Source organism: Alkalihalophilus marmarensis DSM 21297, assembly GCF_000474275.2.
In the GTDB taxonomy this organism is placed as follows: Bacteria; Bacillota; Bacilli; order Bacillales; family Bacillaceae_D; genus Alkalihalophilus; species Alkalihalophilus marmarensis.
Genome location: NZ_ATAE01000005.1, coordinates 57672 through 114067, shown reverse-complemented (window position 1 = coordinate 114067; position 56396 = coordinate 57672). Strand labels below are relative to the sequence as shown.

68 protein-coding genes and 1 riboswitch (2 of these 69 cut by a window edge) are annotated in these 56396 nt (G+C 39.0%); of the genes, 26 read left to right on the top strand and 42 right to left on the bottom strand.

Features of this window, described 5'->3' with window-relative positions:
* The 5 genes from dnaK to lepA all read right to left on the bottom strand — a co-directional run.
* Positions 1 to 791, bottom strand: partial view of a molecular chaperone DnaK gene (dnaK, locus tag A33I_RS01935; protein WP_022626795.1) — the beginning only. It extends 1042 nt beyond the left edge of the window; the window shows 791 of its 1833 coding nt (coding positions 1-791); the start codon lies at positions 789 to 791; the stop codon falls past the left edge of the window.
* Positions 792 to 843: 52 nt separating this feature from the next.
* A complete protein-coding gene (gene grpE / locus A33I_RS01930; RefSeq protein ID WP_012958084.1) occupies positions 844 to 1410 on the bottom strand; it encodes a nucleotide exchange factor GrpE in 567 nt (188 codons plus the stop codon).
* 140 nt (positions 1411 to 1550) lie between these two features.
* Complete coding sequence (gene hrcA / locus A33I_RS01925; protein WP_022626793.1) at positions 1551 to 2582, bottom strand: heat-inducible transcriptional repressor HrcA; 1032 nt, start codon at positions 2580 to 2582, stop codon at positions 1551 to 1553.
* Positions 2583 to 2707: 125 nt separating this feature from the next.
* A complete protein-coding gene (gene hemW, locus A33I_RS01920; protein ID WP_022626792.1) occupies positions 2708 to 3853 on the bottom strand; it encodes a radical SAM family heme chaperone HemW in 1146 nt (381 codons plus the stop codon).
* 54 nt (positions 3854 to 3907) lie between these two features.
* A complete protein-coding gene (gene lepA, locus A33I_RS01915) occupies positions 3908 to 5728 on the bottom strand; it encodes a translation elongation factor 4 (RefSeq protein ID WP_022626791.1) in 1821 nt (606 codons plus the stop codon).
* A gap of 235 nt (positions 5729 to 5963) precedes the next feature.
* On the opposite strand from lepA, the gene A33I_RS20725 reads away from it, so the two are divergent.
* Entirely contained in the window at positions 5964 to 6140 is a 177-nt protein-coding gene (locus tag A33I_RS20725) for a hypothetical protein (protein WP_022626790.1), read from the top strand.
* Positions 6141 to 6146: 6 nt separating this feature from the next.
* Here A33I_RS20725 and A33I_RS01910 read toward each other — a convergent pair whose 3' ends face one another.
* From A33I_RS01910 to gpr, 3 genes are all read right to left on the bottom strand, one after another.
* Positions 6147 to 6515, bottom strand: a complete 369-nt coding sequence (locus tag A33I_RS01910) for a DUF3679 domain-containing protein (RefSeq protein WP_022626789.1) — start codon at positions 6513 to 6515, stop codon at positions 6147 to 6149.
* Positions 6515 to 7750: a stage II sporulation protein P gene (locus A33I_RS01905; RefSeq protein ID WP_022626788.1), complete on the bottom strand. Its 1236-nt coding sequence runs from the start codon at positions 7748 to 7750 to the stop codon at positions 6515 to 6517. The genes A33I_RS01910 and A33I_RS01905 overlap by 1 nt, the downstream gene beginning before the upstream one ends.
* A 165-nt stretch (positions 7751 to 7915) precedes the next feature.
* Complete coding sequence (gene gpr, locus A33I_RS01900) at positions 7916 to 9040, bottom strand: GPR endopeptidase (RefSeq protein ID WP_022626787.1); 1125 nt, start codon at positions 9038 to 9040, stop codon at positions 7916 to 7918.
* A gap of 229 nt (positions 9041 to 9269) precedes the next feature.
* Between gpr and rpsT the strand changes: the two genes are divergently transcribed.
* Positions 9270 to 9536 carry a 30S ribosomal protein S20 gene (gene rpsT, locus A33I_RS01895; RefSeq protein WP_012958075.1) on the top strand — a complete coding sequence of 89 codons (267 nt, stop codon included), beginning with the start codon at positions 9270 to 9272 and terminating at the stop codon, positions 9534 to 9536.
* A gap of 45 nt (positions 9537 to 9581) precedes the next feature.
* On the opposite strand, the gene holA is transcribed toward rpsT, so the two are convergent.
* Positions 9582 to 10607: a DNA polymerase III subunit delta gene (gene holA, locus A33I_RS01890; RefSeq protein ID WP_022626786.1), complete on the bottom strand. Its 1026-nt coding sequence runs from the start codon at positions 10605 to 10607 to the stop codon at positions 9582 to 9584.
* A gap of 481 nt (positions 10608 to 11088) precedes the next feature.
* Here holA and A33I_RS20095 point away from each other — a divergent pair, with 481 nt between their 5' ends.
* Entirely contained in the window at positions 11089 to 11226 is a 138-nt protein-coding gene (locus A33I_RS20095; RefSeq protein WP_012958073.1) for a YqzM family protein, read from the top strand.
* Positions 11227 to 11285: 59 nt separating this feature from the next.
* Here A33I_RS20095 and A33I_RS01885 read toward each other — a convergent pair whose 3' ends face one another.
* The 3 genes from A33I_RS01885 to A33I_RS01875 all read right to left on the bottom strand — a co-directional run bounded on the left by A33I_RS01885 (position 11286) and on the right by A33I_RS01875 (position 14879).
* A complete protein-coding gene (locus A33I_RS01885) occupies positions 11286 to 13613 on the bottom strand; it encodes a DNA internalization-related competence protein ComEC/Rec2 (protein ID WP_022626785.1) in 2328 nt (775 codons plus the stop codon).
* Between the two features lie 9 nt (positions 13614 to 13622).
* Positions 13623 to 14192 (bottom strand): ComE operon protein 2, encoded by a 570-nt coding sequence (locus A33I_RS01880; protein WP_022626784.1) that lies wholly within the window; start codon positions 14190 to 14192, stop codon positions 13623 to 13625.
* Between the two features lie 66 nt (positions 14193 to 14258).
* Positions 14259 to 14879 (bottom strand): helix-hairpin-helix domain-containing protein, encoded by a 621-nt coding sequence (locus A33I_RS01875; protein ID WP_022626783.1) that lies wholly within the window; start codon positions 14877 to 14879, stop codon positions 14259 to 14261.
* Between the two features lie 42 nt (positions 14880 to 14921).
* Between A33I_RS01875 and A33I_RS01870 the strand changes: the two genes are divergently transcribed.
* The gene (locus tag A33I_RS01870; RefSeq protein WP_012958069.1) at positions 14922 to 15179 is read left to right on the top strand and encodes a YpbS family protein; all 258 of its coding nucleotides are present in this window, start codon (positions 14922 to 14924) and stop codon (positions 15177 to 15179) included.
* 87 nt (positions 15180 to 15266) lie between these two features.
* Positions 15267 to 16103: a late competence protein ComER gene (gene comER, locus A33I_RS01865; protein ID WP_022626782.1), complete on the top strand. Its 837-nt coding sequence runs from the start codon at positions 15267 to 15269 to the stop codon at positions 16101 to 16103.
* Between the two features lie 50 nt (positions 16104 to 16153).
* Here comER and A33I_RS01860 read toward each other — a convergent pair whose 3' ends face one another.
* The 9 genes from A33I_RS01860 to A33I_RS01820 are packed head-to-tail and all read right to left on the bottom strand — an operon-like array spanning position 16154 to position 22071.
* Positions 16154 to 16906 (bottom strand): class I SAM-dependent DNA methyltransferase, encoded by a 753-nt coding sequence (locus A33I_RS01860; RefSeq protein ID WP_022626781.1) that lies wholly within the window; start codon positions 16904 to 16906, stop codon positions 16154 to 16156.
* Entirely contained in the window at positions 16903 to 17769 is an 867-nt protein-coding gene (locus A33I_RS01855; protein ID WP_022626780.1) for a CvfB family protein, read from the bottom strand. The genes A33I_RS01860 and A33I_RS01855 overlap by 4 nt, the downstream gene beginning before the upstream one ends.
* The gene (rsfS, locus tag A33I_RS01850; protein ID WP_022626779.1) at positions 17769 to 18122 is read right to left on the bottom strand and encodes a ribosome silencing factor; all 354 of its coding nucleotides are present in this window, start codon (positions 18120 to 18122) and stop codon (positions 17769 to 17771) included. The genes A33I_RS01855 and rsfS overlap by 1 nt, the downstream gene beginning before the upstream one ends.
* The gene (yqeK, locus tag A33I_RS01845; RefSeq protein ID WP_022626778.1) at positions 18119 to 18694 is read right to left on the bottom strand and encodes a bis(5'-nucleosyl)-tetraphosphatase (symmetrical) YqeK; all 576 of its coding nucleotides are present in this window, start codon (positions 18692 to 18694) and stop codon (positions 18119 to 18121) included. Before yqeK ends, rsfS begins: the two co-directional genes overlap by 4 nt.
* Positions 18672 to 19259 carry a nicotinate-nucleotide adenylyltransferase gene (locus A33I_RS01840; RefSeq protein WP_031311340.1) on the bottom strand — a complete coding sequence of 196 codons (588 nt, stop codon included), beginning with the start codon at positions 19257 to 19259 and terminating at the stop codon, positions 18672 to 18674. Before A33I_RS01840 ends, yqeK begins: the two co-directional genes overlap by 23 nt.
* A 25-nt stretch (positions 19260 to 19284) precedes the next feature.
* A complete protein-coding gene (gene yhbY, locus A33I_RS01835; RefSeq protein ID WP_022626776.1) occupies positions 19285 to 19575 on the bottom strand; it encodes a ribosome assembly RNA-binding protein YhbY in 291 nt (96 codons plus the stop codon).
* Between the two features lie 6 nt (positions 19576 to 19581).
* Positions 19582 to 20418 (bottom strand): shikimate dehydrogenase, encoded by an 837-nt coding sequence (gene aroE / locus A33I_RS01830; protein WP_022626775.1) that lies wholly within the window; start codon positions 20416 to 20418, stop codon positions 19582 to 19584.
* A 22-nt stretch (positions 20419 to 20440) separates the two neighbouring features.
* Positions 20441 to 21553, bottom strand: coding sequence for a ribosome biogenesis GTPase YqeH (yqeH, locus tag A33I_RS01825; RefSeq protein ID WP_022626774.1), 1113 nt, complete (start codon positions 21551 to 21553; stop codon positions 20441 to 20443).
* Between the two features lie 2 nt (positions 21554 to 21555).
* A complete protein-coding gene (locus A33I_RS01820) occupies positions 21556 to 22071 on the bottom strand; it encodes a YqeG family HAD IIIA-type phosphatase (RefSeq protein ID WP_022626773.1) in 516 nt (171 codons plus the stop codon).
* A 538-nt stretch (positions 22072 to 22609) separates the two neighbouring features.
* On the opposite strand from A33I_RS01820, the gene A33I_RS01815 reads away from it, so the two are divergent.
* A complete protein-coding gene (locus tag A33I_RS01815; protein ID WP_022626772.1) occupies positions 22610 to 22750 on the top strand; it encodes a sporulation histidine kinase inhibitor Sda in 141 nt (46 codons plus the stop codon).
* 100 nt (positions 22751 to 22850) lie between these two features.
* Here A33I_RS01815 and A33I_RS01810 read toward each other — a convergent pair whose 3' ends face one another.
* Entirely contained in the window at positions 22851 to 23099 is a 249-nt protein-coding gene (locus A33I_RS01810) for a hypothetical protein (protein WP_022626771.1), read from the bottom strand.
* Between the two features lie 323 nt (positions 23100 to 23422).
* Between A33I_RS01810 and A33I_RS01805 the strand changes: the two genes are divergently transcribed.
* The 15 genes from A33I_RS01805 (at position 23423) to A33I_RS01735 (ending at position 35991) form a co-directional block, all read left to right on the top strand.
* Positions 23423 to 25840 (top strand): Na+/H+ antiporter subunit A, encoded by a 2418-nt coding sequence (locus tag A33I_RS01805; protein ID WP_022626770.1) that lies wholly within the window; start codon positions 23423 to 23425, stop codon positions 25838 to 25840.
* Complete coding sequence (locus A33I_RS01800; RefSeq protein ID WP_022626769.1) at positions 25837 to 26271, top strand: Na(+)/H(+) antiporter subunit B; 435 nt, start codon at positions 25837 to 25839, stop codon at positions 26269 to 26271. Before A33I_RS01805 ends, A33I_RS01800 begins: the two co-directional genes overlap by 4 nt.
* On the top strand, positions 26271 to 26609 hold the full coding sequence (locus A33I_RS01795; RefSeq protein WP_022626768.1) for a Na(+)/H(+) antiporter subunit C: 339 nt from the start codon (positions 26271 to 26273) through the stop codon (positions 26607 to 26609). The genes A33I_RS01800 and A33I_RS01795 overlap by 1 nt, the downstream gene beginning before the upstream one ends.
* Complete coding sequence (locus A33I_RS01790) at positions 26602 to 28083, top strand: Na+/H+ antiporter subunit D (protein ID WP_022626767.1); 1482 nt, start codon at positions 26602 to 26604, stop codon at positions 28081 to 28083. Before A33I_RS01795 ends, A33I_RS01790 begins: the two co-directional genes overlap by 8 nt.
* Positions 28084 to 28089: 6 nt before the next feature.
* Entirely contained in the window at positions 28090 to 28566 is a 477-nt protein-coding gene (locus tag A33I_RS01785) for a Na+/H+ antiporter subunit E (RefSeq protein ID WP_022626766.1), read from the top strand.
* 1 nt (position 28567) lies between these two features.
* Positions 28568 to 28843, top strand: coding sequence for a Na(+)/H(+) antiporter subunit F1 (locus tag A33I_RS01780; protein ID WP_012958051.1), 276 nt, complete (start codon positions 28568 to 28570; stop codon positions 28841 to 28843).
* A complete protein-coding gene (mnhG, locus tag A33I_RS01775) occupies positions 28830 to 29189 on the top strand; it encodes a monovalent cation/H(+) antiporter subunit G (protein WP_012958050.1) in 360 nt (119 codons plus the stop codon). Before A33I_RS01780 ends, mnhG begins: the two co-directional genes overlap by 14 nt.
* A gap of 153 nt (positions 29190 to 29342) precedes the next feature.
* On the top strand, positions 29343 to 29804 hold the full coding sequence (locus A33I_RS01770; protein ID WP_022626765.1) for a small multi-drug export protein: 462 nt from the start codon (positions 29343 to 29345) through the stop codon (positions 29802 to 29804).
* Positions 29805 to 30087: 283 nt separating this feature from the next.
* Positions 30088 to 30627: a CDP-diacylglycerol--serine O-phosphatidyltransferase gene (gene pssA / locus A33I_RS01765; RefSeq protein ID WP_012958048.1), complete on the top strand. Its 540-nt coding sequence runs from the start codon at positions 30088 to 30090 to the stop codon at positions 30625 to 30627.
* A gap of 293 nt (positions 30628 to 30920) precedes the next feature.
* A complete protein-coding gene (locus tag A33I_RS01760) occupies positions 30921 to 31193 on the top strand; it encodes an HU family DNA-binding protein (RefSeq protein ID WP_012958047.1) in 273 nt (90 codons plus the stop codon).
* A gap of 154 nt (positions 31194 to 31347) precedes the next feature.
* Positions 31348 to 31448: riboswitch (TPP riboswitch) on the top strand.
* A 126-nt stretch (positions 31449 to 31574) separates the two neighbouring features.
* Positions 31575 to 32849 (top strand): acetylornithine deacetylase, encoded by a 1275-nt coding sequence (locus A33I_RS01755; protein WP_022626764.1) that lies wholly within the window; start codon positions 31575 to 31577, stop codon positions 32847 to 32849.
* Positions 32850 to 32887: 38 nt separating this feature from the next.
* On the top strand, positions 32888 to 33565 hold the full coding sequence (gene tenA / locus A33I_RS01750) for a thiaminase II (RefSeq protein ID WP_022626763.1): 678 nt from the start codon (positions 32888 to 32890) through the stop codon (positions 33563 to 33565).
* Complete coding sequence (locus tag A33I_RS01745) at positions 33555 to 34295, top strand: ABC transporter ATP-binding protein (protein WP_022626762.1); 741 nt, start codon at positions 33555 to 33557, stop codon at positions 34293 to 34295. The genes tenA and A33I_RS01745 overlap by 11 nt, the downstream gene beginning before the upstream one ends.
* Positions 34292 to 35032: an ABC transporter permease gene (locus tag A33I_RS01740; RefSeq protein ID WP_022626761.1), complete on the top strand. Its 741-nt coding sequence runs from the start codon at positions 34292 to 34294 to the stop codon at positions 35030 to 35032. The genes A33I_RS01745 and A33I_RS01740 overlap by 4 nt, the downstream gene beginning before the upstream one ends.
* 2 nt (positions 35033 to 35034) lie before the next feature.
* Entirely contained in the window at positions 35035 to 35991 is a 957-nt protein-coding gene (locus A33I_RS01735) for an ABC transporter substrate-binding protein (RefSeq protein ID WP_022626760.1), read from the top strand.
* A gap of 48 nt (positions 35992 to 36039) precedes the next feature.
* Here A33I_RS01735 and A33I_RS20720 read toward each other — a convergent pair whose 3' ends face one another.
* A complete protein-coding gene (locus tag A33I_RS20720) occupies positions 36040 to 36180 on the bottom strand; it encodes a hypothetical protein (RefSeq protein ID WP_161808672.1) in 141 nt (46 codons plus the stop codon).
* 11 nt (positions 36181 to 36191) lie between these two features.
* The gene (locus A33I_RS01730) at positions 36192 to 36635 is read right to left on the bottom strand and encodes a pyridoxamine 5'-phosphate oxidase family protein (RefSeq protein ID WP_022626759.1); all 444 of its coding nucleotides are present in this window, start codon (positions 36633 to 36635) and stop codon (positions 36192 to 36194) included.
* A 273-nt stretch (positions 36636 to 36908) separates the two neighbouring features.
* On the opposite strand from A33I_RS01730, the gene A33I_RS01725 reads away from it, so the two are divergent.
* Positions 36909 to 38240, top strand: coding sequence for an alkaline phosphatase (locus A33I_RS01725; protein WP_022626758.1), 1332 nt, complete (start codon positions 36909 to 36911; stop codon positions 38238 to 38240).
* 44 nt (positions 38241 to 38284) lie between these two features.
* Here the strand turns inward: A33I_RS01725 and A33I_RS01720 are convergent, their stop codons facing one another.
* The 4 genes from A33I_RS01720 to A33I_RS01710 all read right to left on the bottom strand — a co-directional run bounded on the left by A33I_RS01720 (position 38285) and on the right by A33I_RS01710 (position 41514).
* The gene (locus tag A33I_RS01720; protein WP_022626757.1) at positions 38285 to 39115 is read right to left on the bottom strand and encodes an aldo/keto reductase; all 831 of its coding nucleotides are present in this window, start codon (positions 39113 to 39115) and stop codon (positions 38285 to 38287) included.
* Positions 39116 to 39259: 144 nt separating this feature from the next.
* Complete coding sequence (locus A33I_RS01715) at positions 39260 to 40831, bottom strand: M3 family metallopeptidase (RefSeq protein ID WP_022626756.1); 1572 nt, start codon at positions 40829 to 40831, stop codon at positions 39260 to 39262.
* A 44-nt stretch (positions 40832 to 40875) separates the two neighbouring features.
* Complete coding sequence (locus tag A33I_RS21380) at positions 40876 to 41004, bottom strand: hypothetical protein (RefSeq protein ID WP_022626755.1); 129 nt, start codon at positions 41002 to 41004, stop codon at positions 40876 to 40878.
* Between the two features lie 36 nt (positions 41005 to 41040).
* On the bottom strand, positions 41041 to 41514 hold the full coding sequence (locus A33I_RS01710) for an RDD family protein (RefSeq protein WP_022626754.1): 474 nt from the start codon (positions 41512 to 41514) through the stop codon (positions 41041 to 41043).
* A gap of 207 nt (positions 41515 to 41721) precedes the next feature.
* On the opposite strand from A33I_RS01710, the gene A33I_RS01705 reads away from it, so the two are divergent.
* Positions 41722 to 42654: a manganese-dependent inorganic pyrophosphatase gene (locus tag A33I_RS01705; protein ID WP_022626753.1), complete on the top strand. Its 933-nt coding sequence runs from the start codon at positions 41722 to 41724 to the stop codon at positions 42652 to 42654.
* A 41-nt stretch (positions 42655 to 42695) separates the two neighbouring features.
* Here A33I_RS01705 and A33I_RS01700 read toward each other — a convergent pair whose 3' ends face one another.
* From A33I_RS01700 to A33I_RS01690, 3 genes are all read right to left on the bottom strand, one after another.
* Positions 42696 to 42896, bottom strand: a complete 201-nt coding sequence (locus tag A33I_RS01700; protein WP_012958035.1) for a WYL domain-containing protein — start codon at positions 42894 to 42896, stop codon at positions 42696 to 42698.
* A gap of 138 nt (positions 42897 to 43034) precedes the next feature.
* On the bottom strand, positions 43035 to 43424 hold the full coding sequence (gene crcB / locus A33I_RS01695; RefSeq protein ID WP_022626752.1) for a fluoride efflux transporter CrcB: 390 nt from the start codon (positions 43422 to 43424) through the stop codon (positions 43035 to 43037).
* A complete protein-coding gene (locus tag A33I_RS01690; protein ID WP_022626751.1) occupies positions 43421 to 43834 on the bottom strand; it encodes a fluoride efflux transporter FluC in 414 nt (137 codons plus the stop codon). Before A33I_RS01690 ends, crcB begins: the two co-directional genes overlap by 4 nt.
* Before the next feature lie 166 nt (positions 43835 to 44000).
* Here A33I_RS01690 and A33I_RS01685 point away from each other — a divergent pair, with 166 nt between their 5' ends.
* Positions 44001 to 44393 (top strand): YusW family protein, encoded by a 393-nt coding sequence (locus tag A33I_RS01685; RefSeq protein WP_022626750.1) that lies wholly within the window; start codon positions 44001 to 44003, stop codon positions 44391 to 44393.
* 21 nt (positions 44394 to 44414) lie between these two features.
* Here A33I_RS01685 and A33I_RS01680 read toward each other — a convergent pair whose 3' ends face one another.
* Positions 44415 to 45074 carry a phosphatase PAP2 family protein gene (locus A33I_RS01680; protein ID WP_022626749.1) on the bottom strand — a complete coding sequence of 220 codons (660 nt, stop codon included), beginning with the start codon at positions 45072 to 45074 and terminating at the stop codon, positions 44415 to 44417.
* 307 nt (positions 45075 to 45381) lie between these two features.
* Here A33I_RS01680 and A33I_RS01675 point away from each other — a divergent pair, with 307 nt between their 5' ends.
* Positions 45382 to 47001, top strand: a complete 1620-nt coding sequence (locus A33I_RS01675) for a GAF domain-containing sensor histidine kinase (RefSeq protein WP_022626748.1) — start codon at positions 45382 to 45384, stop codon at positions 46999 to 47001.
* Positions 47002 to 47134: 133 nt separating this feature from the next.
* The gene (locus A33I_RS20715; RefSeq protein WP_022626747.1) at positions 47135 to 47302 is read left to right on the top strand and encodes a hypothetical protein; all 168 of its coding nucleotides are present in this window, start codon (positions 47135 to 47137) and stop codon (positions 47300 to 47302) included.
* 8 nt (positions 47303 to 47310) lie between these two features.
* Here the strand turns inward: A33I_RS20715 and A33I_RS01670 are convergent, their stop codons facing one another.
* From A33I_RS01670 to A33I_RS01625, 10 genes are all read right to left on the bottom strand, one after another.
* On the bottom strand, positions 47311 to 47622 hold the full coding sequence (locus A33I_RS01670; protein WP_012958029.1) for an STAS domain-containing protein: 312 nt from the start codon (positions 47620 to 47622) through the stop codon (positions 47311 to 47313).
* Positions 47623 to 47642: 20 nt separating this feature from the next.
* Positions 47643 to 49787 carry a flagellar assembly protein A gene (locus A33I_RS01665; protein WP_022626746.1) on the bottom strand — a complete coding sequence of 715 codons (2145 nt, stop codon included), beginning with the start codon at positions 49785 to 49787 and terminating at the stop codon, positions 47643 to 47645.
* A gap of 11 nt (positions 49788 to 49798) precedes the next feature.
* Positions 49799 to 50647 carry a PP2C family protein-serine/threonine phosphatase gene (locus tag A33I_RS01660; protein WP_022626745.1) on the bottom strand — a complete coding sequence of 283 codons (849 nt, stop codon included), beginning with the start codon at positions 50645 to 50647 and terminating at the stop codon, positions 49799 to 49801.
* Complete coding sequence (locus tag A33I_RS01655; RefSeq protein ID WP_022626744.1) at positions 50637 to 50966, bottom strand: STAS domain-containing protein; 330 nt, start codon at positions 50964 to 50966, stop codon at positions 50637 to 50639. The genes A33I_RS01660 and A33I_RS01655 overlap by 11 nt, the downstream gene beginning before the upstream one ends.
* A gap of 39 nt (positions 50967 to 51005) precedes the next feature.
* On the bottom strand, positions 51006 to 52616 hold the full coding sequence (locus tag A33I_RS01650) for a HAMP domain-containing protein (RefSeq protein WP_022626743.1): 1611 nt from the start codon (positions 52614 to 52616) through the stop codon (positions 51006 to 51008).
* A 52-nt stretch (positions 52617 to 52668) separates the two neighbouring features.
* Entirely contained in the window at positions 52669 to 52962 is a 294-nt protein-coding gene (locus tag A33I_RS01645) for an ATP-binding protein (protein WP_022626742.1), read from the bottom strand.
* An 11-nt stretch (positions 52963 to 52973) separates the two neighbouring features.
* Positions 52974 to 53594 (bottom strand): hypothetical protein, encoded by a 621-nt coding sequence (locus A33I_RS01640; RefSeq protein WP_022626741.1) that lies wholly within the window; start codon positions 53592 to 53594, stop codon positions 52974 to 52976.
* A gap of 45 nt (positions 53595 to 53639) precedes the next feature.
* Positions 53640 to 55322, bottom strand: coding sequence for an HD domain-containing phosphohydrolase (locus A33I_RS01635; RefSeq protein ID WP_022626740.1), 1683 nt, complete (start codon positions 55320 to 55322; stop codon positions 53640 to 53642).
* 13 nt (positions 55323 to 55335) lie between these two features.
* The gene (locus A33I_RS01630; RefSeq protein ID WP_022626739.1) at positions 55336 to 55746 is read right to left on the bottom strand and encodes a hypothetical protein; all 411 of its coding nucleotides are present in this window, start codon (positions 55744 to 55746) and stop codon (positions 55336 to 55338) included.
* 252 nt (positions 55747 to 55998) lie between these two features.
* Positions 55999 to 56396, bottom strand: the 3' portion of a protein-coding gene (locus A33I_RS01625) for a LytR/AlgR family response regulator transcription factor (protein ID WP_022626738.1). It continues 337 nt past the right edge of the window; the window shows 398 of its 735 coding nt (coding positions 338-735); its start codon lies off the right edge, out of view; the stop codon is at positions 55999 to 56001.

The window sequence follows — 56396 nt, the reverse complement described above, 5'->3', positions numbered from 1 at the left end:
TGCTTAGGACCTGTAGCATCTGCTGTAATGAATGGTAATGAAATTTGTGTTTGCGTTACACCAGAAAGATCTTTTTTAGCTTTTTCAGCTGCGTCTTTTAGACGTTGCATAGCCATTTTATCTTGAGAAAGATCAATTCCGTTATCTTTTTTAAATTGGTCTACAAGGTGGTTGATGATCACTTCATCAAAGTCATCTCCACCAAGCTTATTGTCACCAGAAGTTGCTTTAACTTCGAAGAAACCTTCTCCAAGCTCAAGGATTGACACGTCAAACGTACCGCCGCCAAGGTCATAAACAAGAATTGTTTGATCTTCTTCTTTTTCAAGACCATATGCAAGTGCAGCTGCCGTTGGCTCGTTGACAATACGCTCTACTTCAAGACCAGCAATTTTACCAGCATCTTTTGTCGCTTGACGTTGTGAATCATTGAAGTAAGCAGGAACTGTAATAACAGCTTTTGTTACTTTCTCGCCAAGATATGCTTCTGCATCAGACTTTAATTTTTGAAGGATGATTGCAGAAATCTCTTGTGGAGAATACTCTTTACCATCGATTGTTTCTTTATAATCTGTTCCGATATGACGCTTAATTGACATAATTGTGTTAGGGTTAGTGATTGCTTGACGCTTCGCTACTTCCCCTACTTGACGCTCACCGTCTTTGAATGCCACAACAGAGGGTGTTGTACGGTTACCTTCTGGATTAGGGATAACTGTTGCTTCCCCGCCTTCCATTACTGCCACACATGAGTTAGTTGTACCAAGGTCAATTCCAATAATTTTACTCATTTTATATGCCTCCTAGTTTCAATCGTTTAATTTATATAGATCTATGTAAGGATTACGCGTTTACTTTGACCATAGAAGGTCTTAAGACGCGATCCTTTAATTTATAACCCTTTTGTAATTCTTCCACGATTTGATTTGATTCAAACCCGTCTTCACTTACCTGCATTACTGCTTGATGCAAGTGCGGATCAAACGATTGTCCCGTTGTTTCAATTACTTCAACACCTTCATTTTTAAGTGTATCTTTTAATTGACGGTACACCATTTCCATACCGCTTAGAAGAGATTGTGCTTCTTCTGATTCAGGCTTAACGAGAAGGGCACGCTCAAAATTATCAACAACTGGAAGTAAACCTTCAATTAGTGCTTGAGAGCGATATTTTGCAGCCGCCTCTTTTTCTTCGCGAGAACGGCGACGGAAATTATCATAATCAGCTTGAACACGCAGCATACGATTGTTTAACTCCGCAACTTGTGCTTCAAGGGGATTTTCTTCTGCTTCCACCACTTCTGTTTCATCAGATGCTGATGCCTCGTTTTGATCTGTATCAACTGCTTCTTGCTCAGTATCTTCTGCTTTTAGTTCATCTTCTAGTGTGTTTGTGTCTTTTTCAGTCATCTGTTTCACCTCCTACCGAAATCAAGTCGTCTGCTTTTAGCAGGCTCTTTATAAAAAACGCTACGTTATTCGCAACTGTTTCTTTTTGACCAATCATATACAGTCACTATTTTTACCATCAACTAACAATATTACCACTTTTAACTTTCGTGATACAAGTTAGTTAGAAGCTTTGTTAAATCTTTTGAAACCGAGTCTACCACTCCGATAACACGACGGTATTCCATACGCGTCGGTCCTAAGATACCGATTGTTCCCATATGCTTGCCGCCAATCGAATATGTCGCTGTAATCATGCTGCATGAATCAAAGGCTTCAAGATTGTTTTCCTGCCCTATTTTCACCTGTATTCCTTGATGTGGAGCACGAAGAATCTGCTGCATCAGCTGATCTTCTTCAAGCATGTTTAACAGCATTCTTACTTTATCAACGTCACGAAATTCTGGCTGCGATAAAAGATTCGTTTTACCGCTGTAGAAGACTTTTTCTGAACGTTCATTAGTAAGTGAGTGTTCAAGTGAAGACAGGATCTGTTCATAATTTATAACATGTGCACGCATCACTTTGCTCACTTCTGTATTCAATTTTTGACGAAGCTTAAATAGCGGGACACCCATTAAGCGGTCATTTAAAATGTTAACCACTCGTTCGATATCAGAAGCCTCAATCGTATCTGGCAGCTGGATCGTTTGATTTTCTACATGTCCTGTGTCAGTTACCAAGATAAGGATAGCCGACCCTTTTGCAAGGGGAATGATCTGAAGCGAGCGAAGCTTAGCTTCAAACATTTCAGGGCCTAGAACAATCGAAATATAGCTTGTCATATTAGACAATAGCTTTGCTGACTGTTGAATGACTTGTTCAATCTCCTGCATTCGATCAGAAAAGATCGTACGGATATTAGCTTGCTCATCTTCAGTCAGATCATGAGGCATGAGCATGTTATCAACGTAATACCTGTACCCTTTTTGAGATGGAATACGTCCTGCAGAGCTGTGAGGCTTCTCTAAAAAGCCGAGTTCCTCTAGGTCAGCCATATCATTTCTAATCGTTGCTGGACTAAACGTTATATCTTCTCGCTTAGAGATGCTGCGAGAACCGACTGGCTCTGCCGACCGGATATAATCATCAACTATGGCGTGCAGAATTAACAATTGTCTATCTGTTAACATCTCTCATCACCTCTGTTAGCACTCACAATGATCGAGTGCTAAATCTAATGATAAATTATCAAATAGGTCAGGATTTGTCAACTTCAAAACAATATTTCTTCTAAAATAAACGTACGATTTTTTTGCTAATTCTCTAACACAGCAAGAAACTGTTCAAATACTTCATTGGCTAACAACAATCCCTCGTTTGTCAGCTTTAGCATACCTTGCTCACCAACTAGCAATCCTCGCTCAGATAAATCCTTTATTTGATCGTTATAGAGCTTTTTAAGGTCTTTGTCGTAGCGTTTAGATAACTCCTCAAGATCTACCCCGTTAAGCTTTCTCAGGCCCATAAACATCGCTTCTTCAATTTGTTCTACTCTGCTGACTTTATGTTCATTAAGGTAAGGTAGCTTCTTTTGATTTACAGCTTCTATATACTTTGGCACCGGCCCAATGTTTTGATGGCGAACGCCATTTACATACCCGTGAGCCCCAGCACCGAAACCATAATATTCGTCGTTATTCCAATAAACGAGATTATGCTTACTCTCACGTCCAGGCTTAGAGAAGTTGGAGATTTCATATTGTACGAATCCATGAGCTTTCGTACGTTTTCTAAGCTCTTCATACATTGTTACCTCATCTTCTTCAGGAGGCAGACTTAATTTCCCCTTGCGCTGACGATTAAAAAACACTGTTTTCTCTTCAATTTTTAATGAATAAGCAGACAGATGTTCTACCCCTAATTCAGCTGCTTTTTCAATCGTATCAATAAATTGTTCGACCGATTGATGCGGCAGACCAAACATTAGGTCAAGCGATAGATTATCAAAGCCCGCTTCTCTGCTCCGCTTAACAGCGTCATGCACACTATCACTTGAGTGCGTTCGGCCGATCGCGTCTAATAGTGATTGATCGAAAGACTGCACCCCGATGCTAAGACGATTCACACCGAATTCTTTCATGACAGCAAGCTTTTCTTCTTCACTGCTATCTGGATTAACTTCTACCGTAAATTCCTCAATCTGCTCCATAGGAAGGATCGAATGCATTCCGGCAAATAGAGTTCGTAACTGAGCAGCCGATAAAGCGGTAGGGGTTCCACCGCCGACATAGATTGTTTTAAGCTGATCGGGCTTTGCTTCATTAATCGTCATATGCATTTCGTGAAGCAGTGCTTGAATGTACTCATCAACCGGCTGGTTTTTCAAAAATACTTTATTAAAATCACAATAGTGACAGATATGCTCACAAAAAGGGATGTGAATATATGCTGCTGTCCTCATATTATTCCTCCTGCTAACAATAAAACCGCAGGAATCCCTGCGGTTATCATTGTATTATTCATCCATACGAAGAACGGCCATGAAGGCTTCTTGCGGTACTTCCACGTTACCGACAGACTTCATTCGCTTCTTACCTTCTTTTTGCTTCTCAAGAAGCTTACGTTTACGTGAGATATCCCCGCCGTAACATTTAGCAAGTACATTTTTACGCATCGCTTTAATCGTAGATCTTGCAATAACTTTTTGTCCAATACTAGCTTGAACAGGCACTTCAAATTGCTGACGAGGGATTAACTCTTTTAACTTTTCAACTATGATTTTGCCTCGGTCATAAGCTGAATCGCGGTGAACAATAACCGATAGGGCATCGACCTTCTCACCATTTAACAAAATATCCATTTTAACCAGCTTAGATTGTTTATAGCCGATCAACTCATAATCAAATGAAGCATAACCTTTTGTATTTGATTTTAATTGATCAAAGAAATCATAGACAATTTCAGATAAAGGAATTTCATAGACAATTTGTACACGGTTCTCATCTAAGTATTGCATGTCAATAAAAATTCCACGTTTACCTTGGCAAAGCTCCATTACTGAACCTACATAATCATTTGGAACCATCACTTTCGCTTTTACATAAGGCTCTTCTACATAATCAATCTTTTGTGCATCAGGCATATTAGACGGATTATCAATTTGAAGGTCTTCCCCACTAGTCAGCTGAACCTTGTACACAACACTTGGTGCTGTAGTGATAAGAGAGATTCCAAATTCACGTTCAATACGCTCTTGAATGATTTCCATGTGTAAAAGTCCTAAGAATCCGCAGCGGAAACCAAAACCTAGCGCTTGAGATGTTTCTGGCTCATATTGCAATGATGCATCATTTAACTCAAGACGCTCAAGAGCTTCACGAAGGTCATTGTAATCATTGGTATCGATCGGGTAAAGACCACAGTATACCATCGGATTCATGCGACGGTAGCCTGGAAGTGGCTCTGGTGCCGGGTTCACAGCATTCGTAATTGTATCACCGACACGCGTATCGCCGACATTTTTAATTGCTGCCGTTAAAAATCCTACATCTCCGACAGTCAGCTCATCACGTTTTTCTGCTTTTGGCGTAAATACCCCAATTTCAGTTACTTCAAATTCTTTTCCTGTAGCCATCATTTTAATCTTCTGGCCAGGTTTCACTGTACCGTCAATTATACGAATATAAGCTACGACACCGCGATATGAATCATATAGTGAATCGAAAATTAAGGCTTTAAGCGGTGCGTTCGGGTCACCAGTTGGTGCAGGCACCTTTTCGACCACTTGCTCTAAAATCTCTTCAATTCCAATTCCATTTTTTGCAGAAGCAAGTACAGCATCAGATGCATCAAGACCGATTACATCCTCTACCTCTTGTTTCACGCGCTCAGGCTCTGCACTCGGAAGGTCAATTTTATTGATGACCGGCAAGATCTCAAGATCATTATCAAGGGCTAAATAAACATTGGCAAGAGTTTGCGCTTCAATGCCTTGTGCTGAATCAACAATTAACAAAGCCCCTTCACAAGCTGCTAAACTTCTCGATACTTCATATGTAAAATCTACATGTCCTGGAGTATCAATTAAGTGAAAAATATATTCTTCGCCGTCTTTAGCTGTATAGGTTAATTGAACAGCATTTAATTTAATTGTAATTCCGCGTTCGCGCTCAAGGTCCATTGCATCGAGCGTTTGGTCTTTCATTTCACGGTCAGTCAGGGCGCCTGTTTTCTCTAAAATACGATCAGCTAACGTTGACTTTCCGTGGTCAATGTGAGCAATGATCGAGAAATTTCGGATTTTCTTCTGGCGCTCTATGCGGTCATTGTTATTCATAAGTTGATCACTCCTACTAAATCGTGCCATATACACTATTTCTCATTATACCAATCGTTTAGACCGTCTTCAATACACAGATTAGGGTTAGCCTAAAATCTTAACTTATTTGCTATTAAAAAGATCTTTATTTTCTATTTAAATGATCTAATTTACAGAAATAGGGAAGTCCCTATAGCATGTCTTTTTTATTATCATATGTTAATACTAAAAGGTTTGTTAAAGAGGTGAGCCCTTGTCAAAAGAAGAGTTTGAACGACTTATGAGTTTATTAGATGTCATACAAGAAATCGGATCAAAAGAATTATTTTCAAACGTAATTGACGGTGTGAACCGGGATCGCTACAACCTTATCCGCACCTATTTCGACGGATGTATCGATAATATCCCCATAAAAGAAAAAAGAGAGTAGCAGCTATTATTCGCTGCTCTCTCCATTTAACACTTCATGAACAAATGTCATCACTTGGGTAAGTGCCATCCGGCTTATTTTGTTTGCTCCTTCAGCAACACCTGTGCCAAGCTCAGAAAAAAAGTTAAATCTTCCTACATCTTCTGCTTTTTGGCGCTTTTCAACTAATTGACTTTTAGGATCTACAGGTTGTTCCCTTTTTGCACTTATTGCCTCAGGTTCTGACGGGGCACCTGCCGCTTCACTCTCCTTGAGTTCAAGAGGAACTGGCTTTGTGATCCCTAGTTCTTCGTTCATATGCTGAATGCCAAATAGAGAACCAAGCAACAAAGTTACGAGTATGAACGTGATCACAAAAACCAGTTTCTTAATCATTACTTTTCCTCCTCTTCTCCGTCTGCTGCGCTTACATCCACCGCTTCTTCTGTTTCTACATCGTCTGTACCATCTACCGCCTCTGCATTCCAATAATAATCAGCAAACACATCAGCCAACGCTTCTGCAGAACGATAGACCTCTTCTAATGAGTTGTGCACCCCGCCAAATTCAACAAGCATCGATTGTTTCGATAAATCTTGATTAAATTTACCATTGGTACCTCGGCCTGCTTTTAAAATAACCCCACGGCTAAGTCCAGGATATTTCTCTTCAAGCATCTCATGCAGCTCTTCTGCTAATTTAAGATTATGTTCATAATTTGAATGATCGCCGCCTACTACAAATACTGTCCGTCCATACTCAACACCATTAATGGTTACAGTCGTTTTATCCCTTGAGAGCGTATCACGGTGAAGATCAAAGAAAAACTGCAGGTCATCATTTTGCGCTATGGCTTCTTTTACAAATTCACGAGATGCATCATATGATTGTGCGTATTGCCAGCCTCTATTTTTTAGAGCACCTTGCACATCACGTTCCTCTATTTCTGTTCCGATCCCTCTTTTTTCAAGTTCTTGAGATAACTTCTCTCCAACTAAAGTGATATTCACCTCACCATGAAAGGCTTCATTTACTACGTCTGTTTTAAGCTCTGGTAAAAAAGATTCGGTATTATGAGAATGAATAATATGCGCTACTTTTCTGCCATCTGTCGAGCCTTGCAAATTATCTCCTGCCTGCTTTAATTCCTCAAGCTTTGCTAAACTTTCTTTTGTCGCCTCGCGCTCTGCCATTATTACTTCTAGAGGGGGAGCAGACTCAAAAGGCAAGTTTGTATAATCTGTTCCTTCACCCGCTACAATAATCTGGCCGTCAAATAATGAAAAGCCTGGCAGCTCTCGACCCAACAGACTTCTTGGATCATCCGGATTAATACTTGTCGCCACTTGAAACGCTACACCAGAGAGACTCATAGCCTCAGCATCAGATGGAAGCTCTTGTTTAAAATACTGATTCTCCATTCCCAGAAGGTGAACAAAGTCTTCTCCTTCCAGACCATTTGCCCATTGATTTATAGAGGAAGAAGCCATTCCATATCCGGGCTCAAAGGAAGTGAGTACACCTGTAAATATAAAAAGGGACATCACGCCAACTATGATTAATGCAGTTAGACGTTTCAAGCTCGTCCGATTGACTTTTACGGTAAATCCATGAAATCCCCGTCTTCGCATCTTCTCATCCTTTCATGTTTGCTTGTCCACACGTACAATTACATGATTAGACCTTGTAATTGAGATATATGCTTTTATGAGACAGGGTAGAACGTATAATTATATACAGGTATGTATTTTCTCAATATAAAAAGCCTCTCTCCATATGGAAAGAGGCTTTCTGCATTAATGTGTGTAGGAACCAACATTATCTTGATTCACTTTTTTGTGAAGAGCTGCGTTCAGGCCTTGCGCAATGACATTGGCCATATCATCAATAAAAACATCAACTTCTTTTGGAGTAACCATTAAATTATGTCCAAGCGGAGAGAGGACTTCTCTAATCAGCTGACGTTTCTCTTCTTCTGGAAGCGTGCCGACCATTCCGAGAATTGTTTGCTTTTTCTCGTCATTTGGCAGATCTTCATCCGTTAATACCCGCTTCTCTCCAAATGTCATCCCCGCTGGGGCAAGGGAACGAGACGGAGCATTCCCTTCTTTCATTTCTCGGCCAAAATGCTTTAACACATAATCAATCGTATCACTCGTAATTGACACCGCATCGACCACCGTTGGAATCCCAACAGCAATAACCGGAATCCCAAGCGTATCCTTGCTCAGCTCTTTTCGTTTATTCCCAACCCCGCTTCCGGGATGAATGCCCGTATCAGAAACTTGAATCGTCGCATTCACGCGCTCAATTGAACGTGAGGCTAAGGCATCAATCGCAATCACGAAGTCAGGCTTTGTTTTTTCAATAATACCAAAAATCACATCACTCGTTTCTATCCCCGTCAGCCCCATTACTCCGGGGGTGACTGCACTAACAGGACGATAACCTCCTTGAACCTGTTCAGGAGCAAGTTCAAATAGATGGCGAGTAATTAGTAAATTTTCTGCTGCAATTGGACCTAGCGCATCAGGCGTTACATTCCAATTCCCTAAACCGACCACCAAACATGTATCTTCTTCTTTAATGCCGATATCGGTCATAAACTGATGAAACTGACTTGCAAAAACTTTCTCCATTTTTTCTTGAATGTCAGTATCTTTCTTTCTGATTCCTTGAGATTCAAATGTTAAATAAGAGCCTTGTTTTTTTCCAAGACGCTTTGCCCCTACTTCATCAATAATTACTTTAATTACTTTTACATCATCAATCACTTCTTCTTCAATCTGCACACCGCTTACATTTTGTGCTTCTTGTTCTCCTGGAGCCTTTCTCTCTTGCTCTTCAACTGCTAATTGATGAGCTTCCACAGCTAGATCAGTGCGTATTTGATATTGTTCAAGGTTTAATTCTTCAGGCATTCGGATCACCCTCCTCATTCTACTCTTAGCAAATAGCTTCTCCATTGGTTTTTGTTTTCATTCTTTCTATTGCATTTGTTCGTTGTTTTTGATAGAATGCAGATTGTTGTATTGATGATGCCAACGGGTGTCGTCACGGCCTTGAATAAAGGATGCGAAACCGTTCATAACATAGAGATGGACTGGTTACAAAAGAGGACAATCGTTGTTTAACCAGGAGGTGAAAGGTATGCCAAATATTAAATCTGCAATTAAACGTGTGAAAACAAACGACAAGCGTCGTGCGCAAAACATCGCTGTTAAATCTGCTCTACGTACTGCTATCAAGAACTTTGAAGCTAAAGTTGAAGCTGGTGAGCAAGAAAATGCTCAAGCAGCATTCGTTGATGCAGCGAAAAAGCTTGACAAAGCAGCAAACAAAGGTCTTATTCATAAAAATGCAGCTTCACGTCAAAAGTCTCGTCTAGCTAAAAAGCTTAACGGTCTTTCTGCATAATGAACGAAAAAAACGACTCATATAAAATGAGTCGTTTTTTTATGATTATAAATCTTGAGTCATCTTCATTAATAATAATTCCACCGCCAATACTTTCTCCATCTTTCCTGATTTAATCGCATAATCGGTATCAGCTGCCGCTTCAAGAAGGGTTAAAAGGGACTTATCCTCAAATTGACTGACCTTTTGGCTGGCAAGTTTAACAGCATACGGGTGAAGCTTTAATTGAGCCGCAATTTGTTTCTGTGAATAGGCTTGTTTACTTAACCCCTTCACTTGATAATAAATTCGAAACTGTCTTGCTAGGAGCGCTAATATCTTTAATGGATCTTCTTTTTGTTTTAACAAATCATGATATATGACAAGTGCTTCGTCTAAACGCTTGTTCACAGCAAAATCAATTAAGGCAAACACATCTTGCTCAAGAGTGCGAGCAACAAGCAAATCAACCTCCCGCGGAGTAATCTCTCCTCCCTCACCTACATAAAGAGCAAGCTTTTTCAACTCTGACGCTGCTAGAAGCAAGTCAAATCCAAGCCGTTCAACCAGACGTTCCTGTGCTTCTTTTGTTATTTGGAGATGGTGGCTGGCTGTCTGCTCTTCTATCCACTGCTTCATCATTCGGTCATCAAATGGAAGAGCTTCAATTACTGTTGCTTCTTTTTTTAATCGTTTGGTAATTTTTTTCCTTTCGTCTAGCTTTTCATAAGGGGCTACAAGGATGAGCGTTGACTCAGGAGAAGGATTTTCTATATATTTGATTAACACATCAATATCATGCTCGATTTTCACGTCTTGCCTTTGACTGGTAACGGCTTGAAAATCTTTCACAATAACCACTTTATTCGCCCCTAAAAAAGGCAGTGTTTCCGCTTCTTGAACAGCAAGCTCTATTGGCGTTTCTGAAAAGCTATATGTAATAACATTCATATCTGAACCATCTTGACCGACTACTTGATCTAATACTTGCTGCGAAAAATCTTCAATCAAAAATTGTTGCGTACCATGTATAAAATAAACGGGTGAAACCTTACCACTTTTTACCTCTTTTTTTGCTTGCAAGTAATTCATTACACATTCCCCAATTTCATTGCAATATTCTTATCGATTTATGGATAATCTATGAGTGTAGTCAATCGGAAATTGACTGCTGACTTTCGATACCCTTCTTTAGCTTAGAAAAAAACGCCGGCCATTACAAGTTAAATATTGAGTAAGTGTATTGAGTACATTTACTTTGCAAAGCTAGTTAGTGAAAACAAGAGAAAGGGGTCCGGCCCCCATGTGCCAAACCCCCATTTATGATAAACGTCATGATCCGAGATCCCGGGTACCCTCGTTCATGACGATAATCATGACCGCCTTTCACTAGTTATGATATCCTATGCAGATTCAAACTATAGGTGACAACTCTTTACAATGCAGGCAGATCCATCTCAAGATGAACAAATTATTGAACATTTCTTGATTAAGGATAATTGTTTGAGGAATCGATATAGCTTTTTTTGGTGGCTTGGCTTATACTAAAGGTTGAAAAAAGGAGGGGTGCCAGATGAATCATTTTGAAAAAGACGTACAAAGTAAACGTAATGATGCGATTGATTCTGGTGTTGCCTTTGTTGTTTCTTTTGGCTTCTTTGCAACGATTTTTATCATTGCATCTATTGTTGATGTATTCTCAGGATTTTAAGCCGAAAAAACACAGGCATGAAAGGTACCATCTGATTGGTACATAAGCAGAGGAGCAAGTTAATCTTGCTGCTCTGCTTTTTTATATGAGGAAAATATAATCTTCATTTTTTCTTGGTATAGATGCAGTTGAACAGCACCTTCGAGATCCGTTCTAATCACCTGAATATTGTGGTCAAAAAGGCGTTCGGTTACCTCTGGATGTGGATGATTAAAGCGATTGTTTCGTCCTGCTGAAATCAATCCCATATTTGGTTGAACCTGCGTTATAAATGCCTCTGTGGTGGATGTTTTACTGCCGTGATGACCAACCTTCAGGATATCAGCTTGAAGATCAGGAAAGGTCTGAATCAACACCCTCTCCCCTTCTTCTTCTAGGTCACCTGTAAATAACAGCCTTACTCCTTCTATCTCTGCAAAAAGGACAATAGATCGGTTATTTAAATCTTGTTCATCACCAGACGGAGACAATACGATAAAACGAGAAGATTGAGCCCTCCAAGCATCCCCTTTCGAAACAAAGTGAATCTTAGTACCTTTCTTGTACAATTCCCGTAGTAACGCTTGTTCAAACTCTCCTTCTACCGTTCCTGCACTATATAAAAGTTTCTTAATCGGCACCTCATCAGCTAATGCAAAAGCTCCTCCAATATGGTCCATGTGACCATGCGTCAGAATCAATGTATCAACTTTTCGGATTCCCTTAGCCCTCAAATAATCAACGACTACATCTCGCCCTACATCATAAGTAGAACTTCTCTCCCGCCACTTCTCATTGGAGAAATGCAGTGTACCTCCTGCATCAATGACATACACTTCACGGCGTCTCGGAAGCTCAATAATAAAGCTGTCTCCTTGGCCAACATCCAGCATCGTCACCACGGCCTCCTTTTTTAAAAAAGGCCCTGCCCATTGACTAATTACAATCCACAAAAGACCGCAGATTAACAGTTTCCACCAGCCTCTCTTCCCTGCTTCCCACAAAAGGATCGATGCTGTAAACAATAGGATGGATCCAAATAAAGCTACTGCATTCGGTTTACCTGTAAGTACCGTAAATAATGAAAAACCATCTAGACGAACCAGCCATTCATGTACAGGAGGAACCGTCATTTCTAAAAGCAGAAAAGGGAGGTTGATATTTGATGGAAGAATTAATGAACACAGCACGCCTAGAAAGGCTAATGGTAGGACAACAAAAGATATAAAGGGGATATAAATGAGATTAAGAAGAAGAGAAAGCAATGAAAAACGATAAAAGGATAGCAGAATCAGCGGAAGAGATGCAAGCTGCGCGAGTGTCGTTACTGCTGCCAACCTTGCAATATTATGCGAATAGCGATTCATAATGATTGGTGCAGAAAGGATAAGAACAAACGAGGTAAGAAAAGAGAGTTGAAAGCCCAACTGAAACAACGCAAACGGTTTTAATGCTAAATAAAGAAGGAATACAGCCGTAATTGAAATCAGAGGCGGCACAGTTTGTTTAAAGCGTAAAAATAAGAGTACAACGATCGTCATAAACGACGCACGAACGACCGAGGGTGCCCCGCCTGCAATAATCATATAGATTGGTAAACTTATACAGAGTAGCTCAAGTGCCCTCTCACGGGTAATTCCTGACCTTAGCAATATAAAAAACAATACAGACACAACCAACCCTACATGCAGACCAGAGACCGCGAGGAGGTGTATAACACCTAATGATTGATAAGCCCGAAGCACATCTTTTTCAACAAACATCCTCTCACCAAATACTAAAGCGACGATGATCCCTGCCGAGCTTTCCTCCGCCTGCTCTACTATTTGTTTAATTTGTTGGCTCCTAAATGCTTGTATTTTATTATAAAATCCTGAACTGCTTGACTTGCATGTAAGCGAGGAGAGATTCGGCGTCATGATCCAGTGTATGTTTTGTTCGTATAAAAAAGTTTTATAATTGAATTGATAAAAATTTGTGGGGGACCGCGGAGAGCGTAATTTCCCTTCAATGCGACAAAGGTCTCCAGGAGCTAGCGTGCGAAGAAAAGCTTGCTGGGCCTCACTTTCAATAAATCCATGAACTTGGATCATTTCATGTTGTATGCTTTTTACCTTCATAGATAATGAATCACCATCAACATAAACAAGTGAGTGGATAGTAGCGTCAATAACTGTCTCATCACCTGAATAAACCGATACATGACGCGCCTCTGCAAGTGTGCCTATGCCTGCGTAAAGACTAAAGAAACTTACAGCAATCAACCCATTGATTCGTATAGACTTTACATGCATACATAACAACAGCAGGAGAGCGATACAGACAATATAAAAAGAAAGGCTCGGCCCTTTTAAGATGAAAACGAGACCGAGCACACTAGAAATGGCAGCAATCACACTATAAACCATAGAACCCCCTTATGATTTAGGCGGATATAGAGAATCCACTTCGGCGCGTAGACCTTCCCATTCAGCCTCATTCATGCCAAGACCTTTTAATTTGGTTAACAATGTTTCTGTTAAATCCTGTTTTTCATTTTGGTGAATATCAAGAACAGGGTTTTCAAGGACCACTTGTGATACTTCTACACCAGCCTCTTTAAAAAGCTCAACGGCATATGGATGGTTCTTATAATCACTTGCATAAAATACTTTTTTAATCCCAGCCTGGATAATGGATTTCGTACAATGCACACAAGGGAAGTGTGTAACATAAAGCTCCGCTCCCTCTGTCGGCACGCCGAATTTTGCACATTGCAATAATGCATTTACTTCTGCGTGAATTGTCCGGATACAATGATGATCTACAACATAACACCCTTGATCAATGCAATGATCACTGCCAGTAACCGATCCATTATACCCCCCTGCAATAATCCGTTTTTCTCTTACAATCGTGGCACCGACCATTAGGCGGGTGCACGTGCTTCTTAATGCTAATAAATGACTTTGAGCCATAAAATATTGATCCCATGATATACGTTCCATCTCTTCACTCCCCTTGCATAGTAGCCACTACTAGTGTAGAGAACAGATACAAAGGAAGTCAATGACTTATTGTACCGTCACTAATTCTTGAAGCTTCTCAAATGACTTAGGCCCTATACCTGATACATTCATCAGCTCTTCTACACTCTGAAAAGCTCCTTGTTCTTCCCTGTAACTGAGAATAGCTTCTGCTTTTGCCGGTCCGATTCCAGGCAATGTTTCGAGCTCCGCTTGGCTCGCTTTATTTAAGGAGATTTTAGCGCCAGCTACGTTCGAACTTTGTGTTTCTGCTCCCATCGTTAAAGGAATCTCTTCTTCCCCTAAATAAGGAACATAAATGACCATTTCATCAACTAAAAGCTGGGCTAAATTAATACCGTCACCAAACGCGTCAGGCAGCAGCCCTCCTGCTGATTCAATCGCTTCAAATACTCTGCTCCCTTCATGTAATTGATACACTCCTGGTCTCATAACTGCACCCTTCATATCAACGGTCACAACGCCAGGGTCAGCTGCCGCTTCTATTTCTGGCTTATCTTCTTCAAGCTCTTCAGCAAAATTCCAATTCATTTCTTCTATTTCCTCCTCCCCTATATTGCTAAAATGCAGAAATAACACTACACTTACAATTAGAGCAATGCCTGTTAAAATAACCGCTACAATATGTTTTGGCCAATTAGCAATCAAAAGAATAACCTCCATCATGTTATTAGAAAGGAAGACACTAAAATGAGCGTACATTTACAAATTGCTGAGCAAGTAACAAACCATCGCAGAGCACAAAAGGAATTTCTAGCATTAGATGAGAAAAGAGAGGCGGCCATCGACCGGGTAGTAGAAGACGCTAAGAAAGGTTTACATATTTCGCTGAATGAAGTAAATGCGATTACAAAGGAGATGAATCAAATTGCTCAAGACTTTTACTTCCCTCCTAGAAAAGAAGTAACGACCGATATGGTACGAGAATACATAAATAAATCCAAATAATAAAGACACATACTTACCCTGCCTTCTTCATACGCTTGTGATAACGATATCGTTTTGGGACGTTTTGGAGAAGGAGGGGATTTTCAGATGAGGGTTGGAATCATTGGGCTTGGCAGTATGGGGACGATTTTACTTGAGTCATTTCTTGATTCCGGAGTAATAAAAGAGAAAGATATAACCGTAATCAATCGTACAAAAGAAAAAGCCTTAAAAGCAAAAGAGGCGTACCCTGCAATTCATGTAGCAGATACAATCGCTGAAGCAGTCAAACGCTCTGATTATTTTTTTGTCTGTGTCAAGCCGCTTCAGTTTGCATGTGTGATTGATGAAATAGCTCCGGTCTGTACACAAAAGCAATTATGCATCTCTATTACGAGTCCAATCTCTGTAGAATTGCTTGAGAGTAAAGTTGACTGTAAAGTAGCCCGTATTATACCGACCATTCTTAACCGTGCCTTAGCAGGTTCTACACTGATCAGCTACGGCAAGCGCTGCACCACGGAAGACCAAAAACAAGTGCATGCCTTTATGAGTCATTTCTCAGAACCACTTGAAATTGAGGAAAACATTACTCGGGTATCTTCAGATATCGTAAGCTGCGGGCCGGCTTTTTTCAGTTATTTATTACAACAGTTTATTGACGGGGCTGTGAGACAAACAGAGATATCTAAAGAAGACGCCACTACTCTTGCGACAAATATGATCATAGGTATGGGCCGCCTGTTAGAGCAAGGACACTATACCTTACCTACCTTACAAGAACGAGTTTGTGTGCCGGGGGGAATTACCGGAGAAGGGATTAAAGTACTCGAACAGGAAGTTGGTCATATGTTCGACCATTTATTTCAGCAAACTCATGCAAAATACTATCACGAACAAAAGAAAATACTTGAAGCCTTCACAAACCAAGCGACAAATAAATAAAAAACAGGGGAAAGCATTGCTTCCCCTGTTTTTTTCGACATTAATTCACATTATCCTCTTTTTTTCTTTCGCGCAGCAAAGAAAATTCTCATGCTTTCTTCTGAAGGGATCTCTGATGAAAAGTCGGCAGTCACCGCTTCGACCTCAAAACCAGCCTCAAGAAGCCATGTCGTGTACTCTTCTACTGAATAGGTACGTTGTTTATGAAGCTCTTCATATCTTTCATATAAGCCGTTTTCTTGCTTAACAAAAAAAGTGAGTTCATGCTCTACACTATTCTGATGCTCACCAGGAAAAGAATGCCAGATATATGAAATCTCTTCCTCAGAATCTGCAAACGTTTGACCAACGAATTCATCCTCAATTTTTGAAATCGAGTGGACATCAAATAAAAGCCAGCCGTTATCCACCACATTTTGTGACACAGAATGGAGGGCTGCTTTAACATCATCAGGCGTCTCTAAATAATTTAGCGAATCGCAAAAGATCGTTGCCACATCATATTGACCTAGATCACCGAGCTTTCGCATATCCTGATGGATCAGGAGCGGGGAAACTCCTTTTTTCATACATTTATCTCGTGCAACAACGAGCATCTCACTTGATAAATCTACCCCAGTAACATCAGCACCCTCATCAAGCATCGAAAGAAGAAGCTCTCCTGTACCGCACCCGACATCTAGGATCTGAATTCCTTCTAAATAATCAACACCTAGTGTTTTTTTTGTAAAAGAAAGCCACTCATCGTACGGTGCATCAGCCATCAACTGATCATACAGAGCAGCAAAAACTTGATAATTCATTTTTTCTCCTTTAAATACGTCCAGCCATCGCGCTGCTCAACTTTTCCTTCTTTTAGAAGCTTACCAAGTGCACGCTTAAATGCTGCTTTACTTATGTTGAAGCGGTGCTTAATATCCTCTGGCTGAGACTTGTCCCAATAAGGCATTTGACCGCCGCGCTCTTCCATGTAACGAACAAGTTTAGTCGCATCATCTTCTTGACGCTCTGAGCGCAGAGGATGCATCGTGACATTTAGACGACCGTCTTCTCGCACATAGATAACCCGAACGGTTACTTCTTCCCCGTAACGAGGCTCTCTCGTCATTTCATTGTCATGGAGATACGCTAAATACCCTTCCTCTGTAAGTATAGCTGCTCCCTCATCGAGATAATGATAGACACGGCCTTTTACTTCTTTATTCATGAGGATATCAGATGCCTTTTCCGATTGTTCTTCAATCGGCAGACCCTTGACCAGGCGAGCCATTAAACGTCCTTTTTTATCCCATGTATAGGAGACAGGCAGTACATCATCAGGCTTTGGCCATAAATTACGGTCACTAGGCAATTCATCCATTGATAAAAATAAATCGCGTGAGATTCCATTAAATAAGAATACACCATGTCCAGTTTTAATCGAGACTACTTTCAACCAAGCAAATCCTTCGCCTTGTACAATCGGTTGTTTCATTGTGGCAGATAAACGCTTATCATGGTCATGATATAAGAAAACTTCAATGTCCGAGCCAATTTCAACCGCTTCTTCTCCTTCGATGTCATTTTGATGAAGAAGAATATCTGTATTGCCATCACTCAAGAAATACCCAAACTTTGCCTGACGAGCTACTTTCAGTGTCACGGTATAGCCAGGTTTTAATTCCATTAACTTAAGACCCTTTCGATTTCAATTGTTGGCGCATCTCCCCAAAGTTTCTCTAAGTTATAGTACGTACGCTCATCTTTATGGAAAATATGGACAACAACATCTCCAAGATCCACTAATACCCAGCGCGCTTGATCAAATCCTTCAAGACGTTTAATTTCAATTCCTTCTTCTTGTGCCACTTTTTTAAGTTCATGAGCAATAGCTTGAACTTGCTTTTCAGAATTACCATGGCAGATCACGAAATAATCAGCAATTAATGAAATCCCCTTCATATTTAATCCGACGATATTTTCAGCACGCTTATCGTCAATTGCATTAATAGCTAGTGTTAGTAATGTTGATTCACTCATTTATCCAAACTCCTTTTTGTTTTAATTAATTGATTGTATGTGTTTAATGTGTCAGGATACACAGGCTGTCTTCGCTTCATTAGAAAAGTAATCGTATTTTCAAGTGACTTTATAATCGCTTCATCTAAATCTTTTTCACTTAGCTCACGAACTTCAGATACTCCCTTAAACTGTCTTCCTGGCTCAATATAATCAGCAAGGAAAACAACCTTTTCAAGCAAGGTCATATCAGGCTTGCCTGTTGTGTGGTACCGGATGGCATTTAAGACCTCTTCATCTTTGATGCCGACTTCCTCTTTTACATAGTATGCACCACATGGGGCATGAAGTAACTCATCTCCATACCCTAACACATCTTTTTCTTTCAAAGTTGATTGTACGAGGTCTCGCATTTCTTGTTTGTCTCGAAATTTTGCATAGTCATGAAAAATCGCTGCAAGCTCTGCCTTGTATTGGTCCGCTCCGTATCTTTTTGCAAGTGAAATCGCCGTCTCCACAACACCAAGAGTATGTTGATAGCGGTGTTCGGTTAAATGAGGCTTTACTTTATTAAGTGCCGCTTCCCTCTCCATACAACCTACTCTCCTTTATCATCTCTGCTACTTCATCTTGAACGAAATAGCGTATCGATTTACCTTCTTTTACTCTTTGCCGTATATCAGTAGAAGAGAGATCGATTGGCGGAAAATCAATATGGATAAGATGATCCTTATACACAGGCGATGGAGAATACCCAGGCCTGTTCACCCCAATAAACGTGATGAGGTTTACAAGTTCTTCAATTCCAGCCCAGGTTGGCAAAGACTCCACCATATCTCCGCCGATAATAAAGAAGAATTCATGAGCCGGGTATTCCTCTTTCAATTGCTTCACTGTATCAATTGTATACGAACGGCCGCCTCGATCTCTCTCTATTGTAGATACATGAAAATGTGGATTGCTCCTTATCGCAACCGTCACTAATTCAAAGCGTTCATCTACTGAAGACATGTCTGAACGCTTTTTATGAGGCGGAGTAGATACTGGAATGAACCAAACCTGATCAAGTTCACACTCCACTCTTATATGTTCAGCTAACATCATATGGCCATGGTGCGGCGGATCAAAGGTCCCTCCAAACAATCCAATTTTCATCATCCCTGTCTCCTTTACATCTCTTAGGTTATGGAAGAATGATTTCTTTGTTTTCTTTTGATTCTTTATAAAGAACAATCGTGTTTCCAATGACTTGGACAAGCTCTGCTTTTGCCCCTTTTGATAATTCCTCTGCTACATCGTCCTTATCAAATTCGCAATTTTGCAGCACGCTTACTTTGATTAATTCTCTTGATTCAAGAACATCATCGATCTGTTCAATCATGTTTTCATTTACGCCACCTTTTCCAACCTGAAAGATTGGTGTTAAGTGATGTGCTTTTGATCTTAAAAAACGTTTTTGCTTACCTGTTAACATAGTTTTTTACCCTCCAAGTGTTTTGAGTACGATATTTGTCATTCGTTTCCGGTCTGGCTTGATGCCTGTCCAATATTCAAATGACAGGGCACCCTGATTTACAAACATCCCCACTCCATTTACTGTTGTTGCGCCGCTCTCTGCAGCTTCCTTTAAGAAAGCTGTTTCTAGCGGATTATAGATTAAGTCACTCACTATCGCTTTATCTTTCAATTTCCTAAGAGAGATCGGTATTTGTTCAGTGTAAGGACTCATTCCGACAGATGTTGTATTTACAATGAGGTCGAACTTCTCCAGCCCATTCTCAGCTTCACTAAGTGTCATAGCGTTTGTTTGATCCTGATTAGTAGAAATAAGATTCAAAAGAGTATCTGCTTTTTCTTTTGTTCGATTAGCAACAACGAGACTCGACACACCTGCACCTAAAAAGGAAGCACATACTGCTCTTGCAGCTCCTCCCGCTCCAATTACTAATATGTTCATATCCTTTACGTTTGACGGCAGATAAGACTCTATCGACTGCATATAACCAGCACCATCTGTATTATATCCTACAAGTTTCCCGTTGTGTCTAACTATGGTATTAACAGCCCCAATCCTTTCTGCTTCCCGATCAATTTCGTCTAAGAAATTCATGATCGCTACTTTGTGTGGGATCGTAACATTAACACCATCTATTTCGCCTTTACGAATCTTCTCTGTCACTTCTTCAAGGTCTCCTGCTTCCACATCTAGTGCCACGTAATCTGCATCTATTTGACAATCTTTAAAAGCGTCATTATGCATCTGCGGTGACAGGGAGTGTGCTACAGGATGTCCAATCAGTCCAAAACGTTTCCCCATGCTTAGTGCTCCTCTCTATCTGTTACGAGATAATCGAATCACGAATGGATACGCCTACGCCCTTAGGTGCATAAGCTTCTACTTTTACATTTCGGTCATTGACTGTTATCCAGCCAAGACCAGAGATAACAATATCACTTTTTATATCTTTAATGGTAAATTCATGTTTTACAAGCGGAGGGAAATCAACCATGCTTTCTTTTCCTGGCGGTGTTAATAATTCACCTAGGTGATTTTGATAAAGCTCCTCTGCTTTCTCTCTTTTTGTACGATGGATGTTTAGATCATTAGAAGTGAAACAAGTAAAAGATGATCGCTCACCAGCTACAAAATCAAATCGAGCCATTCCTCCAAAATAAAGCGTTTGTCCTTCATTTAATTGAAATACCATTGGCTTGATTTCTTTTTTAGGTGTAATTTGCTTAAGTTCTTTTTTATCAACAAAGTGAGCCATTTGATGATGATTGATGATTCCCGGTGTATCGTAAAGCGCCGATCCATCATCAAGCGGGATATCAATCATATCTAGTGTGGTCCCTGGAAAATGAGATGTCGTTATTAACTGTTCGGTATCTCCGCCGAACTCTTTAATAATCCGATTAATAAATGTAGATTTTCCTACATTCGTACAGCCAACGACATAGACATCACGTCCATCACGCAAGCGGTCAATCTCAGAAGCAATATCTAGTACCCCTTCACCCTTTTCTGCACTCATTAGAAGAACATCAACAGGCTTGAGGCCGTTTTCCTTAGCAGATTTCTTCATCCAGTTAATGAGACGGTTTCTTTTTAAGGATTTAGGCAGTAGATCCACTTTATTTCCAACTAGCAAGACATCATTATTCCCTACAAACCTGTGCAGACCAGGCAGCCAGCTTCCATTAAAATCAAAGATGTCTACCACTTTTACAATTAGAGAATCTGTATGCCCTAGTGTATTTAACAACTTCAGAAAATCATCATCTGTTAATGAAACATCTTGTACTTCATTATAATGCTTTAACCTAAAGCAGCGTTGACAAATAATAACCTCTCGCTCTAGTGCGGATTTAGGTGCATAACCTGTCTCGTTTTTATCTTCTGTCTGAATCTGTACACCACAGCCAGCACATGTGATCGTTTGTTCTTCCATATTTACTCCTCCCATTGAATCATTCCACGTTTTCGCATCCAATTTAATACGACACGTTCCATCCTGCGATTTAATTTTGTGGCCAAACCATCCGTTTTCGCTACTGGCACAACCAAGATCGTTTGCAGTCCAGCTCTGTTTCCGCCAAGAACATCCGTAAAAATTTGATCACCAACAACAACGGTCTCCTCAGGCTGAAGATCCATTTGACGACAAGCTTGCCTAAATGCTCGGCGCATTGGCTTTCTCGCATTATGAATAAATACGACTTCTTCGGGGTCAGCAAATACTGAAACTCTTCTTCTGTTATTATTTGAGACAATCGTAACGTTCATGCCATATTCTTGAAGCTTCTTAAACCATTCTCTTACTTCGGGTGTTGCTTCAGGACGATCCCACTCAACAAGCGTATTATCCAGGTCTGTAATCACGCCTTTGATGCCAGCTTCCTTTAATTCTTCAAGGTTAATTTCAAAAATACTTTTTACGTACTTATTCGGTAATAGGTTCTTTAGCATGACTTCACCTCATTAACAAGCAACATCGCTATTTTTATGTTCTATCCATATAACTCTTTGCATACCTAAACAGATCAGGGCAAACTTTTCCATTTATAAACGTAGTCAAACCATAACTATACCGTCACATTTGAAAATTTTCAACGCATTTCCTTTATTTAATTTAATAACCCTTTCCACTGATTATAAAAACATAAAAAACTTTTCGACAAATTACGCCATACCTCTACACTGTGGATAACGTTATACACTTATCCCCCTACTAATTATAAGGTTTATTTCCACTAATAAACAATTAACCCACAACTTATCCACCGCTAAATGTGGATAAACAGAACGATTGTTCTCTTTTAGAAGACGTGGTAATATTTAGGTACAGACAAGCATAACTGTATATACAGCTTACAGACTAAGAACCTACATACTATGCAAACTTTCTTTTATATAGAACAAACTTGATGAGACAACCTTGATAAATGATCGATTGACTACTACATGTCTAAGGAGGTGAACTCACTGCAGCAGCGGTGAGAAGGGGATGAATAACTTATCTGATGAACTTTTAATTGAAACGTATTACAAAGCAATCGAACTTGACCTAAGCCCTGATTTTATTGAATTAATTCGTATAGAAATCAGCAGACGTTCATTATCAGACAAAATTAAACTTTCATCTTAAGCTTTCATTTAAGCTTAAAACCTACACACCTTAAGACAATACAGAAGTACGAACGCCCAAGATTATGCTTAATATACACACCACATAAAAGGAGAGCTTCCTACTCAGGAAGCTCTCCTTCTTCGTTTAGCCAATTTCGTGTTTGAATGACACGAAGATACTCTCTCGGCCCAAATGTTTGTGCCTCCGCCCGGTATTCTTGAACCCCAAATTGCCCTGGAATTTCTTTAATACGATTATGAGTCATCTCTTCATTAAACCCGTCAGCAAAAAATCCTGCTACCAAAATAGTTGCAAAGATGACCAAACTAATGATGCTTTTATTTTTAGTAGACACTTTAACCACCATTCCCTATCCTCTTATTACTTATAGGGTTGCATCTTCACACAAAAATTATACATCACACACTGAATTTGGAAGAGAATAACCTCTCTTCATCATTAAAAAACACGATCACACAAAAAAAATTCGCTAAAATTTTTCGTCTTTCTTCATATTTAATAAATTCTTTAAAAGCGGGTGAAGCTAAGTGCTGTAAGGATGCACGCATTTTTAAATTAGGTTATAATTCTACATAGTCTAAGAATTGTTCGGTTTTCAAATACGGATAAGAGGATAAATACATAGGGCCCAACCAATTCTACTAATAACCATTTAAGGAGGTATGTGATTTGACCGTATTACACTGGGCTACGATTTCGCCTTTTTTATTAGCTATTTTGATCCCATTTCTGTACAAATACGCTAGACGGATTCACACAGGCTGGTTTGTATTAGCACTCCCGCTTGTACTATTTATCTATTTCATTCAATACCTCTCGATAACCTCAACTGGAGGGGTTGTTGAGCACACCATTCCATGGGTACCGTCCCTTGGGATTAACTTTACTGTCTTTGTAGACGGGTTGAGTTTATTATTTGCCCTATTGATTACCGGTATTGGAACTCTAGTCATCCTCTATTCGATCTTTTACTTATCAAAAAAGACCGAAAGCTTGAACAATTTCTATGTGTACCTTCTCATGTTCATGGGGGCAATGCTTGGGGTTGTCTTATCAGATAACTTAATTGTCCTTTATGTGTTCTGGGAATTAACTAGTTTAGCTTCATCGCTATTAATTAGTTATTGGTTCCACCGTGAAAAATCTACCTATGGTGCTCAAAAATCAATGTTGATTACCGTTTTTGGTGGATTTGCTATGCTCGGTGGTTTTTCATTGCTGTATGTCATGACTGGCACATTCAGTATTCGCGAAATCATTGAAAATGTAGATCTTGTGACATCAAGCGAATTGTTTTTACCAGCTATGATTTTAGTGCTGCTTGGTGCCTTCACTAAATCTGCACAGTTCCCATTCCACATCTGGCTGCCAGATGCGATGGAAGCACCAACACCTGTTAGTGCGTATCTTCACTCTGCAACGATGGTTAAAGCAGGGATCTATCTTGTTGCTCGTCTTACACCTGTGTTTGCCGGCAGCGCAGAATGGTTCTGGCTCTTAACCGGATTTGGTGTTGTCACCCTGTTATGGGGTTCAACATCAGCTGTCAGACAAAAAGACTTAAAGGGAATTCTCGCCTTCTCAACGGTCAGTCAGCTCGGTCTGATTATGACTTTACTAGGCTTAGGTTCTGCAGCGATTTATTTTGGTGACAGCGTCGATCCAGCCTTTTATTCGTTTGCAATAATGGCTGCGATTTTCCACTTAATAAACCATGCAACCTTTAAAGGAAGTCTCTTTATGACAGCCGGTATTATCGACCATGAAACCGGCACACGTGATATCCGTAAGCTTGGTGGTTTAATGGCCATCATGCCGGTCACATTTACGGTTTCATTAATTGGACTCGCATCAATGGCAGGTCTTCCTCCATTTAACGGGTTCTTAAGTAAAGAAATGTTCTTTACAGCGCTTCTTCGCGCAACAGAAATGAACGCCTTCAATATGGAAACATTCGGCATCATCATTGTTGTACTAGCTTGGATTGCGTCTGTATTTACATTCTTATACTGCTTAATCATGTTCTTTAAAACATTTACAGGGAAATTTCAGCCAGAAAATTATGACGTAAAAGTACATGAGGCTCCAATTGGAATGTTAATCAGTCCAGTTATTCTAGGCTCTCTTGTTATCGTCTTTGGTTTCTTCCCGAACATCTTAGCTTATACAATCATTGAACCTGCAATGCAGGCTGTTCTGCCTACAGTACTTGCCGATGGGGAACTGTTCTATGTCAATATTTATATGTGGCATGGCTTTAATGCGGAACTGTTTATGACAATGGGTGTTGTAGCAGCTGGGATTATCTTATTCTTAATGATGAAAAACTGGGCAAAAACGGCCTTCTATATGAAAGAACGCGACCCGCTTAACTGGTTCTACGACAATTCACTTAGCGGTGTCATTTCAGGTTCTCAAGCTGTAACAAGAATCCAAATGACTGGTCTATTGCGTGATTATTTCGCATATATGACCGCTTTCATGATTCTATTGCTTGGCTATACAATGTTCCGCTACGATGCCTTTACAATCGATACAACCAATGTAACGGGTATTGCTCCATATATTTGGGTCATTACGCTCGTCTTTATTGCAGCAACGCTTTCCATTCCATTTATTAATAAACGGATCACCGCTGTTATTGTTGTAGGGGTTATTGGTTTCTTACTCGCTTTACTATTTGTTGTGTTCCGTGCACCAGATCTTGCCTTAACACAATTACTAGTTGAGACGGTTACAGTTTTACTCTTAATGCTTGCTTTTTATCATTTGCCAGAATTACGCAAAGAAGAATTCAAGCCGCGCTTTAACATCGTGAACTTGATTATCTCTATTGGAGTCGGGTTCCTTGTAACTGCGATTGCCTTAAGTTCTCTTGCTCTTGGAAATGAAGCAGGTATTGAGCCTATCTCACAATTCTTTGTAGAGAACTCTAAAGAGCTCGCAGGTGGGTACAACATGGTAAACGTCATCCTTGTTGACTTCCGTGGACTTGATACGTTGCTTGAGGTTCTTGTACTTGGAATTGCTGCATTAGGTGTCATTGCATTAATTAAGCTACGAATGACAGGGAGGGAAGATGTGTGAAGAACTTAAAATCTAATGATGTCCTTCTTCATTCCGTCACCCGCGTTGTGACATTCATCATCCTTGCATTTTCCGTCTACCTATTCTTCGCCGGACACAACAACCCCGGCGGAGGGTTTATCGGTGGATTAATGACGGCAAGTGCCCTGCTTTTAATGTATCTTGGGTTTGATATGAAGAGCATCAAAAAAGCAATACCATTTGACTTTACAAAAATGATTGCCTTCGGTTTGTTGCTGGCAATTGTTACGGGCTTTGGCGGCTTATTAGTCGGCGATCCGTATCTTACTCAATATTTTGAGTACTATCAGATACCAATTCTAGGTGAAACAGAGCTGACTACAGCGCTGCCTTTCGACCTTGGTATCTACCTGGTTGTTGTCGGTATTGCACTCACGATAATTCTTACGATTGCGGAGGATGATATGTAATGGAAATATTAATGTCCATCACTGTTGGTGTCCTCTTTATGGTCGGAACCTATTTAATTCTTACGAAAAGCTTGCTTCGAGTGATTGTAGGTTTAATCCTGTTATCACATGGAGCACATCTCCTGCTGCTCACGATGGCAGGCTTACAAAGAGGAGCACCGCCACTACTTGGTCTTGAGGCTAGCACATATAGTGATCCATTGCCTCAAGCATTGATTTTAACAGCGATTGTAATTAGTTTTGGGGTCACATCATTCTTGCTTGTACTTGCATACAGAACGTACAAAGAGCACAAGACAGATGATTTAGACCAATTAAGGGGATCTGCAGATGAATAACTTAGTCATACTACCGATTCTAATCCCATTTATTGTAGGTACGATTCTCATTTTATTTGCAAAAAATCATAGCTTACAGCGTGTGGTCAGCGGATTTACTGTGATCGGCATGCTGTTAGTAGCTATTTATCTTGCAGTTGATGTATATCAAAATGGAATCTCTGTTCTTGAACTGGGTAACTGGCAAGCACCATTTGGTATTGTCTTAGTTGCCGACATGTTTGCTACCATGATGGTCATTCTCGCCAGTATTGTAGGGGTTGTTTGTTTGTTCTTTGCCTTTCAAACGATCTCCTCAGAACGTGAGAAATATTATTTCTATCCGTTCTACTTCTTCTTACTTGCAGGGGTAAACGGAGCATTCTTAACCGGAGACTTATTTAACCTATTCGTCTTCTTCGAAGTGATGCTGATTGCCTCCTACATTTTAATTGTATTAGGAGGGACGAAGTATCAGCTTCGTGAATCATTAAAATATGTAATGATCAATGTTTTTGCTTCGATCTTGTTCATTGTCGGTGTGGCCTATCTTTACTCGATTACAGGAACACTGAACTTAGCTGACTTAGCTGTTAAAGTCGGTGAACTTGAACAGACAGGCGTATTAAATGTTATTGCGGTTATATTCTTAGTTGTATTTGCTATGAAGGGTGGTCTCTTCCCTCTTTATTTCTGGCTTCCGCGCTCATACTACGGACCGCCAGCAGCAATTGCCGCATTATTCGGGGGCTTATTAACGAAAGTTGGGATCTATGCGATCATGCGTACATTCACGCTGATCTTTACTCATGATCCAGACTTTACCCATATGTTAATTCTAATTTTAGCTGGTCTGACGATGTTCTTTGGGGTACTTGGGGCCGTTTCACAGTTTGACTTTAAGCGAATCCTCTCATACCACATTATCAGTCAGGTTGGTTACATGGTGATGGGGCTTGGTATTTACACGCAGCTAGCAATTGCCGGTGCGATTTACTATATTGCCCACCATATTATCGTTAAAGCAGCCCTCTTCTTATTTGCAGGGGCAACGCAAAAAATTACCGGAACAACCGATCTAAAGAAAATGGGCGGTTTACTTAAAACCCACCCATGGCTTGCATGGATGTTCTTTATCTCTGCAATTTCCTTAGCTGGTATCCCGCCGCTAAGTGGATTCTTTAGTAAGTTTGCGCTTATTTTAGCTGCATTCTTAAATGAGAATTATATTATTGCCGCTGTCGCTCTTGCAGTAGGACTTCTTACATTGTTCTCAATGATGAAGATTTTCATTTACGCATTCTGGGGTGAGCAGAAGCATACAGAACAACAAGCAAACTATAAAGTGGGCAAACTCTTACTGCCAATTGTTCCACTTGTCGCTTTAACCATTATCCTTGGTTTCGCAGCTGAGCCAATTTTCCAATATTCACTGCAAGTAGCTGACCAAATTCTAGACCCAACGATTTATATCGAATCTGTACTTAAGGAGTAGATGCTAATGGCTTTTCAAATATTATTAAACCTTGTCATTGCGGTTATCTGGGTTAACTTTCAAAATAGCTATACAGCTGTCGACTTCTTAATTGGATATGTTGTTGGGATTTTCATCTTATTCGTTTTAAGACGTTTTCTGCGTTTTGATTTTTACATGCGCCGCGTATGGGCTATTATTAAGTTAATTGGTTTATTCTTTAAAGAACTTATATTAGCCAATATAGACGTGATTAAGATTGTGTTAAGTCCTAAAATGAATATCCAACCTGGAATTGTAGCTGTGCCTACTAAATTAAAAACAGACTGGGAGTTAAGTCTTCTAGCATCTCTTATCTCTCTTACTCCAGGTACACTATCGATGGATTTCTCAGATGATAATAAATACATCTATATCCATGCGATTGATGTTCCTAATAAAGAGAAAATGATTCGTGATATTCACGATACATTTGAACGTGCTATTTTGGAGGTGACCAAATAATATGTTCCAATCCATTTTAATGATTGTATTAGTGGTCATGTCTATCTCATTGTTCGTTTGCTTTATCCGTACATTAATCGGCCCTACGATGTCTGACCGCATCGTAGCGCTTGATACATTTGGCATCAATCTAATTGGCTTCATCGGGGTCATTATGATGCTTCAGGAAACTTTGGCATACTCAGAAGTTGTTCTTGTCATTAGTATTCTTGCCTTTATCGGGTCGATTGCGCTTTCTAAATTTATTGAAAGGGGTGTTGTCTTTGACCGCGGTTGAGATAATTATTAGTATCTTTGTTCTCATTGGCGGCTTTCTTAGCCTGTTAGGTTCGATCGGGATTATTCGTTTCCCTGATGTGTACGGTCGTCTCCACGCTGCGACAAAGAGTGCAACACTTGGTGTAATCTCGATTATGCTCGCAACGTTCTTATTCTTCTTTCTCGTTCACGGTGAATTTGTCGGGAAGCTGTTATTAACGATTTTATTCGTTTTCCTAACTGCTCCTGTAGCAGGAATGATGATGGGCCGTTCTGCTTATCGTGTAGGCGTGCCTTTATGGGAAAAGAGTACTCAAGATGACCTAAAGAAGATGTATGAGAAGAAAATGAAAGGAAGCAATTAAGCTTCGCATAAAGAATAAGGGGGCTGTCCATTAAGATCATAAAACGATCTTGGGACAGCCCCTCTCTGTTTTAAAGTGGAATTTTTTAGTGGATTTGTTTATGAGCAGATGATACACTTGCTCTATTATTAATGTGATGACTCGGAGGTTTACATGTTTCAATCATTATGGGAGTATATATTAGTATTTTTGGCGGCAGCTACGCCTTGGCTCGAAGCGATTGTCGTTATACCAATCGGAATTATTCGCGGGCTAAATCCAGTGCTCGTATCAATTGTTGGTTTTGTCGGTAACATGCTGACTATTTTACTTGTCGTTATTTTCTACGAAAAATTCGAGGCATGGAGAGCACGCAGACGCGAGGAGAAAGGAATCGAAGAAAAGCCTCCTACAAAGCGTCAGGAGCGCGCTAAGCGAGTCTGGAACCGTTATGGTCTTCCCGGCCTTTCCATTGGAGGGCCGCTGATTTTAGGCACCCATTTAACGATCCTTATGGCGCTTGCACTTGGAGCGAAGAAACAAGCTGCTACTTGGTGGATGACCATCAGCTTAATTGCCTGGATTCTTGTTTTTGCTATCGGCACCTATTATGGTTTTACCTGGTTCACTAGTTAGGGATTATTACTGGATTAGACGCCTTCATGTACAGTTCATGAAGGCTTTTGTTAGGATGTTTACGTACGTCCCTCCCCCTTTGTTAGGACTTCATTTTCTGTATTGCTAACTTGACAGTTAATCGACTTAATGGTCTCATTATCAAGCAATCCCCATAATATGACAAAAATAGTGCTGTTTTATCGACTTCGTTCTCTAGTGAAAACGGCTCGAGTGTGTTATGATATTAATTTATAAAGGACGTTAGGAGCATTTGTTTAGCTAACGTTAAGGAGTGAAGTGAATGTTCCTTTTAGAACATCTCGATCAGACGGTGAAGAAAATGAAAGGTCAAATTGCAAATATATTAACACTAATGAACCTTGGGTTAGGTGCCCTCTCAATCATCTTTGTTCTGCAAAATGAACTTAGAATGGGATTGTTATTTATTACAATTGCAGCGGTATGTGACCGACTTGACGGAGCAGCAGCAAGACGCTTTCAGTCTACGTCTGAATTTGGAAAACAACTAGACTCACTGAGTGATATTGTCTCTTTTGGAGTCGCACCAGCTTTATTGATTCATCAAGCTGTTTTACATGAATTCGGCTCAGTCGGGGCAATTTTTGCGATTATCTTTATTATTTGCGGAGCGATACGTTTAGCTCGCTTTAATGTAATGGAAAGTCATGGCTTCTTTGTTGGCCTTCCTATCACAGCTGCAGGATGTATCTTAACATTTTCATCTCTATTAGTTCCATTTCTAGAAGCATATAGTTTTATGTTCATTACGATGATCCTTGCCTTGCTTATGGTCAGCTCATTTAAAGTGCGTAAGATGTAGAATAAAGGATAAAGCTCAAAGCGACTGCTTGAGCTTTTTTCGTATCTAAATTAGGGAATCTACGCTTTTTTGCTGTCGAAATGTCAAAAAGAGTGGAAAAATTGACTTTAAATGCTTGAATTTACCCCCAAAGTCTTGACACTACTGGGGTTTAATGAGTAAATTTGAGTTGCAGGTTATTTTAGCTTGTTGGGACAGTTATTAAATCCAATCGAACAAACGAAGATAGATTCACATTCTATAAGAGTTTATCTAGCGTTTTTCAAAACAAGGTATGAAAGGGAGTTTTTTTCATGAACAAAACAGATCTAATTAATTCAGTATCAGAGCAGGCAGACCTTTCTAAGAAAGATGCTTCTAAAGCAGTAGACGCTGTATTTGACAGCATCACTAACGCACTTGTTGAAGGTGGTAAAGTTCAGCTAGTAGGTTTCGGAAGCTTTGAAGTACGTGAGCGTTCTGCACGTAAAGGCCGCAACCCGCAAACTGGCCAAGAAATTGAAATCCCAGCAACAAAGAACCCAGCATTCAAGCCAGGTAAACAATTAAAAGACGCTGTAAACTAATAACGTCAAAAGTAAAAGCGAAGAGGAGTACTCTTCGCTTTTTTCAAAGAGTCATATCACATTTAATATTGAAACCTTAAAAAAAGTATGATAATTTGAAAGTAGTTTCAGATTCATATTTTCAGACTCATATTAAAATAACAAAATTAAATAGCCAGACCACTAGGGGTGCAATTATTGCTGAGAAAGGTGCAAGCCTTAACCCTATTACCTGATCTAGATAATACTAGCGGAGGGAAGTGGTGAGAGCGTCTATTCTCAGTTGTAACTCCAGCTGTGTTCAGCGAGATTGCATACAGCAAGGTTTTACTGTACATATGACGTATATCAACCACTTCTTTTATAGAAGTGGTTTTTTATTTGCTTTAAAGGAGTGAGAACATGAAATCTATTGCAGAACTCATTGAAAATGTTGAGGAAAGAGAAGAAGAACTTATCTGCCTGTTGCAGCAGCTAGTAGAATATCAAACGGAAAGCCCCCCAGCTAGAAATACGAAAGAAGCACAAGATTTTATCGCTCACTACCTTGCCGATGCGGGCTTTGATATTGATATGTGGGATGTTTACCCAAATGACCCAAATGTCGTAGCTGTTAAAAAAGGGACAGCTTCTGCTCACCACCGCAGTTTACTCTTAAACGGACATGTAGATGTAGCTTCCGTTTCCAAAGACGAAAACTGGACCTCCCCCCCTTTTAAACTGATTAAAGAAGGGCGAAAGGTGTACGGACGCGGAACGGCAGACATGAAAGGCGGTCTGGCTGCCTGCCTGTTTGCAGCAAAACTTCTCCATGAAGCAGGTATAGAACTTCCAGGTGATCTGACGATTGAATCGGTCATTGGGGAAGAAGTCGGTGAAGCTGGTACAAAAGAATGCTGCGACCGGGGCTACGGTTCAGATTTTGCGATTGTAGCTGATACAAGTAATTGCGAGATTCACGGGCAAGGCGGAGTCATTACAGGCTGGGTAACAGTGAAAAGCCCAAAAACCTTCCATGACGGACTGAGACGCAATATGATTCATGCTGGCGGCGGACTCTATGGTGCGAGTGCTATTGAAAAAATGACTAAGTTGATTCAAGGTCTTAGCGAGCTTGAGCGTCATTGGGCCATCACAAAGTCATACCCTGGTTTCCCAAGCGGTATGAATACAATCAACCCAGCTGTGATTGAGGGCGGCCGTCATGCGGCATTTATAGCTGATGAATGCTCGCTTTGGATTACAGTGCACTACTATCCTGATGAAACGTATCAAGAGGTCACCCGTGAGATTGAAGAACATTTACTTGCCGTTGCAGCTGGTGACCCGTGGTTAAAAGAACACCCTCCTCTTTTCCGTTGGGGCGGTACTTCGATGATTGAAGACCGGGGTGAAATCTTCCCTGCCCTTCCGATTGATTTGGAGTGGAATGGGTTGAAGCTTTTAGAATCCACTCACCATAAAACGTTTGGTGTTAAAACAAAAGTCGGAATGTCTTCTACTGTAACCGACGGCGGGTGGCTTGGTGAGGCTGGTATTCCAACCGTCATCTATGGTCCTGGGGAGTTAATCCATGCCCATGCTGTGAATGAAGAGCTCTCTATTGATCAACTCATTGATTATACAAAAACCATATTAACGTTTATCTATGAATGGTGTCATAAAGAAAAGCAATAGCTTTTATATAACGTAGGATAAAAAAGGAGGAATTGCACATGTCATTTTCAGCACGTTTACATCAAAAGGCCCTCCCCATTTGGGAGGCTAGTCATAACCATCCATTTGTAAAAGGAATCGGGGACGGGACACTTGATATTGAGAAATTTAAGTTCTTTATGAAACAAGACTATGTCTACCTAATTGATTACTCCAGACTATTTGCGCTTGCAAGCATGAAAGCAAATTCGCTTAAAAATATGGCCCTATTTGCCAAAATGCTTGACGCCACATTAAACATTGAGATGGACCTTCACAGGCAATATGCAGAGAGACTTGGGATCTCGGCTGAAGAGTTAGAAGCTACCCAAGCTGCCCCGATGACATTAGCCTACAGCAGTTATATGTTAAGTGTTTCTGAGAGAGGCTCTTTAATTGATTTAGTGACTGCCATTCTCCCTTGTGCTTGGAGCTATTATGAAATTGGAAAGAAGCTCGCAGAAATACCAGGAGCCATGGAACATGAATTTTATGGCGAGTGGATTACGATGTATCAATCAGAAGAATTTGGCGAAATCGCTGATTGGCTGATTAAACTGCTTGATGAATTAGCCCTTGGACTCCCTGAGAGTGAATTAGCCCGTCTTGAAGAGATTTTTTTTAACACAAGCCGCTTTGAATATATGTTTTGGGAGATGTCTTATAACGAGGAGTCTTGGCCTTCTCATGTCCGCTAAGCTGCTTGAACTACGCGATATAACATTCACTTATAAAACGGCTCAGCGGCCAACGATTGAACGTTTAAATGCAGAAGTTTATGAGGGAGAATTTCTCTCTCTCATTGCACCGAGCGGAGCGGGTAAAAGCACTATCTTCCGTTTACTCATGGGTCTAGAACAGCCTCAGCACGGAGAAGCTCTTTTTCATAACAACAATAGCGCTATGGGCTATATGCCGCAAAAAGACCTTCTTTTAGAATGGCGTACGGTTCTAGAAAATGTTACCCTCCCGCTCGAGTTAAAAGGCGTGAATAAAAAAGAAGCAAAAACAATCGCCGAACCTTATTTTGTTCAGTTTGGATTAGAAGGTACACAGCATCAATACCCTAGAGAACTTTCAGGCGGAATGAGGCAGCGTGCATCCTTTCTAAGAGCGATGATTGGGGGTTCTAAGCTCTTACTATTAGATGAGCCCTTCAGCGCCTTAGATGCCATGACCAGGCTCCATATGCAGGATTGGCTGCAAAAGGTCTGCAGGGACTTGAATTTAACTGTCATATTAATTACTCACGATATGGATGAAGCCATAAGAGTAAGTGATCGAATCCTAGTCTTCTCTAGCAGCCCAATGAGTACTTATTTAGAACTGTCAATAGAAGAACCTCACCCTAGAGCAAATCTTGAAACACTGGCTCCGTTTAAACAACAGATTATGAGGCAGCTGTTTAGTGGAGTTGACTCAATATGATTAGAAACTATACGGCTCCCGGCCTGCTCTTACTCGGGCTATTAATCAGCTGGGAGATCTTAGCTGGATTTATTGATAAACCTTATTTGATGCCAGGACCATTAGCCATCACAGATAAATTAATTTCGCTTCATTCAACATTATTCTTTACCCACCTCCCTGCAACACTCCAGGTGGTGATTACAGGGCTTGTTATCTCCACTATTTTAGGAGTCACAGTCGCTATATGTATGCATGGCTACCGGCTTATTGAGAGGGCTCTTTACCCGCTTCTTGTTATTTCACAAACTATACCTATCATTGCACTAGCACCGATCTTTGTGCTTTGGTTTGGCTATTCCGTTTGGAGTAAAGTGGTCGTCACTGTCCTTATTACCTTTTTTCCGATTACGGTCAACATGTATGATGGTTTAAAGTCAACTCCAAAGGAATTAAGAGAATTATTTCAAACAATGAATGCAAGCCCGTTTGCAACGTTTATTAAATTATATGTTCCCCATAGCCTGCCTTCTTTCTTATCAGGAATGAAAGTCGCTGTACCGCTCAGTGTCGTAGGAGCAGCGATCGGGGAGTGGTTAGGCGCAGAAGCTGGTCTCGGCTATTTCAGCAGACGAATGATGACTCAATTTGACGGGGCTGGAGTATTTGCTCCAATCGTATGGCTTGCGCTTATTGGAATCCTTGGATTTTTACTTATCACTATTATTGAACGATACCTATTACGTTGGAGGGCTTAACAATGAAAAGATTACACTTATTATCGCTCACGCTTTACCTTTTAGTTCTAGCTGCTTGTGGCGGAGAGGTCACAGAAACGTCTGCAGAGTCTACTGATCCCTTAGAAGATGTAGACATTATGCTAGATTGGTATCCTAACGCTGTTCATACCTTCCTGTATACCGCAATAGAAAATGGCTATTTTGAAGAAGAAGGATTAAACGTAAACATCATTTTCCCTGCCAACCCTACCGACCCTATTAACTTAACGGCAGCAGGAGAACTTGACTTTGCTTTAAGTTATCAGCCTGATATTATTACAGCCCAGCATCAAGGCTTGCCTATTGAAGCGGTGGCTCCCATTGTACGAAGCCCTCTTAATCACGTAATGTTTTTAGCGGACCAGAACTTCTCAAGCCCACGTGACTTAGAAGGTAAAACAGTCGGTTACCCTGGTATTCCATTAAATGAACAGCTGCTAAAAACGATGGTTGAAAACGACGGAGGAGACTTCTCTAAAGTTAAAATGATCGATATCGGATTTGAATTAGGTCCAGCCATTATGACGGAACGTGCTGATGCGATCATCGGAGCATATATTAATCACGAATACCCAGTGTTAAAGCATGAGGGTTACGATATAAACTATTTTAACCCGACAGACTACGGTGTTCCTTCTTATTATGAGCTTGTGTTAATCACGAATGAAAAGCTGATGAACGAGCGACAAGAAACCGTAGAAGCCTTTTGGCGTGCGGCTGTAAAAGGCTATGAACAAATGAGAGATGAGCCTGAGGAGAGCCTTAACATCCTCTTAGACAACCAAGAAGAAGCTAACTTCCCTTTAATTGAAACAGTCGAAAAAGAAAGTTTAGATATCCTTCTAAGTAAAATGGAAACAGAAGAAGAAGCTTTCGGAGCACAAAGCAAAGAGCATTGGGAGCAGATTGAAAACTGGTTAGAAGAAACTAAAGAATAGTTATCAAAGAGCTGTCCTATTGGGCAGCTCTTTTTTTGGCCGAGTTAGTTAAATGATAGACCCAATAATGCCTTCAACTGATGCAAAGAAGTGATGAAACCGAGCAATTCTCTTGCCGACAGACTCATAAATGTTTTGAAAACATACAATCGACCACCACTTACCGCCTAAGTTCAAAATGCGTTTCATTGATACAAAATCTATTCTAAAACTTTATATGATTGATCCCTCACTACGACCGTCTCGGGTGTGATAGAGATAAGGATGGCTGTTTTGCCAAATGACGTAAAACGTGGATCCCATTTATCTTGTTCTGCTCCTAAGTAACGCGTTAACAGGCGATTTGCTCTTTCTTGGTCAAAAGACACAACCTCCCCTGCTCCTCTAAAGCCAATATGTATAACCTTCCCAGTCCTTTGATCATACTCCACTATTCCTAAAGCACATTGAGGTTCCGCCTCTATTCTCCTCGGGAAACTATCGGTGTTTATATCTCCTATAATCCACAGCTTCCCTTCTTCCCATAAAAACCAAACAGGTGAATCTCTCGGGACGTTCTCTTCTACTGTAGCCAAATGGGCAAATAAAGACTTCTTGAGCAGCTTTTCCATATCGACTTCTCCGCGATCACGTATGATTTTCACTATTTAATCAACCTTTCTATTTATATGATTCTTACTTTCACTTCGACACGTTAATCCCCATCCCTTCTACCTTTCTGCACCACTATATATTCCTGCTCTCTTAGTTGTAGATTAGATATGAACCAAGTCTCACAAGGTAAAAACTCCCTATTTTCTGTCATTTAACTGTAGCAATCTTTACCAATCGTTAGACTCCTCTTTATTCTACCTAAATAAAATCTATGTAAACTACTATTTGTAAGCAAAACTAGTTATACATAGGAGGAAACAAGAATGAAAATGTTTAAAAGATTTGCCGCTACCGCTTTGTGCACAGCAATGATCGTTTCAGGGTTTAGTTACGTGCAACATGTTAACGCAGGACCTCCCTCCCACTCAAATGCCAAAGTAGAAAACGTCATCTTCATGATTCCAGATGGTTATTCTGCTAGTTATGCGACGAATTATCGAATTTACAAAGGAGAAGACACAGTCTTAGATTCGATGTTAGTAGGAATGATGAAAACCAACTCTGCCGATAACTGGGTAACTGATTCCGCAGCAGCAGGAACCGCCATGGCAACGGGCTCTAAGACAAATAATGGTATGGTCAGTGTTTCTCCAGAGGGGGAAATTCTTGATACAGTTTTGGAAGCAGCAAGTGATGCAGGAAAATCAACCGGGCTCGTTGCGACCTCGACCATCACGCATGCCACTCCGGCTGTGTTCGGTTCACATGTTGAGTCTCGCGGCAGTGAGGCTGATATTGCTCTTCAATTAATCAATGATGTAGATGTCATGCTTGGAGGGGGTAAAAGCAACTTCCTGCCAAAAGAAGAAAATGGAAATCAAGCAGAACGTAATTTAGTAGAAGAAGCTAAATCGAATGGATATGAATTCGTAGAGACAAAAGAAGAGCTTTTAGCAATGAATGGCAAACAGGATAAAGTGCTAGGCTTATTTGCAGATGGCGGCATGGCACCAGAACTAGATCGGGATCACACAGAGGAGCCAAGTCTCGCAGATATGACCACCGCTGCACTACATTCGCTATCAAATAATAAAAAAGGGTTTTTCTTAATGGTAGAAGGAAGCCAAATCGATTGGGCCGGTCATGCACATGATGCAGCTTGGGCAATGAAAGACTCGGAAGCTTTTGAAATGGCCGTTGAAGAAGCATTAGAGTTTGCTAAGAAAGACGGTAAAACATTAGTAGTCGTTGCAGGAGATCATGATACAGGCGGAATGAGTGTTGGCGGTTATGATGAATACCTTTCAAAAGTTGATATTTTAAGAGATGTAACGGCTACGGGAGATTTTATGGCCGGGGAGTTGAATGAAGATCGCAGCAATGCACGCGACATTGTAAGCCAATATGCCAACATTAAGCTTACAGAAGATGAAGAAGCTCGCATTAAATCAGCCGCTGCTAATCAAACAGCGATGACAATCAATCAAATAATAAGCGAGCGTGCCTATGTGGGCTGGACATCAAAAGCACATACAGGTGTCGATGTTCCTGTATATGCCTACGGTCCGCAATCAGATTTATTTTACGGTCTGCTAGATAATACAGACCTGCCAAATCGAATTGCCGAAGCAATGAAAATTGAGTTTGGTAAGTAATAAGAAAAGGAGTTCCTCTGCATTAGAGGAACTCCTTTTTCGATTTAGAAATCAAAATTATCAGGATCTGGGCCGCAGCGCTCATCTTTGTTTAATGCATTGATACGATCCATATCTTCATTTGTTAATTCAAAGTCAAAAATATCCGCATTGGCAATAATGCGATATTCTTTAATAGATTTAGGGATTGTAATGACTTTTTGTTGAAGGTCCCAGCGCAAAATAATTTGAGCTGGTGATTTTCTGTACGATTCAGCTATTTCTTTAATGGTCTCATCTTCTAGTAATTCACCTTGCTTTAACGGAGACCATGCTTCAAGCTGAATCCCTTCACTCTCACAAAATTGCTTTAATTCTACTTGGGTAAGATGCGGGTGAAACTCTACTTGGTTGATCATCGGCTTAATCTCAGCTTCTTTTAAAAGGTCACGAAGGTGATGAATGTGGAAATTACTTACACCGACAGCCTTTACTTTCCCATCTTTATAAAGCTTCTCAAGCGCTTTCCATGTCTCAATGAATTTCCCTTCAACAGGCCAGTGAATGAGGTATAAATCTAAATAATCGAGATCAAGACGTTTTAAGCTCTGATCGAATGCTGCAAGGGTTGATTCATAGCCTTGATCAGCATTCCATACTTTAGAAGTGATAAACAATTCTTCCCGAGGAATACCTGACTCTTTAATACCTTGTCCTACCCCTTCTTCGTTTTTATATATCGCAGCCGTATCAATACTTCTGTATCCATTTTGAATGGCAATACGAACGGATTCACTTGCCTCAGACCCATCTTTCACTTTATATACGCCAAGGCCAAACCAAGGCATTTTCACTCCATTATGTAACGTAGTTGCCTCTTGCAAACTCATAACCATACTTCCATCCTCCCCATACTTCATTAAAAATGAATTTAACTAAAAGTTCTTTCTATTCTATTTTCCTATACCTCTATCACATCTGACAAGCTTTATTTCATCTAAGTAAATCGTTAAAGCTTTAAAACAAGAAAGCTTTTCTTATTAAGAGTCTTCTAGTGACACTCGTTGGCTAAGGTGTATGAACTCTTCAATATCCTCAAACACTTTTTCTAAGCTTAGCAGCCAAAATTCTTCTTCTCCTGCATCCATTCCGGTATATTTTTTTATAAGTTCTTCAACCGATAGAACAGATGTATCAAGCAGAATATCCTTCAACAAAGTCCCTCTATCATCCGATTTTTTTAGGAATTGATAGAATCCGCTGCTGATTAAATGGGCAACGGTATAAGGATAATGGTCAAACGGTTTATGGGTGAAATAAAAATGCCTTAAGGAGGCCCAAAAGGTAGGCTCATATGTATCAAAAAGATTATTCATCACTTCTTTTTGAATACTTTCCATGAGCATGTTTAGTTCATCAGCACTTACATAACCAGATGTACGTTTATCATAAAAGACAACTTCAAACTGATGCCTGATATAGCTGTTTACGATCGTAACTAGATCACGAACGAGCTGTTGGTTTAACAAATGTAATTTTTCACCGTCATCTTCTGCCTTCTCGATAGCCGCCCGCATGACAATCGTTTCTGTTAACGTTGATGCAATTTCTGCCATGACCATAGGACAGTCCTGCCTGTACATAGGCAGCTCTTGCAATAGCTTGTAATGATAGGCATGTCCGATTTCATGTGCTAGCACGCCAACACTTTCTATTTGTTGGTTATAATGCATGAGTATCCGTGATTCCTTATCGATTGGAAACGCTGCACAAAATGCCCCCGGACTCTTACTCTCACTGGGCAGCGCATCAATCCAGCCATTTTCAACAATATGCCGAGTAAAAGCAGCTAGATTCTCATCAAAGCTCTTTAAATGGTTTTCAATAAATTCAACTCCCTCTTTAAAAGGAATGTGCATTTTATCTTGCTTTTGGGGCAATGATGCAAATTGGTCAGTCCAACATAGATGATCTGCCTTAAATAATACGTGCTTATGTCTGATGTAATGATAAAAAGGCTCTATATGCTGAAGCACCGAATTCCACATAGCATCCAACGTTTTTTCATTCATCCGATTAAGATGAAGAGATTCCTCTAGAGATGATTCCATCCCCTGATTCTTATAAGCATTTAATCTGAATCCTGCTATATGATTGAGCGCTTTTGCACAAAGAGGAGCTTCATGCTGCCATGCTTCTTTCCATTTCTTGATTCCTTCAACTCTTTTTACACGATCACTGCCGTAATAAATCGTACTTAAAGCATTTTGTGCCGTAAGCTCATCTTCATCTAACATGAATGAGATGCGATTTGCGGCTAGTTGATGAAGGTCACCCCAAGCATGCAAACCATCTGCCTCTAAGGAAAATATCGCTTCTCCTTTCGCTTGATTACGTGACAGCTGTTTACCTCTACCGTGCTCTAGATGAGTTCTAATTTCTGCTAAACGCTTATCACCGCGAAGGACCTTCCATTCTTGCTCTCTCAGTCCAGCCAATTCAATCTCTACTTGCGATTCTACTATTTTATAAATGCTATACACTTGATTGACCTGATCAAGCCATATTTGAGGAGCTTCTTTTGTTGTATCGATAGAGCGTAAACAAATCACATATTCAAATAGCTGATACCATGATTGGTAAAGCTTCTGCAGATCTAGTTTCTTGTATTCTTTTGTATCTTGACTTTAAGGCTTTCTAAACCTTCTTCAATATTCTTTAAATACTTGGGAACCTCTATTTCATCTGGCCCCCTCGGTGTAATTCGGTCCAAATCCCATTTCATTTCGAACACCTCATTTATGCCAAACTTAGATCTACTTTACTTAACTAAGTACGTTTTGGTTATTCGTTCATATAAAGGCCTTTCTTTTTTAAAGAACGTTATAATGACAAATGGAAATAGAATATATTTTAAAAACTCACGAGAAAGCAATTGTAATCGTGACGGTTTTTCAGCCTCTTCGTTATATACATGTAAATCAACAATCATCATACCAAACGAACGTCCTGCACGAAATACATATAAAAAATGCACAAAAATAAATATGACCGCTAATATCCCCCAGTTAATGAGGAGCAAATGAAACTCATTTTGATATAAATATCTTGAAAATCCTTCTGCATCATAATGAGGTGATTCAGAAATGACCATCAACCAAGAAGTTGTTCCTGCCGAAGCCAAAAGAAGTACTACGGACAGAAATAAAAAATCATAAAAACCTGCTAATATACGATACCAGCCGCTTGCTAACTCATCTTTATTTAATAAACGGGCCTTCCAATCAATCCCCACCGCTTCTCCCCCTTTTTTTGCCAGTTAATTATAACATAATTTTCTAAAAAATCAGTTAAGAACGGACGAATTTCTTGATAGATGGAGATTATTCCCCTTCCCTTATAGGAATGATAGGATTGAAGAATCAATTTCTATGATGTAAAATGAATCAGTGAGAATTCATGCCAATTACATACAACACTAATTAAAGAGGTGGATTTGAATATGAGTAATGATAAAATTTTAGTTTTCGGTCACAAGAATCCAGATACTGATACTATTTGTTCTGCTTTAATTTATGCAGACCTTAAATCTAAGCTTGGAGGGAATGTTGAAGCTGTTCGTCTTGGAGAGATTAACGAAGAGACTGCCTTTGCATTAAACTATTTTAATGCTGAAAAGCCTCGACTTGTAAATACGGTTTCAGATGAGGTTGCTGAAGTCGCGCTTGTTGACCATAATGAATTTCAACAAAGTGTAGATGACATTGAGAATGTAAAGATTATTGAAGTAGTAGACCACCATCGTATTGCAAATTTCCAAACGAAAGAGCCACTTCATTTCCGAGTAGAGCCGGTTGGATGTACAACAACCATTCTACGAAAAATGTACCAAGAGAATAATGTAGAAATCACAAAACAATTTGCTGGTTTAATGGTATCTGCTATTATCTCTGACTCATTATTATTCAAATCACCAACATGTACAGAAGAAGATGTACAAGCTGCTAAGAGTTTGGCTGAAATTGCAGAAATTAACCTTGATGAATACGGCCTTGAAATGTTAAAAGCAGGAACGAAGCTTGAGAACCGTTCAGCGGAAGAAATTATCTCAATTGACAGTAAAGAGTTTCCTATGGGAGACAAATTAGTTGAGGTTGCACAAGTAAACACAGTTGATGTAGCAGAAGTACTAGCGAGAAAAGACGAACTTGCAGCTGCAATGAATAGAACGATCGAAGAAAAAGGACTCGAAGTATTTGTTCTAGCAATTACAGACATCTTAGAAGGAGATTCTACGATCCTTACCTACGGTGCGGGAGCAGCTAAAGTCGGCGAAGCATTCGATGTAGCGATTACTGAAGACACAGCTCTTTTAAAAGGTGTCGTATCAAGAAAAAAACAAATTATTCCTGCATTAACCAAAGCTATTGGTTAATGTACTCTCAAATCTTGCTTCTAAATAGAAGCAAGATTTTTTTATGCGGTTTCCTCTAATGAAAGAATATGATCGATTTTAAACATACGCCGCTGCCTTCTTTTATGGCAATAGGCGATCAAATGAGTTTCATTCATTTGAATAATGGTAATACTCCTTTGGGTAACCATGCCCTCAGCAGATAGATAGATCATTTCAATCTTCTTTTTGTTTTCTATGGCTCTTCTTAGCTGTCCTTTCATTAGACCCACCTCACTCACTTTTTTACATTATACACAAACGCACGTTCTCAATCAACACAAATAAGAACATACATTCTTAATTATTGTATGCCATTTAACCAAAAAAATGACAAAAAAGAACAGCTCCATAAAGCTGTTCTAATGAAAAATACTCGCTGATATCCAGAAGCCTAACAAAAAAGTGATTATGGACCCTAAAATACTTAATCCGATATATGCCAGTAGTTTTCGCCACTCTTTTTGTTCGATTAACATAACAGACTCAACACTGAAGGTTGAATAGGTAGTAAATGCTCCAAAAAAACCAAGTCCAATTGATAAAAAGAGAGGGTCTTCATAAGCACCTAATGGGACTTCACCAAAATACCCTCCCAAAAAAGCCCCTAGCCCAAAGGATCCTAATATATTCACAACGAGCATTGCAGTGGGTACAGGAGGTTTTGGAAACTTCTTCATTATGATTAAACCCAAAAGATATCTAGTGACAGCGCCAATAGCTCCGCCTAATGCAAGAAGGAATATACTCATGATTTAAGCCCTCCTTCTCTCGTTTTCAGTTTGCGTTTAGCTATCGCAGTGCCTAGAACCGAACCTGCTAATGCACACACCACTCCGCCAAAGAGGGAGATAACCACATAAATTAAAGTGTTATAAATGTGTACACTATACAAGAGAACGGAGTCTGCAGCAAAAGTAGACATCGTCGTAAACCCTCCGCATAAACCTACTCCAAGTCCCGTTTTCACCCACTCTTTTGGTTTAAAAACAATAAACCAAGCAGTCAAAAACCCTAATAAAAAACTTCCGCCAAGATTTTCTATAATTGTACCCAAGGGATAGCCTGTTTCAAGCGTTACTATATTAAATATGTACCTAAAAGTCGTTCCTATTGCCCCTCCTATACTAATCGCAATAATGTTCTTCGTTAAATCATTCATACAAGCCTCCCACCTTACTACACTAAAAGCTGATTAACATTCTATCTATTATAAAGTAAGTGTTCGTAAATTTAAAATCAGCTATTTATTCAGCGGCTGCCAAATAGAATAAATAATTCCTGAATGCACAAATTATACAAGACAAAATAATTAGGAGGTATTTAAAGTGAGACTTAAATGGGTTCTGTGTACGTTATTATTTATTGGACTGGTGACAGGAACGGCTACTAGTGTCTTAGCAGCTCAAAGTATTATTGATTTTGAATTGGAGGTTGATCTTAAGGATGGAAAGAAATATGACCTTGAATACGAAATGATCGGCAGTACTGTTGAGGCAAAATATCTCATCCCTGGTGAACCTGCTCTCTACGGGCAAGAGGCCGCCTCTAAAGTAAAAGAGTTTTTGGACTCCCTTGCACTTACACCATCATCAAACCAAGATACAGTAATAACGGATGTACTATCTAAACTTGGTATCAACAGAGAAGACGTTAAAGAATTTGAACTCGAAGTTGATTTTGATAATGGTGCAGAGTTAGAAATTGAATTTAAAGGGTAAAAATTGTGAGACACCTCTACTCTAGCAGGTGTCTTTTTGGGTAGATTTCTTCTTCTCCTTCTTTCGGTACCTTTGAAATATAGTGAGTAAAGTTAGCAGCCAAAAGCTACTGATTAATACCCCTCCTATAATATCACTTGCATAATGAACCCCTAAGTATATTCGGCTGAACGCTATCATTAAAATCATACTTACACCAAATGTAATCATGATTATTCTCGCCTTGACGGTGGGTGTGTGTTTCCATAATAAATAAATAATCATTCCATACAGTGATACAGCAGCCATTGTATGAGCGCTGGGATAACTATATCCTGATTCCACTATTAAACTTGATTCAGGACGTTCTCTTTTTATGGTCATTTTTAACACTACATTAAGTGTAACTGAACCAAGCGATACTAGTGCAAAAAGAATAACATCTTGTAAGTTACGGTATTTTAAGTAGATCACTCCAAGAAATAATATAGAAATAACAACAACCGGCTTAGTTGCACCGATAAAACTAAAAAATGTCATCATTTTGGTTAGTAAGTCGGTATGAAAATCAGCTGCACTTTCTAATAACAAGCGATCGAATTCCCTCGTATATCCTTTTAAGACGGAATACGTAGTAATCAAGAAGAAGACAAACAATAAAATAAAAGGTATTAAAGCTTTATAAGGAAACTTTTTTTTCATCCTTCACCTCTCACTGCAATATTTCTCTGCAATATTTTACATACTATACCCTCTTTTCTTGAATTTTAATGACTCAGCTTAAGTTATATGACAAAAGCTATAGATTCTAAAATTCAATCGTAAAAACTATTAAAAAAATCACCCAAATACGGTTAAAAAAGGTATAATAATAAGTACACACAACTACTATTATTTACCTATAAGCATTTTACTTCTCTAGAACTATAGACCCGCATGATTTTCGTTTATTAGTCTCCTCTTGTCTGTTTCTATTGACGTGTAAATTTATTATTTAAGGGGTAAGTCTATGATAAATAGTCTGTTGAATCAGCAGAGCACCAGCATAAGTAGGAATTCAGATTTATATGTAGTGATTAATTCTGCTTATAAAATTACTCATGCTTCCTCTAAAGAAGGTGAGGAACAAATGAATCTTAGCCACAGTGACCTATGGGAGCTTCTGCCGCCATCATGTCATAATACATTTGAAGATGCTTTTTTCAGATCCAAGACGGAAATGATTCCTATTCATTTGGAAGTAAGCAAGCCCCTCCTTTCATTTAAATGGGTGGAGGTTGGCATTTTCCCTTTTGGAGAAGGTTTCTCAATGTTTTTTAAAGACTTAACAAGACATAAACAGGTCGATCAACTGATTACCCAGAATGAAAAAAAGCTTGCATTGCTTGCTGAGGCCTCAAGCGATTTGATTTTTCAAGAAGATCCAAAAGAATTGCTAGATAATCTGTTTAACAGCTTGTCACATTACTTAGACTTAGATGTTTATTTTAATTATATTTTTGATGAACGAGCGAATAAACTGCGGCTGATGAACTATTACGGTATTCCAAAAGAAATAGCAGATGGGATGTGCTGCTTAGATTTTGGTCAAGCAGTATGTGGTACGGCTGCTCTCAACCAACATAAAATTATTGCTGAAGATATTTCAAGCTCTATAGACCCTAAAGTCAATTTAATTAAATCGTTGGGTATACAAGCATATGTATGTCACCCTCTGATCTCTTATGGCAAGTTAGTCGGTACTTTGTCTTTCGGATCAAAAACCCGTACACATTTCATCAAAGAGGAATTAGATCTAATTGAGAGAATCTGTACTCAAGTATCGATTACTTTAGATAGGCTTTCATTAATCGCTAAGTTACAACAAACGAATATAGAATTAGAACAAGCCAACACTTCACTAGTATATGCACAAGCTCAAGCTGAAAAAGCACATAAGGCTAAATCTGATTTTCTAGCGATGATGAGTCATGAATTAAGAACGCCTTTAAATTCTATTTTAGGATTCTCACAGCTTCTTCATCAGGATGCTGTTACGCCGCTGTCAGCTCAACAACTCGCTAAAGTAGATAAGATTTTGAAGTCAGGAAGACATCTTTTGGCGATGATAAATGATATTCTTAAATTAGTGAAACTTGAAAACGGCAAGCCCTTTATAGAGTTTCAAGAGGTCGATTTGGATGCCATTGTTCAAGCTGCATTAAGCGAAATCACTCCTTATGCACAATTAAAAAAGCTTAAAATGAATTGTGAAGAATTAAAACTCAAATCCGACCAAATTATCTACTCTGACCCTGTCAGATTACATCAGGTTCTTTTAAACTTACTTAGCAACAGCGTAAAGTACAATCGAGAGCATGGAAACATTACTATTTCTTATCAAGTTTCAGAACATACGGTCACTGTGAATGTAGCGGATACCGGAGTGGGAATCTCCTTTGTCGAACAGTCGAAGATCTTTGATCCATTTTATCGTACCGAGGAATTTTCAATGGAAGCAGAGGGAACTGGAATAGGTCTGTCGTTAGTCAAGCAGATTGTCACAGAGATGCAAGGAAAGATCGGTGTAGACAGTCAATTAGGAGAAGGCAGTACGTTTTGGATTGAAATACCAATAGTAAAAAAGTAGAAGCATCCAGTATACGGATGCTTCTTTTAATAGGTATAAATATCTATTATTTTTTACCCATTAAATATGTTTCACTTTCTTTTGTTATGGGTAATAAGATACTAGAAACTAATACTAACTAGAGGTGTTTTTCATGTTAACTAACATTGAGTGTGAAGTTTTCAAGCAAGAGTTAAGAAAATTAGCCGATGAATATATTAAGTGCAGCAACGCCTATATAAAACAAGCAATTAAACATGATATTTTACAATTAAGTTCTATTTTGTTACAGGCTTCTAAGTTAAAAGCACATGCTGTTTAACCTGGTCCTTATACAAAGATGTCCTTCCCCACAATCTCAGGTATTTGCAGCATTTCAAAAATATCCATCACTTCAGTTCTTACTTTAGAAATCGTTAACGCAATTTGCTGCTCATTTAACGTTTGAATGGTACTTAATAAGAGACCAATACCTGACGAATCAATAAATGGAACCTCTTCAAAGTTTATAATGATTGTTTGGTGTTGCATAAGAGCAGGAAGTAATTCTTCCTCAATTAATTCTGTACTATCGATATCTAAGTCACCTATAAGTTTAACCTCAAGTTCGTTCATTTTCTTACTGAGGGTAAAATGAGTCATTCCTTCTACCTCCATCACCACTAATGTAGCACCATTTTTTGTTCCTCATTAAGATAAGCATTAACAAAGTGCGTTGTCTCACTAAATGTATGAGCTACATTTCCTATTTTAATTGTCGTTCCATCCATTGCTTTATCAATTCTAATCTTCTGATCACGTGGAACAGCTATCTTTGTTACTGCGCCCATATCTGAGCCAACTTCGTTAATTTGTACTCCATGTCGTCCAAATACTTCGCCGCCTCTTATAATACCTCTAATTTTTAATTTTCCACCGGCATATATTTTAGAATGAACGCTGCCCTTCCCATGAATAGTAATATCTCCGCTGCAATAAAGTTGACTGTTAACTGCACTTGGTATAGTGATAAAAGCTTCCGGTTCAACTGGAGTCTGGCTCATTTCATATAGTTGGTGAATTTCTTTTGAGAGGTTCAGTATATACTCATGAGTAACATTCTCCCTATTTAGTGACAAGAAACATTGGTTTAATTGAGAAGACACATCAAGGAACCTTTTGTCTGCAATTTCTTTCTTATGCTTTGTAACCTTCTCATTAAACGTTTTGACAAGTCCAGGAAACCCTCTGAATTTCTTTTCGAGCAAAATAATAATAAGGGGTTTCAGTCCCCTGCGATTGAAGTCTGTATTTTTAAATGCAGGTGATTGTGTTAATTGTTCAATCAGCTTTAAAATCATTTTTAGATTCATATTTATTTTCGCTAGATGATCTCCTAGTTCAGTAATGATCATATTACTCTTTCCTGCTGACAGTTCTGAGGACATAATGTTTCCATACGATGTAATCGCACCTGCAGCAAGAATCTTTGATCGGTTAACCTCTTTACGAATAGTTATGTCTCCAGTAGCTTCTACCAACATCCCTTCTTCTACTTTACCAAGAACCTCAACATCTCCTCTAAACCGAATATTTCCTGATTCTAGGTCGACATTTGCTTTATGTGTCAATTTCGGCAGAACCGAGACTCTCACAAAAAGGCCTCTCTTTTCCACTTTAGGTCTTCCTGCTTGTAAGGAGATAATTTGATCGCCTACGCGTTCGACTTCCTTGTCTAATTGTAGTACTACTGGGAATGTCTGCTTTGCAGGCAAGGGATCATTTTGCACAGTTACTCCCGGTACTCCAGGGACTGGATCATAAACAACACCTATTACTTGACCCTCAGCTATTGCAGGAATGTCATTGATTTCTTTAAAGTCAATACTGCCATCTTCTTTTTCTTTTAAACCACTTTCAGTCTCTAGTTTTACTAAAACCTCTACCCAGCCGTTTTTCCCTGGCTTTGGCTCAAGTCCTGTTGCAATTTCAAACTCACCTTTTTCAACGGTCTCGATTGCTTTAATGATCTCATTATGATTAAACCCATATTTAACTCGTAATTGGTCTAACTCTTTAATAATATCTTCATAGGTCAAAGAATTGTCCACACTTTTTTCTTCTTTTATAACTAGTTTCAAGTGCTCACTCGGTCCCACATCTGCTAACGTTCTAGTAATTTTGTACCCTGGAAAAACGTTTAACATGACCTTCAAGTGATTTTTGTCCATGGATATATTCCATTTTGTTTCTATTTTTTCTTCGGCTAGTTCAATTTGTATATCATCTTCTTGTGTAATGATCAAGGAAGATGACGTTACACGTTCCTTATTTTTATAAACATTGATTCCTTTTGGCACTGTAATAACGGGATAATGGGTGCTAGAGGAGTTGCATTGCAAAAGGCCATTTTCCACCCATGCTTTACCCATTCCGTTATTATTATTAGTAGGGACAGAGGTTTCATTAATAGGAGTCTCACTTAATGTATCCTCTTTGATCGACCCGTCTTCATCGATATCTAACTGTGAAATCAACTTTTCCATCAATTCAAATTCGTCAATCATATTTTCACTTGTCACTTCACGAGCAGCAGCCTGCTCAATAAAGTCTTGATGGTTAATGCCGCTATCAGAAGAGTCATTAAATGTGTTCTTTCGCTTTGTTAATTTAACCACTGCCGTTTTCTTGCCGATCTTCAAAAATCCTTTTTTCTCATTCTGAATGACTTCTATATTTACATCATTAATTGTCGTATTTAAAATCGTTAACCCAACTGAGATTGCCTCGTTAATATCGCGTCCTTTTGAAATAATGCTTTGAGCCATACGATCCCCACCTATACATTAATTACTGGAGAATTTAAACTTGTTATATCCGATTTTTCATAACTCACCTTTAAAACAACCATTGTGATGTCATCTTTTTGAGGGGCTCCCTCTGTAAAAGACTCAATAGAAGCCAACACTCCTTTTTCAATCTCTTCAATCTCATTGGTATATTGATTACGCAGAACTTCTTTCAGCCTGTCTAATTTAAATTGTTTACCTTCGTTATTCTGAGCTTCAATAATCCCATCTGTATAGAAGAATACTGAATCTTTATCCTTCAATCGTACTGACTTTTCTTCATACGATTGGTCCTTCAAGCCACCTACCATAATGCCAGATACTTTAGGAATTTCACTTACTTCTCCTGTTTCTCCGTTAATAAACAATGGCATATTATGTCCTGCATTTGCGTATGTTAACTCATTTGATTCAGGATCCCAATCGGCGCAAAACAAAGTAACAAATGACTTAAGTGTTCTTAGATCAGTAAAAAGAGCTTGATTCATAGAAGATAACGTCTCTCCTGGACTTGATTTACTCTCCGCAGCTGTTCGAAAAGCTCCCCTTGTTAAAATCATCAGCATCGCTGCAGGAATGCCTTTTCCCATCACATCTCCGATAACAATGCGAATTTTCCCGTTAACAAGTGGATAAAAATCATAATAATCTCCGCCAATTAATCGTGCCGGAACAGAAGAACCTATCACTTCGCCTTTCTCAAACGTAGGGGTTGAGGCATTTAATAATTTGGATTGTATGTTTTTCGCTAAATTAATTTCTCTTTGAAGTGTTTTCTCTAAACTTATTGTTTCTTCATTCATGGTTTTCCTTGAAAAACTCATTCCGTTATAATACATTACCCCACCCCCTCTGGACTGACTCGAGCACTTGGTAAACTCCGACCATTTCAAAGATTTGATCAGTCATGTCATTCATCCCCACAAACTCAAGCTTAAATTGATGATCAGCTGATAGGAAGATGAGGGCCATCACCGTCCCTACACCTGTTGAATCAATAAAATGAACATTGTTAAAATCAACAATTAACTTCTCTATACTTTCATTTATCAAGGGCAAGTATTGATCAATCTCATTAGTAGTGGAGATATCTAAAACACCTTTTAGATGAAGTGTCATTACATTTCCTATCTTTTCTTGTTGTATGGTTAAATTCATCTTTATCTCCCCCTCCTTCTATGCCATGACTAATTGTATTTATAACCGTTCTTCATCTACTTTAAAGAAGCTGATTTTTTTATTTAGTTCAACAGATAATGCATCAATTCTCTTTGAAGCTTCATTCAATTCCTCTAACGTGTCATAAAACATAAATGTTAAATTCGTTACTTGATTTGAATGATCTTTAGAGAAAGTTTCTAATTCTTTTACTTTCGATTGCACCTGAACTAAAAATTCTTTTGCATGGATATTATTACTGTCTGCTTGAGAAATGGAATCAATAGTAGAAATAAGTTCAGCTAACTGCTCTAACGTAATTGTTAAATCAAATAAAAGATCTTTTGACTCCGCTGTCATAGCAGCTGATGTATCCCCCATAGATTTTACAGAAGAATAAACTTGCTTTGACAGCAAACTAGATACTACAACTAAAGAATGTGATTCATCTTTCAACTCGGTAATAAGACGGTTAAAGTGAGCTGTCATTTCATTCAATTGATCAGCTAACCAATCAAATTCATTCTTTTCATGGACATCTATAGTGTGGGTTAAATTTCCTTCTGCTAATTTATGAATTTGCTCTACTATTTGATCGATTGGTCTTAACTGCCGCTTTGCAGCTAATCTTATAATGATAATTAAGATTATGGATGCGACTAAAAATGTACCGACAAACAACAATAAGAATTGATCTCTTACTTCTTTTAAGCGCTCTAAATTCATCGTTATCGTCATGACACGTCCATTATCAAGAGGCTGGTATATTTTTTTGTACGAGATTTGATTATCGCTAAATTCTACACTTCTCATCTCAGATAATTCTTGAACTTCGGTGATCATTGCAGCATCCTCTTCAGTTTCAATTGTGTGATGACCATGTAGAACAGGCAAATCTCGTTGCGGCTCTACAATATCGACTTCTGTGGGATTAAGCCAAGGCCCGCTATTAATTACTGTAATCTCTTCTATATCAATATTCTCTTCAATAATCTTGTCTATCATTTGTGTTGGTCCTGACTGAAAGGTTTGGCGATAGATTTCTTCATCACTAATAAACGCATTAATCATAAAATCAGTCGTGCCATCAAAATAATAAGCAAATTTATAATAGATGTGTTCAAATCTTTCCGCCCGAGAAACAGGGCCTGCCCAAAATCTCTCCATTGCATGCCCTTCTTCTATTGTTACAGGCTCTAATTCCATTAATTGATTAAATGCAGTAAACCAATATCCCCAATTTTTTGAGCTCATATTTAGCTGCGTAGGGTCAGATGATTGTGTGATAATAATATCATCATCAGCTCTCTCCCAAAGTGAGATTTCTTCTACACCCCAGCTCACGGCAAGTTCACGTAATTCTTCCATCGTAATAGAATCAACATCTCTTCCACGAAGATCACTAGCAATTCCTTTTGAAGATGTATACAGCCTTTGTTCAATCATTCTTTCAATTGTATTTGCTGATTCTTGAGTTCCATCCATTGCATGCATTACGATACTAGTAGCCGTATATACCTGCTCCTGCTGAAACTCTTCTACTTTTATCTTTATGAAATAATAACCTACTAGAAGAATGATTAATGCCAATACTCCTAAGAAAAGGCCGATTTTAACAAGCAATTGAAACATAATCGTATTCCTTTTCATTATCGTTCCTCCGTCTTCTCAAATATCTCACTACATCGCTGGTATATATAAGCTATAGATCAAAGGTTAAGATGATCGTTGAGCCGATTGGTGATGTGTAGAGCAATACTCGTTTTGTCATTTTAGTCATTAATGTAAAACCTTGACCTAGGGATTCTTTAGAAGAATAACCAGCAAATAAAGTCATGTTTGGAAGTCTATCAAGAGGAAAACCCGGCCCTTTATCTTCAATGACCGCATAGAGTTCTTCCCTTTCTATACATCTATATAACGTAACTCTTCCTTCCTCCGCATGCTTGATAATATTTGTAATCCCTTCTGAAATGACAAGCAGCCAGTTCATCATCTTCGTCTGATTTATGTCTTTTGTTCTAGGATTTTCCTGATTTCTTGCCGGTTATATGGGATATCTGCACGCTTTTGAACCATTCCTTCATACAAGACATCGCTTTTTTCATACTTCTGAACTTCATCTTTTTCAATAAGCTTCAGCTTACCTTGAGTTGCTGCAAAGATAACATCGCGGTAAATAGCCCACTCCTTTGCTGTTGACTTTGTATCGTCATGCGCTTTCTTGCACTCGGTAGAGCTCTTTTCAAACAATGCATCTTTATGTTTAAGGTAAACCATTCTCACAGCATTTTTCACATCTTCCGGAAATGATAATCGTTCGATTTCCTTCTCCACATCTTTTGAAGCGGATCCCCAATCTAATAAATGTTCACTGAGTAAAAAAATAGAATCTTCTTTTACCCTTTTCTTATTGTTTTGGCCTTTAGGACGTAAGAATGATAAAAATAATAACTCGTTGCCTTTTTTAGGCTCATAATGTAATTCAGCAGAGATTTCTCTTGCAATAAATCCACGCTTAAATTGATATTCCATTTCACGATAAGCTGCTTGTTTAGGAAGAGCAGGGATACCTGACCTAGATGCAACAGCACCGCCATTAAATAACTTTTTAAATAACTGTCTCACAGGAAGGCTCTCCTTTACTCTAAACTGTCTATCCATTAGATGTTCTTAGGCTCTATCAAGTAGAGTCTCACTACACATCTCATCAAGTTGATGCTGTAAATCCTTTAAGTCTTCGATAATGTAATCAATTACTTTCTTGTTACTGTTATATCGTTTCAGTGCTTGTCCCCCTGCAATAACCTTCAGATACGGTTCATAGGTCTTGAGGTGCATAATATAATCTTCAAGCTTACTCACTTGATCATTTGTCGTAACTGAAAAGCCTACAACCCTTACATGATTTGTCTGAATTGCCATGACTAAGTCAGAGATTGGCAGCTCTTCGTCATATAGAAGTACATCCCACCCATTTGCAAGTAAAGTACTAGATACAACTTTCAGTGGAAACGTATGCTGTTCTTCTCCAACAGTTGTTAAGATAATTTTCCCTTTACTAGGTTGTTTTCTAATATAATCTTGTGCCTTTCTGTCGATCACTTCACCAAATGTTTTATAACCGAGTAATTTTTGATCCTCTGTATATTCTTTATGGTTCGTTAATTCAATGATCGTTTTTTTTACGATGCCTTCATATATTTCTTCTACTTTGAGGCCATCTGTCAATTTTTCAAATGACTTAATTGCACAAAGAGTATCCCCGTACAGAATAAAGCGTAAGTATCTGTTCCATTCGACTTCTTTATATTGATGAAGAAAGTGATTGTAATCCCAGTACAAAAAGCGTTCGATGTTTGATTCATCTACATCTTCAGTCATTATGGTATGTTGATGTAACGCTTGAAGCATAGGCCGATTATGCTCTTCTGAAAAATAACCTATAATCCTAAATAACTCCTTTTTGCCATTGATACGGACAATCGAATGCTTAGGATATTTCTTAAAACAATTCACGGTCGCTTCTAACAAATCATGATCGTACTTTCCTATTGAGGAGAATAGAAGTTCGAGTGCCGTTGTAATCGTCTTTGATGATCGATAAGGTCTCTTTAAGGTAATAGCCGAGATTACATCAATGATCATTAAGCATCTTACCTCATAACTGATCGTATCTCCTTTAATTTTACGTGGATAGCCGCTTCCGTCTAAACGTTCATGATGAGAAAGTGCCATTTCTTCTAATAATGATTCATTGAAATATTTTTGAATCCATCTTGCTCCTAATTTCACATGTGAACTAATTACATCAAATTCCTCTAACGTCAGCTTGCTCTCTTTTAATAATATTCCTCTAGAGACATCTTTCTTTCCAATATCATGTAACAGGCAGCCGAGTAAAAATAAAGGTTTATTTCTCACTTTGTACGTATTAATCAAAAATACACCAAGCATGAAAACGTGAAACGAATGATTATAGCTGATTAGGTCATTTTCGCGCAATTCGATTAGCGCTTCTCTAACCGCTGGGAACGATAAATACGTTATAAATAACGATTTTGCCCATTCAAGTAACAAAGGATCTTCAAACAATAATGATTGATCTATTGAGTTATCAATAATTTCTTCAACACTTAAATCAAATAAACAATTTATCTCTAACTCTTCTTGAGGTGACAACTGTTGTCCTTTCATAATGACTATTTCCTTAACACCGCTCGTGATCAAGCTTCTTTTAATATCTTCGTTTATAACGGTACCAGATGGAACACTGACTGTTTTATTTTTTATCATCTCTGAATTCAGTTCATATCCATCGCATTTTAAATCGGAAGGGGTAAGAACGACTTCCATATCACACACCCACCTAACCGTAGAAAGTACACAGATCCATTATTTTTGTTTCAAGTCTTCTCTCTACTATCATTAATAAATTATTAATATCAAATGGTTTTGTTAGTACATAATGCAGTCCTAAGGCATTTACCGATAACTGCATGTGATTATTGCCATATCCAATTACACAGATGATCTTTTCTTTTATAGACGCATACATAGGGTCGGCAAGCAACTCATTCAAAGCTTCATATTGACGTTCAAAATCTACTTCAAAGAGAAATAAATCCGGTTCATACGTGTGCTGCATAACTTTAAAATGAGCGAGTTTATCTATGGAGTACACATCCGAGTAGCCTTTACTCGTTAAGATGCTCTTAAATAGTAAGTTCAATGATTCATACTCCTGATAGATTAGAATGACGCAGTTTTCTTTCGCCATACCCTCACCCACTTTCATATAGTTATCTTTATAAACGTAAATATTTAGAATGTATTAATAATAATGTACTTAAATAGTAAAATATTGTCTAACAAAACCAATACCCTTTCGACAGGATAATGTGACTTTTTACACCCTACTTAACCCATTTCATTAGGAAATTCGACCTTTTCAGCATAAAAAAATAGACCCCGAGACTATCTTTGGGTCTATTTACTCACGACTGTTTCTATTATTCTTTTTGGTGTAATTTCACTTAATCATTTTTTGAAATTGGCTGATCTTTAATTTTGATATATGTGCAACTTCAGGATACCCATCAAAACGAATCAAATAGGTTTTACCAGATGCTTCAACAGAAAGTACATTATTTAAATTCACAATATAAGACCGATGGGTTTGAAAAAATGATGGATCATCGAGAGTCGAATCTATCGCTTCAAGCGAATCAAGCGTTTCGTATACACCTGATTTAGTATGAACGACCGTATCTTTTCCTCTCTTTTCAATAAAATAAATTGTATCAAGCCTAATGTAGAAAGTAGTTCGTCCTTTTTTGACTATAAGCTTACCTGTAGTTGAAATAGACTTAGACTTCTCTCTTTCATTATTTATAAGATTGACTGCTTTTTTCAACCCTTTATACAACC

Bases quoted from the DNA above. Each gene is read 5' to 3' on its own strand.
- grpE (WP_012958084.1), bottom strand. From the start codon at position 1,410: ATGACTGAAAAAGACACAAACACACTAGAAGATGAACTAAAAGCAGAA.
- hrcA (WP_022626793.1), bottom strand. From the start codon at position 2,582: ATGTTAACAGATAGACAATTGTTAATTCTGCACGCCATAGTTGATGAT.
- hemW (WP_022626792.1), bottom strand. From the start codon at position 3,853: ATGAGGACAGCAGCATATATTCACATCCCTTTTTGTGAGCATATCTGT.
- lepA (WP_022626791.1), bottom strand. From the start codon at position 5,728: ATGAATAACAATGACCGCATAGAGCGCCAGAAGAAAATCCGAAATTTC.
- A33I_RS01910 (WP_022626789.1), bottom strand. From the start codon at position 6,515: ATGATTAAGAAACTGGTTTTTGTGATCACGTTCATACTCGTAACTTTG.
- A33I_RS01905 (WP_022626788.1), bottom strand. From the start codon at position 7,750: ATGCGAAGACGGGGATTTCATGGATTTACCGTAAAAGTCAATCGGACG.
- gpr (WP_022626787.1), bottom strand. From the start codon at position 9,040: ATGCCTGAAGAATTAAACCTTGAACAATATCAAATACGCACTGATCTA.
- rpsT (WP_012958075.1), top strand. From the start codon at position 9,270: ATGCCAAATATTAAATCTGCAATTAAACGTGTGAAAACAAACGACAAG.
- holA (WP_022626786.1), bottom strand. From the start codon at position 10,607: ATGAATTACTTGCAAGCAAAAAAAGAGGTAAAAAGTGGTAAGGTTTCA.
- A33I_RS20095 (WP_012958073.1), top strand. From the start codon at position 11,089: ATGAATCATTTTGAAAAAGACGTACAAAGTAAACGTAATGATGCGATT.
- A33I_RS01885 (WP_022626785.1), bottom strand. From the start codon at position 13,613: ATGGTTTATAGTGTGATTGCTGCCATTTCTAGTGTGCTCGGTCTCGTT.
- A33I_RS01880 (WP_022626784.1), bottom strand. From the start codon at position 14,192: ATGGAACGTATATCATGGGATCAATATTTTATGGCTCAAAGTCATTTA.
- A33I_RS01870 (WP_012958069.1), top strand. From the start codon at position 14,922: ATGAGCGTACATTTACAAATTGCTGAGCAAGTAACAAACCATCGCAGA.
- comER (WP_022626782.1), top strand. From the start codon at position 15,267: ATGAGGGTTGGAATCATTGGGCTTGGCAGTATGGGGACGATTTTACTT.
- A33I_RS01860 (WP_022626781.1), bottom strand. From the start codon at position 16,906: ATGAATTATCAAGTTTTTGCTGCTCTGTATGATCAGTTGATGGCTGAT.
- A33I_RS01855 (WP_022626780.1), bottom strand. From the start codon at position 17,769: ATGGAATTAAAACCTGGCTATACCGTGACACTGAAAGTAGCTCGTCAG.
- rsfS (WP_022626779.1), bottom strand. From the start codon at position 18,122: ATGAGTGAATCAACATTACTAACACTAGCTATTAATGCAATTGACGAT.
- yqeK (WP_022626778.1), bottom strand. From the start codon at position 18,694: ATGGAGAGGGAAGCGGCACTTAATAAAGTAAAGCCTCATTTAACCGAA.
- A33I_RS01840 (WP_031311340.1), bottom strand. From the start codon at position 19,259: ATGATGAAAATTGGATTGTTTGGAGGGACCTTTGATCCGCCGCACCAT.
- yhbY (WP_022626776.1), bottom strand. From the start codon at position 19,575: ATGTTAACAGGTAAGCAAAAACGTTTTTTAAGATCAAAAGCACATCAC.
- aroE (WP_022626775.1), bottom strand. From the start codon at position 20,418: ATGGGGAAACGTTTTGGACTGATTGGACATCCTGTAGCACACTCCCTG.
- yqeH (WP_022626774.1), bottom strand. From the start codon at position 21,553: ATGGAAGAACAAACGATCACATGTGCTGGCTGTGGTGTACAGATTCAG.
- A33I_RS01820 (WP_022626773.1), bottom strand. From the start codon at position 22,071: ATGCTAAAGAACCTATTACCGAATAAGTACGTAAAAAGTATTTTTGAA.
- A33I_RS01815 (WP_022626772.1), top strand. From the start codon at position 22,610: ATGAATAACTTATCTGATGAACTTTTAATTGAAACGTATTACAAAGCA.
- A33I_RS01810 (WP_022626771.1), bottom strand. From the start codon at position 23,099: ATGGTGGTTAAAGTGTCTACTAAAAATAAAAGCATCATTAGTTTGGTC.
- A33I_RS01795 (WP_022626768.1), top strand. From the start codon at position 26,271: ATGGAAATATTAATGTCCATCACTGTTGGTGTCCTCTTTATGGTCGGA.
- A33I_RS01790 (WP_022626767.1), top strand. From the start codon at position 26,602: ATGAATAACTTAGTCATACTACCGATTCTAATCCCATTTATTGTAGGT.
- A33I_RS01785 (WP_022626766.1), top strand. From the start codon at position 28,090: ATGGCTTTTCAAATATTATTAAACCTTGTCATTGCGGTTATCTGGGTT.
- A33I_RS01780 (WP_012958051.1), top strand. From the start codon at position 28,568: ATGTTCCAATCCATTTTAATGATTGTATTAGTGGTCATGTCTATCTCA.
- A33I_RS01770 (WP_022626765.1), top strand. From the start codon at position 29,343: ATGTTTCAATCATTATGGGAGTATATATTAGTATTTTTGGCGGCAGCT.
- pssA (WP_012958048.1), top strand. From the start codon at position 30,088: ATGTTCCTTTTAGAACATCTCGATCAGACGGTGAAGAAAATGAAAGGT.
- A33I_RS01760 (WP_012958047.1), top strand. From the start codon at position 30,921: ATGAACAAAACAGATCTAATTAATTCAGTATCAGAGCAGGCAGACCTT.
- A33I_RS01755 (WP_022626764.1), top strand. From the start codon at position 31,575: ATGAAATCTATTGCAGAACTCATTGAAAATGTTGAGGAAAGAGAAGAA.
- tenA (WP_022626763.1), top strand. From the start codon at position 32,888: ATGTCATTTTCAGCACGTTTACATCAAAAGGCCCTCCCCATTTGGGAG.
- A33I_RS01745 (WP_022626762.1), top strand. From the start codon at position 33,555: ATGTCCGCTAAGCTGCTTGAACTACGCGATATAACATTCACTTATAAA.
- A33I_RS01740 (WP_022626761.1), top strand. From the start codon at position 34,292: ATGATTAGAAACTATACGGCTCCCGGCCTGCTCTTACTCGGGCTATTA.
- A33I_RS01735 (WP_022626760.1), top strand. From the start codon at position 35,035: ATGAAAAGATTACACTTATTATCGCTCACGCTTTACCTTTTAGTTCTA.
- A33I_RS20720 (WP_161808672.1), bottom strand. From the start codon at position 36,180: ATGAAACGCATTTTGAACTTAGGCGGTAAGTGGTGGTCGATTGTATGT.
- A33I_RS01725 (WP_022626758.1), top strand. From the start codon at position 36,909: ATGAAAATGTTTAAAAGATTTGCCGCTACCGCTTTGTGCACAGCAATG.
- A33I_RS01720 (WP_022626757.1), bottom strand. From the start codon at position 39,115: ATGGTTATGAGTTTGCAAGAGGCAACTACGTTACATAATGGAGTGAAA.
- A33I_RS21380 (WP_022626755.1), bottom strand. From the start codon at position 41,004: ATGAAATGGGATTTGGACCGAATTACACCGAGGGGGCCAGATGAAATA.
- A33I_RS01705 (WP_022626753.1), top strand. From the start codon at position 41,722: ATGAGTAATGATAAAATTTTAGTTTTCGGTCACAAGAATCCAGATACT.
- A33I_RS01700 (WP_012958035.1), bottom strand. From the start codon at position 42,896: ATGAAAGGACAGCTAAGAAGAGCCATAGAAAACAAAAAGAAGATTGAA.
- crcB (WP_022626752.1), bottom strand. From the start codon at position 43,424: ATGAGTATATTCCTTCTTGCATTAGGCGGAGCTATTGGCGCTGTCACT.
- A33I_RS01690 (WP_022626751.1), bottom strand. From the start codon at position 43,834: ATGAATGATTTAACGAAGAACATTATTGCGATTAGTATAGGAGGGGCA.
- A33I_RS01680 (WP_022626749.1), bottom strand. From the start codon at position 45,074: ATGAAAAAAAAGTTTCCTTATAAAGCTTTAATACCTTTTATTTTATTG.
- A33I_RS01675 (WP_022626748.1), top strand. From the start codon at position 45,382: ATGATAAATAGTCTGTTGAATCAGCAGAGCACCAGCATAAGTAGGAAT.
- A33I_RS20715 (WP_022626747.1), top strand. From the start codon at position 47,135: ATGTTAACTAACATTGAGTGTGAAGTTTTCAAGCAAGAGTTAAGAAAA.
- A33I_RS01670 (WP_012958029.1), bottom strand. From the start codon at position 47,622: ATGACTCATTTTACCCTCAGTAAGAAAATGAACGAACTTGAGGTTAAA.
- A33I_RS01665 (WP_022626746.1), bottom strand. From the start codon at position 49,787: ATGGCTCAAAGCATTATTTCAAAAGGACGCGATATTAACGAGGCAATC.
- A33I_RS01660 (WP_022626745.1), bottom strand. From the start codon at position 50,647: ATGTATTATAACGGAATGAGTTTTTCAAGGAAAACCATGAATGAAGAA.
- A33I_RS01655 (WP_022626744.1), bottom strand. From the start codon at position 50,966: ATGAATTTAACCATACAACAAGAAAAGATAGGAAATGTAATGACACTT.
- A33I_RS01650 (WP_022626743.1), bottom strand. From the start codon at position 52,616: ATGAAAAGGAATACGATTATGTTTCAATTGCTTGTTAAAATCGGCCTT.
- A33I_RS01645 (WP_022626742.1), bottom strand. From the start codon at position 52,962: ATGATGAACTGGCTGCTTGTCATTTCAGAAGGGATTACAAATATTATC.
- A33I_RS01635 (WP_022626740.1), bottom strand. From the start codon at position 55,322: ATGGAAGTCGTTCTTACCCCTTCCGATTTAAAATGCGATGGATATGAA.
- A33I_RS01630 (WP_022626739.1), bottom strand. From the start codon at position 55,746: ATGGCGAAAGAAAACTGCGTCATTCTAATCTATCAGGAGTATGAATCA.